Origin of the sequence: Mycobacterium talmoniae (assembly GCF_001854525.1) — a bacterium.
In the GTDB taxonomy this organism is placed as follows: domain Bacteria; phylum Actinomycetota; class Actinomycetes; order Mycobacteriales; family Mycobacteriaceae; genus Mycobacterium; species Mycobacterium talmoniae.
Genome location: NZ_MLQM01000001.1, coordinates 57672 through 114826 on the forward strand (window position 1 = coordinate 57672; position 57155 = coordinate 114826).

The following is a 57155-nucleotide window of genomic DNA, read 5'->3' on the forward strand; positions in this document are numbered from 1 at the left end:
GTCGTCGCGACAGGTATTACCCCGCGCCGTGACGGATTCCAGACTCTGCGACCCAGCCTGCCACTTCCCGGCATCGACCAGGTCGCCGTCCACACCGGCTGCGATGTCCTGCATGGAGCTAACCTCGGGCACACCGTGTTGCTGCTCGATGAGATCGGCCACTATGAGAGCATCGACGTCGCACAACGGCTCATCGACACTGGCCACCGGGTGCTGATGGTGAGCCGATACGCCTTAGTAGCGGCCAACCTGGAGATGCGCTGGGAGATGATCGGCAGCCCGCTTCTGGCGAAGTTGTTGCAGGGCGACTTCACATTTTTCCCACGAACGGTACTCCACCGGCTGACGCCAGGATCGGCCGAAGTGGCGCCATTTGAGGCCCCGCACCGGATGCAGGAAGTCGCCTTCGATGATGTCGTCCTGATGAGCGGAGGGATTCCAGATCGGGAACTGCAGCAGGAACTGGCGGGCACGTGCCCTGTGGTGCGAGTGATCGGCGACGCAAACTCGCCGCGGCGGCTCGAGATCGCCATCGTTGAAGGGCGTCAGTCAGTCGATTCGCTGCACTCCGAATGGGTCCGCCCCGGCGCACGCTACGGCTGGGGCGGAAGCGCCACATGAGAGACGCTGCCAGCACCCAACATCACAATAACCGAGCGTCGCTTGGTAAGCTTCCGGTACGGAAATCCGCATACCCCGGCGTGACCAATCGGTCGGACGTCCGCGATCTCAGGACAGGCAGCCCGAAAGCTAAGTCGGTGTGGATCATCCGACGACCTCCGGCACATCACCCCGCATCGTGTTGGGCGCAGAGAGACAGGAATCCAGCATGCCTACCGCCACAGTGAACACCCTGGCCGTCGTGCGATCGGTCATCGGAGCCAGTAGTTGGCTGATGCCGATCACCGTCGGAAAGCTGTTCGGCATCGATGCGTCGAAGGACGTCAGTGCCGCCTTGTACCTGCGCCTGGGTGGTACGCGTGACTTCGCTTTGGCCGCAGGCCCCGTGGTCACCAATGGGACGTCTCGACGCAAGATGCTGGGGATCGCCGCGGTATGCGATGTAGCCGACATCGTGGCCGTCGGGATCGCCAGGCGCCGCGGCAAGATCTCGTCATTGGCCACGGTCCTGTTCGTCGGCACCTCGCTGGCATGTCTGGGATCGGCGGCGAAGGCGATCACCGAAAAGGAGCCTACCTGAGTCAACCTCGGCGCTGTGGTCGTCGGATGCGCGTCAGCGCCGCGCCGATCAAAGTCGCGGGCGGTTAAGCCAGCCGCCGTGGTGGCAGGGATGTGCGCGTGCGCGCGAACGACATCGCCGTGGGACACGTAGCTGATTTGTAATCTGCCGCTGCATTTCCGGGCGGATGGCACGGTGCTGAACCCCGTCCCGTACCGAATCGGCGATACGAACGAGGGACAGCGTCCTGCCGACGAAGACGCCAGGCTCGGGTGTCCCGCCGCGGGTCGCGGCTACCGGTTAGCGCTCAGGCCCAGCGGTCCTGCTAGGTCGGTCAGTGTGGGCAGCAACCTGTCCCAGCCGCCAAGCACCTGGATCGCGACATGGTCGGCACCCGCGGCACGATGTTCGTTGAGGCGCCGGGCTATGTCGTCGACGTCGCCGTGGGTAGCGACGGCGTCGATGAAGCTGTCGCTACCCGGCTTGGTGATGTCATCGGCGGGAAAACCAGCCGCCTCCAACTGATGCGGCAATCCGTCAAACCCATATACGCGCCACCGTCTTACGCTTGATGGCACGTGCTTGATCGTCGTTGGATGACAGCACCACCTTGTGCTCGGGTGCCAACAACGCTGCAGCACCGATCAGTTCGCGCAAGTGTGATGTGTTCCGGAGCCGTCAAATAGGGACGTGCGCAGCGTTGCGCTGGGCGGCGAGCGCGAGCACCTTCGGACCCAGTGCAGACACGACACGCCGGTCTGCCGGTATCCCGGCCGCGTCCAGTTCGTCGAGGTAATCGACCGGTGAACCAGGCGGCCGTGAACCTGCCTACGCACCCACCAGGGGCGATGTGACACAAGGTCTCCAGCACCTGGCGCAGATGTATATCCCCCACGCCCTGCTCGCCGCCGTCGTCGAGGCAGCGGGCTACGACACAGTGCCGGCCCTTCGAACGGCTTCCGCACCAAGCCACGACGCCGCCGTTGCAGGTCGACGCCAGCCCCGCCACCATGCAACTCTGGCAGGTCTATTCTCAATTAAAAAAGTTGGCAATGTTGCGGGAGGCGGCCGAGTGGTGCAGCGATACGATCTGGTGGTTGCCGGCGGTGGCCCGGCGGGTTCGGCGGCGGCATGGCAGGCCGCCCAGACCGGGGCTCGGGTGGTTGTTCTGGACAAGGCGAGCTTTCCGCGCGACAAACCCTGCGGCGACGGTCTGACTCCCCGCGCCGTCAGCTACCTGCAGAAAATGGGCCTCGCCGGCGAAGTCGCCAAGTTCCACCGCGTCAACCGAGCCAAGATTTTCAGCCCTACCGAATGGGATTTGTCGTTCCCACGTCGCCCCGGGATGCCCGACCACGGTCACGTCGTCCGTCGCAGCACGCTGGACACTTTGCTGCTCAACAACGCCGAGTCCGCGGGTGCGACAGTGCGCCAGTCCGCTGAGGTCACCGGGCCGATCATCGATGGCGACGGCAGGGTCAGCGGGGTGACGCTCAAGAATGGGGAGAAGGTAGCCGCCGACGCTGTGATCGCCGCCGACGGCGCCTACTCACCCGTGCGGCGGGCACTCCGATTGGCCCCACCGCACAAGAGCTACACCGCGATCGCGATCCGCGCCGAGATGTCGGCCAACCGGCTCGATGCTGACAGCCTCGACATCTATTTGAAGCTGAGGTTCCAAGGCGATCAGCTCCCCGGATACGGCTGGGTCTTCCCACTCGGCGAGGGCCGCGTCAATATCGGGCTCGGCTACGTCAACAGCTACAAAAACTGGCAGGCCATTAACGCCACCGAATTTCTGGGTGATTTCCTCGACACTCTGCCCACCGAATGGGAGCTGCCACCGATCGAGGAGCTGAAGAAATCTAAGGTCCTGCAAGCCTGGCGGCTGCCGATGGGCTTCACCGCGTGGCCTCCATGGCGACCGGGCGTGCTGTTCGCTGGCGACGCCCTCGGTGCTGCCAGGCCGGTGTCAGGCGCAGGTATTTCCAAGGCGCTGCAGTCCGGGCTGGCTGCCGGTGAGTGCGCTATCGCGGCGTTAACCAACGGTGGGCCCGACGATTTCACCAACTATCAGCAGCGCGTCCAGGCGACGTGGGGTCGTGAGTACCGCCGCGGTCGGTTCTTCCACAAGCTAGTCGGCATCCCGACCATCGCCAACGCCGGGCTCACGGCGCTGGATCGGGTGAACCACCCCGGCTTCCGTGCGCGCCTGCTCTTCTGGGAAGAATGGCGTGACCCCGATCAGCGGTTCGACAAGAACTCCAAGGCCAACCCCGCCGATACAGACCGCATCAGACGCGGGCGGTATGAACCACCTGCGACTGCGTGAACGCCAACAATCCGTCCACCCCGTTCTCCACACCGACACCACACCACTTGGCGCCGAAAGGCACTGTCGGCAGCAATGCTGCATGGCTGTTTACGAACGTTGTGCCGCATTCGAGATGCCCGGCGATGTCGCGCGCGGTCCTTCGACGCCGCCAAGTAGCACGGGAAGGGCACGCACGCCCGTTCCCCGCAGCTCGCGCTGCAGAATCCGCGTCAAATGGGTGATCGCACCCTTGCTCGTCGAGTAGGCGCCGATGTTCCTGAGCGCCAGCTCGCCGGGGACACCTGGCGTAGCACGCCGGCGAGGTTCCGATAGTCACGGTTGTGAGCGATCAGACCGTCACGGATGACTCCTGCGGAGATCCCGCGGATGCTGAATGACTGGCCGCTGAAAATTCCGAAGCTGCCCTCGATGACACCGGAGACGGTCCACTCGAAGCTGCAGCCCCGCTCGTCGACGACGAGGCTCTCCTGCACGGCCTTGAAGGAGTCGCCCGCTGCGTCGAACTACGGGTGTCAAAAGGCCCGAACAGCGTCTTTTCCGTGGTGGATCTGCTGGATCGCGAGATCCTCACAGCGGATGTGTCGGTGAAGCACGCCGCCGCCGACTGCACGTCCTTAGCAGCGAACGCATTCCAGTAGCGCAGGAGCAGTTCTCGGTTACGGGCTACAGACACGGCGCTCTCCTTTATCACGTGGGAAATTGTGTGGACGGCTCCTCGCAGGGGGTATCGCGGGCGAGTGAGGCTAGCGACTGGTAGCGCTCCCGTAGGGCGGGCTTGGACACTTTGCCGGTGGCGTTGCGGGGCAGTGCGTCGACGAGGTCGAGGTGCTGTGGGTGCTTGTAGCGGGCGATGCGGCCTGCGCAGGCCGCACGCAGTCCGTCCAGGGTGATTTCGGCGCCTGGGGCAGCCACGACGACCGCCAGGCCGACCTCGCCCCACTTCGGGTCGGGCACGCCGATGATCGCCACGTCGGCGACCTCGGGCAGGTCTATGAGAACATTCTCCACCTCGGCCGCGTAGACGTTCTCCCCGCCGGACTTGTACATGTCCTTATAGCGGCCCGCGATGTGAAAGTAGCCGTCGGCGTCGCGGCGGGCGGCGTCGCCGGTGCGGAACCACCCGTCCACGAAGTGTTGTTCATTGGGCAGGTTCCAGTAGCCGGGGGTGACCGCGGGCCCCTTAAGCCACAGCTCACCGACCGTGCCGTCGGCGACGTCGGTCAAGGAGTCGGGGTCGACCACCCGCACCGCGGTGTGGAGCACCGGCTTGCCGCAGGTGCCCGATAACGCCCGCTCGAGCCCGTCGTCGAGCACCAATGCGGCCGGCCCAGTCTCGGTGCCACCGTACTGCGGGTGCAACGCGACGCCCTTGGCCGCAAACGCCCGCAGCAGGTCCGGCTTGGTCGCCCCGCCGCCGATGACCATCTTGCGCATGGTGCCGAAGTCGGTCGCGGCGAACGCCGGGTCGTCAACGAGCATCTGCAGCAGGGACGGCGCGGTGGTCAGGTGGGTCACCGCATGGGCGTGGTCGCCGATGTAAGCCAGGATCGCCGCGGGATTCCAGCGGGCCATCGTGGTGACCCGCCCACCGTGCATCAAGATCGGGTTGGCCAGCACGTTCAGCCCGCCGGCGTGGAACAGGGGCATGGGGTTGAGCATGTGCACGCCGGGCGCCGCGACCTGGGTTGCGCTGAGAATGTTGAACGCGTTCCACATCATCGAGGCGTGGGAGACCACCGCTCCTTTGGGCCTGCCGGTGGTACCCGATGTGTAAAGGATGTGGGTGACCACGTCGGGGTCCGGCGATTGTGGCGGCATCGGAGCCAACCCGTCGCCGTGCTGGGTGCCGGTCAGGGCTTCCAGTTCGAGAACCCGCCGCACCCCCGCATCCGAGGCGACCTGCCTCGCCGGCCCGGACCACGGCGCGTCATGCGTCAACGCGGATACGGCGGCGTCGGCGCACTGATGGCACATCTCCTCGATCACCAGTCGCCAGTTCAGCGGAACCATCACCACGCCCGCTCGCATCGCGGCGAACTGCAGTATGAAACCCCTCGGGTCATTGTCGGCCACCACAGCCAGCCGGTCCCCGGGGCGCAACCCCTCGACCCGCAGTCTGGCCGCCGTCAGCCCCACCCGGTGTTCCAGCTGCGCCCAGCTCACCTGCTCGCCGGTGTCCGCGCTGCCCAGCGCGATCGCCTGGGGCCGGACCGACGCATGGTGCGCCACCCAGTCCGACACCGGGAACCGCAATGGCCTCGAGTGCACGGTCAGGGCTCGCGTCGATCGAAAGCCAACGACGGGTCGTCGGTTTGAACAGTGCTGTGCCGGGAGTTGGGCGTGCTGGCCATCTCGCTCATCGCTCCTCAGCTTTCCTTCGCTTGCGGGCCCGGTGTCCGTCGAAGGCGTTGGTGGTCACCGTGGGGACGAACTTGATCACCACCCGGCCCGGGTGGTCGGCGGCGCGGACGTGGGCCTCCTGGGCTTGCTCGTCATGAGGGTCATAGCGTTTGGCGATCTCGGTCAGGAACCACAGGATCCGCTGGCGATCACGAACGACTTCGCTGACTCCCTTGTAGGACACCGACTTCGAGTGACCCATCGAAGTGCCGACCGAGGAGACCACGACACACGAGCGGGGGTCGCGCACAATGGCTTTGACCCGCACCCGGGATTCCTCGGCGCACATCCAGATCGCACCCTCGGCGTAAACGAACGCCTCGGTCAAAGCGACCGGCTCGCCCGCGCGGTTGGTCCAGCAGAATGTGCACTCGAACTGCTCGGCCAGCAGTTGTTCCAGACTTTCCTCACTGAGGACAAATGCTCGGGCGTCAGCGAGGGAATCGATTTGCACGTCGCCGCGTGACGAAGGCGGCGGCGGCATCAAGCACGTCCTGCCATGCCGCTCAACCAGTTTGGTGAGGATTTCGCCAATGTCGATCGCCGGCTGCGGGTTCTCGGCCGCCGCACGCACCGAGGTGACCACAGTCCAGCTCGCCAGTGCCGCAGAATCATCGGGTCGCAACCACCCGTGTCGGTGAGATAAAGATACGCCGACGCCGACGTGTAACCACGACTTCCCCACTTTCCTTTAATCACGAAGTACACACGCGACCCTAGGGGACAGGTCGATGCCCGAGCTGACCATACGGGTTCGTCGAGACAAGCTGGTCCGGGTAATCGACGAAGTCCCAGCCCATGCGCTCAGCGCGCCTGACAGCCTCGAGCGCCGCATCGACCGGCGGAAATGCGGGTGCAAGCAGCCCGACCTTCAACGTTCGCACCCTCGCTCCGCTAAGTGTTGGGGACTCCGTAAGAATGTCCGTCGGCTGTTTTCTAGTCGTTTTGGTCTCGTCCTCTCCCGAACTGCATGTCGCCGCGTCGCGACGACAAGAGCAGTGGGGGCATCAGTCGCGTGCGGTATGAACCACCTGTGGCTCCGTGAACGCCACGAGTCCGTCCACCCCGTTCTCTACACCAACGCCACTCCACTTGGCGCCGCCGAAAGGCACCGTCGGCAGCAATGCTGCATGGGTGTTTACGAACGTTGTGCCGCATTCGAGATGCCCGGCGATGTCGCGCGCCGTGTCCTCGTCCGCGCCCCACACCGAACCGCACAGGCCGTACATCGTCCTGTTCGCCCGCTCGACCGCATCGTCGATCCGCGAGTAGCGCAGGATCGGCAGTACCGGGCCGAACTGCTCCTCATCGACGACGGCAACACCCTCAGTGATATCTGCCAGGATGGTGGGCTGAAAGTAGTAACCCGGCCCACTGATCGCGCTACCGCCGGTGACGACCCGCGCCCCCCGTGCGACGGCGTCCTCGGCCAAGCCCTTGACCCGTTCGAATTGAGGCCGGGTGGAAAGTGGCCCCATCTGCGTGTTCGCATCGGTCGGATCGCCCACGGCGATCCCGGCAGCCCCCGCGCCAAACGCCTCGACCGCCTCGACGTATAGCGAGTCAGGCACGTAGACACGTTTGGGCAGCGCGCATGCTTGACCCGTGTTGAAGAAAGCGGTGTCGAGAATCTTCGGGACCACCGATGCCAGGTCAGCATCGGGCAGGACGATAGCCGCGTCGTTGCCCCCAAGCTCCAACGTCAGCCTCTTGAGGTCGGCGCCTGCCGTGGCCGCAACACTCTTGCCACCGGAGACCGAGCCCGTGAAGGTGATCTTGCGGGGAAGCCGGTGGGCGACCAGTGCACGTCCAAGATCGTCTCCACCGGAGACCACATTCACCACGCCCGGCGGCAGCACTTCGCCCATGATCTCACCCAACAACAGAGTAGCCATCGGCGTGAACGGTGAGGGCTTGACGACGACGGTGTTGCCGGCGAGCAACGCGGGTGCGATCTTCCACATCGCCAGACCTAATGGGAAGTTCCACGGCGTGATCGCACCAACAACACCGATAGGTCGATGCGCTACTTCGATCAATGCATTGCTGTCGTCCTGCAGGACGCGCCGCGGAAATTCCATTCCGGCGAACACCTGCAACCACGCGACACATATGTCCGGCTCAGTGGCCGCCAGCGATGTAGGCTTCCCCGTCTCTGCGATCAACGCCGTCTTAAGATCCTCGCGCGCGGCGGCAACCGCGTCCGCGAGCCGCAGCATCGCTTTACGTCGCTCGTCTTCGTTCGTCCGCCACGACTTCCCAGCGGCTTCCGCCGCTTCGAGTGCTTCGTTGAGTTGTTCCGCCGAGCAGTCCGGCGCTTGAGCCTGCACGTTGCCTGTCGCAGGATTGATGACATCGTAGGTCGATTGACCGCGGACGCTGTTCCCGTTGATCGTCATTGTGGCCATGTTTTCGCCGTCTTCCCTCCTAAATTCCTTGCCAGGCAATCCGCAGGAACCACCAGGCGAGCTAGCTGACCTCGGAACCCCACCGACCTCGCAACCAAGCTAACGTTGATTGATTTCCGCGGAAGAGCCAGCCGCGGCCAGCTCTGCGTCCCGCTTCTCCAGTTCGAGGCGCACGGCGAAATACGGCGACCGGTGATTCACGCTCTCGTAATCGGGAACCTGGGCCGGGGTGTCGTCGGCAAGCAGCTTGACGGCCTCCTGCTCATCGGCCTCAGTCAGCGGCTGCGTGTCGAAGGTCCACTCGACCAGTGTGCCGTCAGGGTCCCGAGTGTAAATGGAGTGAATGAACTCGTGCTTGACCTCGGCCACGTTGTAGCCGTGGTCAAGCCAGCGCTGCTTGCGTTCCTCCAGGCCGCCGATGTCGCCGCAGGCAAAAGCAATGTGGTTGATCCAGTAGGGCAGGCCGCCGCCCATGCCGCCCTGCCACTGGCCTGCTTCGACGACGACCCCCTCGATGCCCCGGAGGTCCCAGATCGCGAACAGTTCACCGTCCCCGGTGTCGTAGAAGATGTGCTTGGTCCAGCCACCCTCCGGTGTCTGACGCTTGACCACCTTCTTCAGCGTGAAGCCCATTACCTCGGTGTAAAACTTATGGGATTTCTTGACATCCTTCGACGCGACGGCGACATGATGAAATGCCATGACGGGATCCTGATCTGTGTTGGCGACACTCCGGTGCTGCGGTGAGCAACGAGGCGTTTGCGACAGCTTCGATCCCGCTCTGCAATCGGCCCCATGGCGTCCGCTCCTCTTCGCCGCCGGCTCGCGAACGCGGCCGTCAGCCGACGACGTGGCTAGCTAAACCTAACAGCATTGGGCTAGTTTGGGCAACGGGGACACCAAAACCGCTAAACACAGCTGATCGGAGAGCGGAGCATGGGATTCGGTGGTCACGACTGGGTTGCCTATCACGCCGCGCACCGGCCGGACGCGATGGCCCTGAGCCGCGTCGAGGACGGCTGGAGCGTCAGTTGGAGCGAGCTGGACACTCGGGTCGGCCGAATCGCCGAGGTGCTGAGAGGTCTCGGCGTCGGCAAGGGCGACCGCGTCGCCGTGATTGCCGAGAACGACCCGCGTGTCTTCGAGACCCAGTTCGCGGCCATGCGGCTCGGGGCGCTATTCGTGCCGCTGAACTGGCGGCTGACGACGTACGAGATCGCAGAGATCTGCATCGATGCCGGGCCCACGGTAATCGTGCACGACTCCGTATGGGCGGAGGCGGCCGCAGAAGTGGCCGATAAGGCAAACATCCGGCGGCGGCTAGCGTGGTGCACAGACTCCCATGCCAGGATTGTGGACTTCGAGGCAGCTGTTGCGGCCGCCGGTTACCTGTCGCCGCGGCGCGACATCAGCCTCGACGACGCAACCCATATCCTCTATACCTCCGGCACCACCGGCAAGCCGAAAGGCGCCTTGTCCACTAACGGCACACTCGCTTGGCAAGCGCTAAACGGCGCCCACACCACCGGTTTCTCCCAGCCGGACTGCCACCAACTGAACCCCATGCCGCTGTTTCACGCCGGCGGTCTGAACGTGCTGGCTAACCCGATCCTGTACTTCGGTGGTGCAGTCACGACCATGACCAGGTTCGTAGCCGACCGGGTGCTAGCTGCGCTTACCGGTTCCACGCCGCCGGTCACTCACTTTGCCGCGATCCCACTAATGTACGAGGCGATGGCCGGTCTGCCGGAGTTCACCGAGGCCGACTTCAGCCATGCGCGTCACTTCCTCATCGCCGGAGCGATCGCAACGCCCCAATTGCTCCAGACCTGGGCCGACCGTGGCATCCCACTCCAGCCCCAGTACGGCGGCACCGAGATGGGTCCCTTGGCAACGGCACTGGACGACGAGGCGGCGTCCTTACCCAAAGCATTGCAGGGTTCCACGGGTCGTGGCGCGGTCCACACCGATATCCGCTTGGTCGACTCGTTGGGCAACGATGTGCCCGACGGCCAGACCGGTGAGATCTGGCTGCGCGGACCGAGCATCACGGTGGGTTATTGGCGTAAGGATCGCGAAGACTTTTTTACCGGCGACTGGTTCCGTACCGGTGACGCAGCCTGGCGTGACACCGATGGCTTCTACTATCCGGTCGGTCGCACCAAGGAGATGTACAAGTCAGGCGGGGAGAACGTCTACCCGGCCGAAGTGGAGGCCGTCCTTGGCCTGCATCCCGGGGTGGCCGAAATCGCTGTCGTCGGCATACCAGACCACAAGTGGGGTGAGGTCGGGTTGGCAGTTGTGGTGCCAGCGGACGGCACCGCACCAAGCCTTGCCGACCTGCACACCTTTGCCGCCGACAAACTAGCGCGGTTCAAACTTCCGAAACGGCTCATGCTCGTTGCTGAACTGCCACGCAACGTCACCGGGAAGGTGTCCCGACAGCGGCTGCGCGACAACTACCGCGACACCTCGACGTAGGCGTGCTCGACGGATACCCCGGCACCGGACGACGATCTCGTCGCCGGTGTCCTCTTGACGGCGACCACCCGGTCGATGTCCAAATCGGCCGACCGCCAAAACTCACCCGCTCGCTCAGACTCGATCGAAGATGATCGGTAGGTGCTCGGGGCCATGGACCTGACCTGTTGCGTACTCGATCTCAGTGCCTGAAGCCAACCGAAAGTTGGTACACCGCTTCAGAAGTTCGTCCCAGGCGATCGTCAGCTGGAGGCGGGCCAGGTTCGATCCCACACACCGATGAATACCGAGCCCGAAAGCGGCGTTGCCACCACGGCGGTGGTCGAACCGCAACCGATCGGCGTCGGCGAACTGTGCCGAATCCCGATTGGCAGAGGCGAAGTGGACCAGTACGCGATCCCCTCGATTCAGCGAGACATCACCGAGGACCGTCTTGCGAGTGACCACCCGTGCCATGAACGTCACCGGCGATTCGTAACGAAGAAACTCGTCCATGTCGTGCCTCACCCAAGCCGGATTTCGTAGTCGATCCTCCAGTTCAGGATTTGCCACAAGGTTGACCATGATGTTGCCGATCGCTGCGCGGGTGGTATCGAGGCCACCGAAGAAGAGGACCGTAACCACGCCGAGCCGCTCATCATCGGTAAGTTCTCGCCCCCCGACCCGTGCATCTAGCAGCGCGCCCAGAAGATCGTCGCGCGGTCGGTCGTCGTCCTCCCGGCGCACGAGGTAGTTCGCACACAGCATCGCCATGTCGAACATGGCTTCAGGCGACTGATCTTTCACGATTCGGTTGATGATCTCTACGCCGATTGCTATCTGTCCCTCATCGCCCTCATCGAAAATGAGACGGGAGAGCACACCCGAGGAGAACGGGATCGCGAAGTCGTCGATGAACTCGCACTGCCCCTTGTCAATCCACCCATCGATCGTCTCGGCGGCTAGGTCCCGCATTTCCTGCTCCCTAGTGAGCAGATATTTCCGCGACAGAAACGGGTTGAGGATCTGACGAAAATCCGAGTGCAGGGGTGGGTCGGAATCGAGCGGCGGCAGTCGGACGGGAGCGGGATTGATCGACGGCGACGACGAGGAGTAAGTATCGGGATCCTCGAGTACGGTGCGTATGTCGGCGTAACGTGTGACGATGTGGTATCCGCCGTCCGCGTCGGTTGTCATGATCGGGCACTTTTCGCGCGCCTGACTGAGGATCTCCCACTTCCGACGGGAATGGTCGGGGTTGAAGACGTCGAAGTGGGACAGGAACTCGTTGTCGGGCAACGCGGTCATACGGTGGCTTCCTCGCTGACGGGGACGAACTGGACGGGCAGATGGTGCACGCCCCGGCGGCCCACACCAGCCCCCCTGATGGCCGACGATCCGTCGGCGAGGCGCAGATCGGGGAATGTGGCGAGTATTTCCTCGATCGCCAGGCGCATATCAGCGGGGCGCTCTCCAGCACAGTCGCGTAGTCCGGCGCCGAAGATCCGGCGCCTCTCGTCACGACCGACGTTGAAGGTGCTGGGGTCATCGCAACGATCAGGGTCGAGATTCGCGGCGCCGTTCGGAACAGTCACGCCAGCTAGTTCGATGGGTCCCCGGACCATGTTCGTGGTCATATCGTTCCCACCTATCGCGCAGGGGTGCAGGACCGCAGGCGTCCCGACGTCGAACGTTCGGCCTACCGCGTTAGCAAACGTCGTCAATCGATCATTGTTTGATTAAACATAATCGACGCCAATCGGGGCCGTCAAGCGATGAGAACGACGAAGTTGCTGTCCCCGTCTGCGTGTGTTCGATGCAGCACTGTTCGCGCCCACATCGAACACCTGACGAGGCGTGTGGGTCAGATGGTCGGTGGTGAGAGAAGCGTGGGTATTCATGTCCTGGCGCCCGAATCCCGCAAGCACCAGCTGATCGGTAACTAGCCTTTGCTCGCCGACTGCCCAGGGACACTGACGACCAACAGTCAACTCGCCACGAACAGCCTTCTGCCAACCGCGATGACGGAACGCTGAGCACCGACATGGTGGCGGCTGCGGGGGCTGCACCAACATCAATTCGTCGAAGGCGGAGCCTTGTTATATCTAACGCCGTTCGATACGGTAGCGAAATCGCCTCTCGCACCCGGACGAGGGGGCCCTATCGATAACCGGAGATCACTGTGGAGCAGTTCGACCACCATTCTGAGGAGTTCGCGGAGCAGTGGCGGCAGATCTACGCCGGCATGCGCCACACCTGCCCCGTGGCGCACAGTGACCGGCACGGCGGCTTCTTCATCCTGACCCGGTACGACGACGCCAAACGTGTGCTGCGGGATCACGACACATTCGTCTGCGGGCGCGATCTGACGTTCGGTGACAACGTCGTACGCGGCGGTGTCACGGTGCCGACCAACCCGGTCCGAATGGGGATGATGGAGATGGACCCGCCCCAATCGCAGAACTACCGGCAGGTCTTGGCTCCCTGGTTGTCGCGTAAGGCCATTGACAGGTACCGGCCGCGGATGCACGAGATCGTATCCTGGACCGTCGACCGCGTCATCGAGGCCGGAAACCTCGACTTCGTCGACGACATCGCCAATCCGTTGCCCGCGATGATCTCGCTGGACTACTTCGGCCTGTCACTGGAGAAGTGGAACGACTACGCGACGATCCTGCACAAGGCCGTCTACCGGGAGAAGGGCTCAGCCCTCCAGCTCGCGGGATTGCTAGACGACGTGCGCGATACCGTCCGGGAGCGCCGGTCGGCGGCAGGCACCCGGGGCGATCTAACTGACGCGCTGCTCACCGCGGAAGTCGACGGCGCCCCCATTGACGACGAGCTGGTCACCGAACTGCTGTTTATGCTGCTCAACGGCGGTATCGATACTTCCACTGCACTGATCGCCAGCATGTTCCTTTACCTCGACGAGCATCCCGACGAGCGAACCGCATTGGCGGCCGATGCCACCCTGATCCCCGCCGCCGTCGACGAGATGCTGCGCTACTTCACCCCGGGCCCCGGCGTCGCCCGCACAGTCGCGCGGCCGGTGGACATCGGCGGCTGTCACCTCGAGCCGGGAGACCGGGTATGGCTGGCGCTGGGTTCGGCCAACTACGATCCCGACGTCTTCGCCGACCCGGAGCGGGTCAAACTCGACCGCGCCAACAACAGCAAGCACCTGTCCTTCGGGTTCGGGATGCACCGCTGCCTCGGGGCGTTTCTCGCGCCGGTGGAGATGGCGGTACTGCTGGAAGAAGTGCTGCGCCGGCTGCCGGACTATCGCATCGACCGCGGCGAGGTGCGCCACTACCCCACCATCCCACTGGTCAACGGCTACGTCGCAATGCCCGCGACCTTCACACCCGGACCACGGGTGCTGAGCGGCTACGCCGAGTCGTTGCCGATCCGGTTGGAGCCCGTCACCGCGGGCGGTTGATCAGCGCGGCGCGGCGGTGTCACCCAGATAGCCGTCACGGACACCGTCCAAGAAAGTCTGGCGAGCCTTGCTGGCGTCACCGAGCATGTTCAGCTCGAAGGTGTAGCTCATTTCCTGCCGATAGAGCCGGCGCAGGTCGCGACCCGCGGTGTTGTTGAGCGCCAACTTCATGGCCCGGATGACCCGCGGCGCCTTACCCGCGATCGTCGCCGCGACTTCCACCGCCTTGGCTACCGCGGCGTCGGCCGTAGCCCCCACGTGGTAGACGCTGCCGTAACCATGCAGTTCGGCGATGTCGAACGGCTCGCCGGTGAACATCGCAGTACGCATCCGGCGTTCCGGCAGCAGGCCGAGCGCCTGTACACCGCCGGTGGTCGCGCCATTGTCGACCTCGGCGAGCACGAATCGTGTTCCCTGACAACCGACGAGCACGTCACAAGTGCCCGCCAGCAGGACCCCGACGCCGATGCAGTAGCCGTGCACGCAGCCGATGACCGGCACCGCGCAATCGGCGATGGCTAGACTGGCGTCCTGGGATCCCCTGGCCTGGCCCAGGATGCCGTCAAATCCCGGTAAACCCTGCACCTCCTTGAGGTCACCTCCGCCGCAAAACCCCTTGCCTCGTGCCCGCAACAGCACCGCGCGGACTTCATCGCGGTTGTCGTAACTGCGCAGTAGCTCGGCCAGCCGGGCGAGGTCGGTGATCGAGTACGCGTTGACCGGCGGGCTCTCGACAACCAGTTCCGCGACGCCGGCCAAGCCGCCGCTGTCGTGGACGGTCTCAGTTACCGGCATGCCGGTTCCTTCAGCGCCACCGCCGCCTCGCCGAGCAGTCCGCGGGCCTGGGTGACGATCCGCTCGATGAGCCCGGCGACTGTCGGGATGTCATGCACAGCCGCGGCGACCTGGCCAGCCACCATCAGGCCGTTCTCGACGTCGCCGTCGCGCTGAGCCTTGCGGATCTGCTCTTCCTCCCATACCTGGAAATCTTCGGGCGACATGGTCTTTCGGTTATCCTCCATGCTCTCCAGACCCCTGTTGCGCAAGCCACGAATGGGGGCGTAGATCCCGCCATAGACGACATCCTCCCACTCCTGCGAATCGACGATGCGCTGCTTGTACGCCGAGTGCCATTGGTGCTCTTGGGTGGCGATGAAGCGGGTGCCCATCGCGGCGGCGGCGCCACCCATGGCCAGCACGGCGGCCAGTCCCCTACCATCACAGATCCCGCCTGAAACCACGACGGGGATGTCGAGCGCGTCGATCACCTGGGGGGCCAGTACCATCGTGTGCACGGCTTTGGCGTGGGTGTGCCCACCCATTTCGTAGCCGGAGGCGATGATGACGTTGGCCCCGTGCTCCGCCGCCTTGAGCGCGTGCCGGACCGAGCCAACCTTGGCCATGTGCACCAGGCCGGATTCCCGGATGGCCGAGCCGAACTCGCCGGCGAAGCCGGCGGAGGTGACCAGGGCGCGGAGCTGCTCTCCGGTCCGGCCGCCGTCCCGTTTGACCGCAATCGCCTCGTCAATACAGATTCGGCTCACCAGCAGCAGCTCGCCGTCGGCGGTCCGGCCGACCGGCACGTTGACGGCAAACGGCCGATCGGTGCTCGCCGCCACCTGCTCGATCGCCGCCCGAAAGCCTTCGCGCAGGAACTGCTCGGAGCTGTTGACGATGGAAGGACAGCTGACGGTGCCCAGACCCCCGGCGGCCGACACAGCGGCGGCCAGCTGCGTGGTCGGAGACGGGCCCATGCCATCCTGCATGATCGGGTGCGCGATGCCGACCAGATCCTGGAATCGACGCCACATGCTGCTCACGGATACCTCCTGGTCACGGGTCAGCGGCCGCCTTCGTCTCGGCCGACCGAAACGGTCTTCGGGTGCGGCATCGGGTGGCGGACGTCGGGGGCCTCGTCAGGCGCCTGGTCACGCACCCAGGCCACCGCCTGCGCGTAAGCTTCGATCAGCCGGTCCTCGGCTGCGTAGTCGAACCTCGCGGGATACAGCGGATAGTCCTCCGGGGTGACTGGGTGGGCCATGAGCCACTCAACGGCCTCGATCATGGCGTCACGGGCCGAGACGACCTCGCGATAACCGAGCTCCCGCTTGGCCTTGGTGTTGTCCAACAGGATGTGCGGCCGGCCGGTGGGCGGCAGCAGCTCGACGAGCGCCGAACCCGCCAGCTCGCTGGGGATCCCGACGAATTCAAGGTCGCCGCCCATGATCTGCGCGACCGCCTCGGCCCACTGCCGCACGGTGAATTGGTCATCGTCACCGGCGTTGTATGCCTGGCCGTTGGCGATCTCGGGGTGGTCGACAGCCCTGAGCACCAGCTCGGCGGCGTTCCGCCCGGCGGACCGCGAGATGATCCATAAACCGTTGTCGGGCAGGATCATCCGGGCCCGGCAGTCCTGGACTCGACGTATCACGGACCATTCCCACGGCACCAGGTTGCGGGGCCCGTAGATGGCCGGATAGCGGATGACGGTTCCGCGGAACGCGCCCGCCGCGGCCCGATCGAGGACCGCGCGCTCGGCCGCGCGGATCAACCCCGCGAAGCGGGGCACCGGTTCCGTTCCGTCGGACAGCGGCCCGTCCTCGCGCGCGTTGAGCGCCATGCCATAGGGGGTGACCGTCTCCGGTTGCAGGCAACCGCGATAGGCGGGCACCCCACCGATGCTGATCAAATGCCCGCACCGGCCCGCAAAGACCTCCGCGATCGCGGTGACTCGGCCGTACATCGCTAGCACCACGTCGAAGGAACGGTTGCCAACCGCCTCGGCGAGGGTCTCCGGGAAATGCGGATCGGCGTGGATGTGCGGAACGTCGGGCAGCTCAGCGGGTTCATGCACCCCGCGATGCAGCATCGTCACGTCGTGACCGCGCTGAAGCAGGCCCTGCAACACCGGCACCCCCGTGGCGCCGCTCCCACCGATGACAAGCGTTTTCATGCAAACCACCCATCGCTAAACCAAACAGTAATTGGTTGCTGTCATCAAACCACATACCGGTCGCCGTCGCTACCCGCGGTGATCCCGCCAGCGCTGCGCCGCGCACGTGATTCCACTAGCCATCAGCTGCCGATGACTCCCTGGCGTCGAGCCGCCACGATCTCCTCCGCCTGTAAGCCCCAATCCAACAACACCTCGTCGGTGTCCTGGCCACGTCTCGGCGGCGGCCGTCGGATACTCGTCGGCGTTTGGCTGAAGCGCGGAGCCGGTGCTGGCTGCAACACACCATCAACCTGGGTGAAGGAACCTCGGTGCCGATGATGCGGATGCGAAGCAACCTCGCCCAGAGCGAGCACCGGAGTCACGCAAGCATCCGCGCCCTCGAAAAGCGCACACCACTCGTCCCTGGTGCGAGACCGAAATATCTCGGCCAACCGTATCTTCATCGCCGGCCACGTCGTCTGATCCATCTGGTCGGCCGGGTCCACGTCGTCGATCCCAAGTCGGTTCAAGAGATTCCAGTAGAAGCGGGCCTCCAATGCTCCGACGGCGACGTGCTTGCCGTCGGCGGTCTGGTACACGTTGTAGAACGGTGCGCCGGTGTCGATGAGGTTCATACCGCGCCGGTCCTGCCAAGCCCCGACCGCGCGAAGCCCGTGAATATAGGTCGTGAGCAGCGATGCGCCGTCGACCATCGCCGCGTCGACGACCTGGCCTCGGCCCGACCGGCTGGCATTCGCCAGAGCAGCCAGGACGCCGATTGCGAGCAGCATCCCGCCTCCGGCGTAGTCACCGAGCAGATTCAGCGGCGGAACCGGCGCCTCGCCTCGACGGCCGATCAGGTCCAGTGAACCCGAAACCGCGACGTAGTTGATGTCGTGTCCGGCGTCTGCTGCCAGCGGCCCGCCTTGCCCCCAGCCTGTCATCCGGCCGTATACCAGCCGAGGGTTTCGAGCAATGCACTCGTCGGGCCCGATTCCAAGACGCTCGGCCACGCCCGGCCGGAAGACATCGATCAACGCATCCGCGGACTCGACGAGGCGGAGTATCAATTCATCGGCATCGGGCCGCTTGAGATCGACGCAAACCGAACGACGATTCCGTCGGGTCGGATCCAGCTCCGGGGAGATCGCCCCTTCGGGTCCGCCCGGACGATCCACACACAGGACATCGGCGCCGAGATCCCCGAGCAGCATCGCAGCGAAGGGGCCCGGGCCCATTCCGACCAGCTCGATGACCCGTATCCCGGCGAGCGGCCCGGCCTGGCCCGCGTCCTGGTGCCAACCCATGATCAAACCCTTTCGTGCGGTCACGGCATTTGTCGCGGTTGTTCGGTCAAGCTACCGGTACGCAACCACCGATCTAGGCATGGACGTGACGGAGCGGATATGACACGATGATATGAAATACCTAACGTCGTTTGCCCAAGTTTGCCCGTGGAACTAAATTCGTCGCCCTTTGGAGCTGTCCAATGACCGCTACACCCGGTGATCGCGGCTACGCTGCCCTACCGGCGCCGTATGCCCCGTTCGATCGCCGACATCTCGCATGCCGTCCCGTGTCGGCTACCGACCGGAGGACGAGATGACACTCGCCTACGTCAGCACTGTGATCAGAGCCGACATCGATGCCGTCTGGTCGGTGCTCGGGGACTTCCACGGGCTGGCTGCGTGGGTCAACCGGATCCGCTCGAACGAGCCCGAGAACGGTGCCGGCCCAGGTGCAGTGGGGTCTGTACGCAATCTCACGCTCGAACCGGACGGCGACACCGCCCGCGAACGACTGGTGCGCTATGACGCCGCGGACCGCAGTTATTCCTACGAGTTCGCCGGCGCAATACCGTTCCCAGCGTCGAGCTACCGCGGGACCGTACACGTGCTGCCGGTGACCGACGCGAACACCACATTCCTCGAGTGGTATGGCGAGTTCGACTGCGAGCCAGATGTTCTCGACGAGATAGCCAGGACGTTTTGTGCGATCTACAGCGAATTCATCAGCGACCTCCGCGCATATCTGAACGGCTAAGAACTCCTGTGACCGGAAAGGCCAACCCCGTCCACTTTGACACCAGCGACCCCACGCTGCGCGAGAACCTGTTCGATTCGCTCAACGAGTTGCGCAACGCCTGCCCCGTGGCGTGGAGCACCGCGCACAACGGCTTCTGGGTGCTATCGCGATACGCGGACCTTATCCGGGCGGTATTGGACACGGATTCGTTCACCTCGACGAACGGGATCATGATCCCGCCGAATGTGAAATCGGTTCCCGCGCTGCCCGCTGAGGCGGACGGGCCACGACACAGCCAGATGCGGCGGGCGCTGCTGCCGTTCTTCAACGCCGCCGCGGTCGAGCGATTGACCCCGCAGATCAAACAGATCGTGGCGGATGCGGTGGCCGAGATCGCCCCGCTCGGCCGTGCCGACCTGGTGCCTACGCTTGGGTTGAAGATCCCCCCGCTTGTCCTGGCCGCCATGCTCGGGCTGCACAGTGAGCAGGCAGCAACCATCCACACCCTGACGTCGAATCTGCTGCAGTCGGTGGGCCGCGATATGACGGCGGCAATCGCAGCCGCACGCGAACTCGAGGGATGGGTCCACGAGCAGGTCGACAAGCGGCTCGGCAGGCCACCGAGCGACATCCTGGGCGAGATCGTCAACGCGCCGCTTGACCCGCAGAAACCGTTGAGCCGCAATGAGGTCGCCGGGGTGGTGCATCTGCTGATCATCGCCGGGCATGAGACCACCACCAACGGCATCTCCACCATGCTGCACCGGTATATGACAGTGGAGGGCCTGCGCGAGCGGCTGCTGGCCGACCCAGGGCTGATCGATGCGGTCGTCGAGGAGTCACTGCGGCTGGACCCACCGATCTACAACTTCGCCCGCACCGCCCGGCGCGACACCCGACTCGGGGATACGACGATCGGCACTGGTGAGTGGGTGATGTTGCTCTACGGAGCCGCGAATCGGGATCCCGCGAAGTTTCCCGACCCGGACTCGTTCGTCGTGCCCCGATCGTCCAACCAGCACGTGTCGTTCGGCTGGGGGCGTCACCGCTGCTTGGGCACCGCCCTCGCCCGATTCGAGCTACGCGCGGTGATGGAAGCCGTGCTCGGCGCCATCCCCGACATCGAGATCGCCGAGCAGCCAACCCGGTCGTGCGGCAGCGTCACGCAGGGCTTCGCGACCCTGCCCGTCATCTTCGCTCCACGGCGATGAGCAGCACCCTGGGCGGCCGCGTCGCGCTCGTCACCGGTGCCGCATCCGGGATCGGGGCGGCCAGTTCACGGGCGCTCGCCACGGCGGGAGCGGCGGTCGCGGTCACCGACGTGGACATCGACGCCGCCACCGCGGTTGCTGCCGCGATCAAACAGACCGGTGGGCAGGCTCTGGCGCTACGGCTCGACGTGGCCGAGGAGCAGCAGTGGGCTACGGCGATAGCGACCGTACGCGATCAGCTCGGGCCTGTAACGGTTTTGCACAGCAACGCCGCTGACATATCAATCTTCGTCCGTGACAACGACTTACTCAATTTGGAGGCCGAAGTATGGGACAGGGCGTTCGCCGTCGCAGCTCGCGGATCAATGCTCGCCGCCAAACACACGCTGCCGCACATGATCGAGGCTGGTCGGGGCAGCATCGTTTACACCTCGTCGGTCAAGGGACGCACCGGCTCGAGCACTCAGATCTCCTACTCATCGGCCAAGGGTGCCATCGACTCGCTGACCCGGGTGATCGCGACGACATACGGCCAGTTCGGCGTTCGGTGCAACGCCGTCGCGCCGGGCGTCGTTGACACCCCGGCTGCCCGCGCCAACGTGCCCGACGAGCTACGTCGGCAGATTATCGACAGCCAACTGCTGAGCAGGCTCGCCGAGCCCGAGGACATCGCGCACACCGTGGTGTTCCTGGCCTCCGACGCTGCCGCCATGATCACCGGCCACACTCTCGTTGTCGACGGCGGGATGACCGAACACGTGCCGGTGCTGTCGCCGCGGAATCAGCCGATAGCGTGAGTAGCCCAAGATAATGCCGAGTGGGTCAGCCCGGCAGCGCGTCGTAGATCCCGGTAGTCTCCGCGTGGTTGGTCACCGACGTGTCCCCGCACCTCGTAGAGTCATGGTGATGAGTGAAGCTGTCGCCAAGCGGGGGCCCGGCCGTCCGCCCGGCGCCGACGGCGCCGAAACCCGGCTCAAAATTCTGCACAGTGCCCGTCAAGTGTTCAGCACCATCGGATTCGACCGCGCCAGCCTCAAACAGATCGCCGAAGACGCCGGCTTCACCCGCAATGCGATCGCGAACTACTACCCGAGCAAGGTCGCGCTGTACCGGGCGGCCCTGGCTTCGGTGCACGACGTGGTGGCCGGGCAGATCCTCGACCCGGCCCGGCGGCAAATCGGCCCGATTGACCGCCAGGTCCTGGCGGTGTTCGACCTCGCGGTGGCCACCATCCGGATCGACCAGACCTTTGTGCGCTTCTTCGTCACGTCGACGGGCGACGCCATTCATCACCCGGACCTGCAGGAGCAGGCCATGCAGCCCATTTCTTTGGTGCGCGAATATTTCGGGGAGCTGCTGGCCGGCGCGCGCCGTGACGGCGAGATCGACACCGCCACGGACACCGAGGCCACCACACAGTTACTCGTCGATCTGCTGTGGGGCCTTGCCGTCGACGCTGGCTTCTACTCCGACGAGCATCGGATCCGGAGAACGCTGGCGGCACTTGACCGTATCGTTGCCGCCGCGCTCACTTGATAGTGGCTCCCGCGTCGATCGGCAGCGAGACTCCGGTGATGTAGCGGGCCTCATCGCTTGCCAGAAATAGCACGGCGTTGGTCACATCGTTGCTTTCGATCCACGGGATAGGCAACGCGTTCATCTCGCCGGCGGGAACCGCGAACTTCTCCCGGGTCGGATTGGGGTCGTCAGGCAGAAAAATCCGGTAGGTCGCTTCGTTCTGGATCATCTCGGTGTCGACATTCGTCGGATGCACGCTATTGACCCGAATATTCAACGGGGCCAACTCAAGTGCGAGCGTCTTCATCAGCCCGACGACGCCGTGTTTGGCCGCAACGTAGTGCGCTAGCCCAGGTTGGCCGATCAGGCCCGCGATGCTGCTGGTCAACACGATCGATCCGCCGTTGCCGGCTGCGATCATGTGCGGGATGGCGGCCTTGGTGGTCCGCCACGTTCCGCTGAGGTTGATGTCGATCGTCTCCGACCAGGTCTGCTCACTCAACTCAAACGACGCGCCAATCGACAAGATGCCCGCGTTGGCCAGGACAATGTCGAGGCGGCCGAGTTCGGCGACGCCTTCGTCGACTGCCACGGTCAACGCCTTGCCATCGCGCACATCCACCTGGCGGGCCACTACCCTTCGACCCCGTGCTTTGACTTCGCGGGCTGTCTCATCTAGGTCGGCCGGGGTGGCCAGCGGGTAGGGGGCCGATTCGACCTGTGCGGCAATGTCGAGCGCGATGATGTCAGCGCCTTCATCAGCCAGGCGCAGGGCGTGGCTGCGGCCCTGCCCACGCGCCGCGCCGGTGATCAGCGCCACCTTGCCTTCAACGCGTCCGGTCATGATGGTTCTCCTTGTCCGGCTCAGATTGGGACAAAACGTTGGGTTACAACCCTCTTCGAGTCAGATCTTGTCGAAGGTGAGAGGAACGCGATCAGGGTAGTTGGCAATTCCGGGTACCCACTTCAAGCTCTCCGGGTCAGCATCCAGCCGCAGGTTGGTGACGCGGGCGAGCAACTCCTCCAAGGCGACGACGATCTCCATCCGTGCAAAGTGGATGCCGATACAACGATGGATACCCAGGCCAAAGCCGGCGTTGCCGCCGCGGGGCGGATCGAACTGCAACTGCTCGGGGTTGGCGAACTTGTGCTCGTCGCGGTTGGCCGAGTCGAACCGAATGAGCACCCGGTCACCTTTCTTCATCGGGCACCCAGCGATCTCGGTGTCTTTGGTGACGGTGCGCCCGAACGTCCCCACCGGCGATACCAACCGAATGAACTCGTCCATGTCGTTGCGCACCCACCGTGGGTCCCGGACGCGGGCTTCGAGTTCGGGCTGCAATGCAATGTGCATGGCGATCGTCCCGATAGCCGAACGGGCAGTATCCAGCCCACCCAAGAACAACACGCAGATCGCGCCGAGCGCCTGCTCGTGGGTTATCGGTTCACCGTCAATCGTTCCGGTGGCCAGCGCCCGCAGGATGCCGTCTTCCTCAGGGGGATTCTCGATCGCGGCCATCAGGTATTCCGAGGCCAGCATGCCGAGGTTCATGAACGCTTCCTCGGTGCCGTCCTCGGTGACGCGGACGACGATCTCCTTGGCGCGTTCCATTTTGGCCAGGTCACTCTCGTTGAACACCATGCTGGCCAGCACCCGCGAGACGAACGGACCGGTGTACTCGCTGAGCAGCTCGACCCTGCCGTTGTCGATAAACCCGTCGATGAGTTCACGGGCGTATCGGCGCATCTCGTCGGAATAGGCCAGTGCGACCTTACGCGTCAGGTACGGGTTGAGCAGTTTACGGAAGCCTGTGTGCAGCGGCGGGTCGGAGTCCAGCGGGCCTAACCGCACCGGCGACGGGGCAGGTGATCCGCCCACCGAGGAGAATGTCTCGGGATCTTCACACACCTGCCGCACATCGGCATACCGGGTCACCACCCACATCGGCCCGGCCACCGGGGACTCGGCGCGCACCACCGGGCAGTGTTGACGGGCATAGGTGAACGCGTCGTATTTCCACTCGACATGTTCGGGATTGAACAGGTCGTACGACCGCAGCAGTGCAGCATAGTCGCGGTCTACAGGGGTAGAGGTCATCGCACAGCTCCAAAGGTCGGCGCGGCAGTCCACCGGCAACGTGGGTCAAACGGTGTTCGGTATTAATTGGCCACGATGCCATATAATCTGCGTCACGTCCAGACTGGATGTGTGCTCGGTGACCTTGGAAACGCCTATGACGTACGACACTCCCGGCCTGTTCTATAAAGAAGCTGGCCACGGCCCTGTAGTAGTACTACTGCATGGCGGCGGTGTTGACCACACCTACTGGAAGCGTCAGTTCAACTGGCTCGGGAGCCAGTACCGAGTCATAGCTGTGGACAGCCGGGGCCACGGCCGGTCCCCCGACAGCGACGAGCCGTTCGGCTACCGAAGCTTCGCGAGGTCCGCTGCCGGGCTTGTACGTCAGCTTGGGGTGGAGACGGCGACGTTCGTCGGCCACAGTGACGGCGGATGTGTTTCCATCGCCATTGCGCTACAAGACCCCGATTTGGTGGCAAGGCTGGTTTTGCTCGGCACTCCATGGAACATCGACAACTACCGCCCCGGGGTGTCCAAGATGATGGCGAACCTGGGCCCCGATGACATGTTCGGCCTTCTTGGCGACAACTTCGATAAGGCACTGCGCGCCAATAGATCCAACCACGTTGACGACGAGTCGTGGGCACGATACATGCGAAAGCTTGTCGACATGTGGGCCCGGCAACCGGACTTCACCGCTGACGAGATCCGCACGATTGACGTCCCGACGCTCGTCCTTCACTCGAACAACGAGATCATGTACGGAATAGAAGTCGCAAAGGAGTTTGCAGCGTTGCTTCCTCACGCGGAACTCGTTGTCATTCCTGATTCGGGTCATGACGCGGCTCAGGATAATCCGGACGCGGTGAACGCAGCACTTAACGCGTTCCTCCGGCCTCAGCATCTGTGATCGCGCCGCTCGTCGATACACCGAAAGCAGTTGCAACATGTGGCCCTCGGTTTGCGGCGGACACCAGCATCTGCCAATGTTGGCGATAGTCGTTGGACTACAGGAGGTTTAGCAAAGAATGGATGCCGTGCCGGGGCTCGCTAACTTCCGCGATCTGGGTGGTCTTCCGACCGACGACGGTGCGGTGACGAGAAGTGGGGTGCTCTACCGTAGTGATGCGCCGCTGCCGGGTGACCCTTGCCCATCGGGCCCGCCATGGCCACCGGTGACGGTGATCGATCTCCGGTCGCACGACGAGCCCATCGAGCCTCACCCCCTGCGAACTCCGACCACCCTGCTGGCCCGGTTCCCGCTGCTCGGTGAAGCGCGTCCGAAGACGTTGCGGGAGCTTCTGGCCGGTGGAAATGTCAGGCTCGAAGCGATCTATCGCGAGCTCGTCGCCCGCGTGGGCGAAGTGGCGGTGGCCATACTCGAGCTGCTGGTCGCTGCCGACGGCCCTACACTCATCCACTGCGCCGCCGGCAAGGACCGCACCGGTGTCCTAATCGCGACCTTGCTACGCGCCGCGGGCGTAACCCGCGACGCGATTGTCGCAGACTACGTGCGGACCGCCGCCGCTATGACCTCGGTGCGCCGACGCTTGTCCAGCAGCGATGAGGAAGTCGCCGCGCTAATGGCTCAGTTCCCCGAAGCGACTCTGGCTCCCGTCGAAGCGATCTCGGGCGTGCTTGAGCAGGTCGACGGGTCGCCGGGAGGCAGCGGAGGTTGGTTAACCGCACGGGGTGTGCGGATCGAGCTAATCAACGCCTGGCGCGACAAGCTGGTGGACCGGTCCACCACCTGACCATCAAACGTCCGACGCGATCAGCGTCGCGGCTTCGTCTGCTGATTTCGCGGAATCGGCAAGTTGACTTCACTCACTGTCGCAGCTGAATTTGATTGCGACGTGCGTAATGAGCCACCGCCGCTCACAATGCCGCGTTACTGGGAGGTCCAGCCACCGTCAGCGAGGAACTCCGCACCTGTCGAGTAGCTCGATTCGTCGGAGGCCAGGAACAAGATGAGGTTGGCTATCTCGTCGGCCTCACCAGCGCGGCCGAGGGGCAGCATCGGCAGCGATGCTTCGATCACATCGATGTTGTCCAGACTTGCCAGCATCGGGGTTCGGATCGCGCCGGGATGGACCGAGTTGACACGGATCTTGTCGGGACCGAGTTCCATCGCAGCGGCTTTGGTTATCCCGCGCACAGCGAACTTGCTCGCGACGTAGGCGAGCGCGGTCGGCACGGCAACAAGGCCGGCCGCGGAACTGATATTGACGATCGAGCCGCCGCCGGATCGGCGCATTGCGGGCACGACGGCCTTGATCCCCAGAAAAACGCTGGTGGCGTTGATCGCCATGACACGCTGATAATCATCAAGGGTGATCTCGGCAATCGGTCCGGTCTCTTGGATCCCGGCACTATTCACAAGGATGTTGACCGGCCCAAACGCTTCCTCAGCCGCAGTCATCACGGCCGCCCACGCGTCAGCGTCTGTGACGTCATGGCGAACGAAGCGCCCGCCGATCTCATCCGCCGTTGCTTTGCCTTGCTCATCGGCGATATCGGTGATCAACACGTGCGCGCCTTCGGCCGCCAGAGCCTTGGCCGCCGCACCGCCGATACCTCCAGCACCACCCGTCACCACCGCTACTTTGTCTGCAACCCGTTTACTCATGGCGTGTCACCTTCATCCGCACCGGACGCGGCTGGCTCAAAAGACGGCAGGCGGTGGGCTGGTCCGGGATTAACCCCGGACCAGCCCACCGCAGCGATCGTCAGACCGAGGCTTCGTCTCGGCGAGATATCGGGCTCACACCATTTGCGACAATGGTTGGGCCGCACGCCTGCGCCTGAGACGGATCCTCGGGATCGGCGGCGAGCCCGTCGCTGGGACGAACCCCGCCTTCCTCGCACATCTTCTGCCACATGGCTAGCCGCACCGCCCGGCTCGGCGTGAACTTGCCGTACACGAAGGTCCGCCACACGGTCCAATTCGGCGCCGGAAGCGATTGTGGCCGCCCGACGAGGTGATGCAGCACGAACATCCAGCCAACCATCATCGCCATCATGATTGTCGTGGCCACCCAACGCGCCGCCGTCGGCAGGGTGGAGTTATGTGCGAGAAGGTGCACCCAGCCCACCCCGAAGTAGTTGATCATCATGCCGGTTGGCGCCACCAGCAACAACCACAGTTTATTGGCGCCTTTCAAACGTGGCACCGCGAAAGCCAGCATTGCGCCAATTGTGACGAACGAGCCGCCGTTGATGAAGCCCCACCAGTACGGGAAGTTGAGGAAGTCGTACGGTTGCACGCCGTAGTAGGTGTAGATCCCCAAGTTGATGCCAATTGTCTCCATCACCGCATCGGTCAGGATCCCCAACCCGAGCAGCATGAGGAAGTGCTGGACATGCGCGCCGTTGCGGATGACGAAGTAGCAGAAATAGGCTTCCAGGCCCAGGAATGCCACGTAGCACAGCGGGATCAGCGCCGGCACGGTGATACCGAAGTTGGTAAACGCGGGCACCAGGTTCTTGGCCCAGTGTAGATGGCCCAGCATGTCGAGCATGGGTTCCAGCAAACTGCAGATCAGACCGCTAGCGATCACCAGCAAAGGTACGTAGTTCTTGCTCCTCATCGCCGCCCTGATCGCCCATGGCAACGCGAAGATGACCACGGCCGCTCCCGCGACGAAGAAGAAGATGATCTGCGACGCGGTGCTGGCGGTGAAGTCGCCGGGACTCGGCACAATGTTGGGGGGCCACCCCTCGTCGTCGACCAGCGGCCACCCACTGGTACTGAGCATCAAACTCATCAGTTCTGCCCTTCCTTCTCTCAATGACTTGCTGTCAGTGGCACCGACAACCGTCTCCGGCAGTTGTGTACCGGCTCACACTAACACACTGTCCATACACTGCGTATAGTCTTTTGAAATTGGGGTAGGTTCTTAGTCTGGGTGGCGCGGCAAGACGCGCAGACCGGAGGTAAGGTGGCGGGCGATGACGGAGACGGCGCGGCGAGGGGCCGGTCGACGGCGGAGCGTGGACATCGATGGAGCGTCGGCGGAAAGTATCCTCGCGGCCACCGCGCGGCTTTTGGCGTGGCAGTCGTTTAATGACATCAGCGTTGCGCAGATCCTCACCGAGGCGAAGATCTCCCGGGCGACCTTTTACTTCTACTTCGCGTCTAAGTTCTCCGTACTGAGTGGCCTGCTCGAGACCGCGATGGGTGACATCTTCGAAACGGTGCAGCCATTTCTGGCGCGCTCACCTGAGGATCCGCCGACAGTCGCCCTGCAGCGCAGCATCCGTGCCGTCACACGGGCCTGGCACCGTCACCGCCTGGTGCTGCAGGCTGTGAATGATCACTGGCACTCCGAGCCCGAGTTGCGCGGTCTGTGGTTGGGCATCGTTGAGCGCTTCGTCGCCGCCGGCGCTGTCGAGATCGAACGCGAACGTGCTGCCGGGATGATCGCGTCCGCCGTACCGAGCAGGACTCTGGCGTCAACCCTGTTCTGGGGCACAGAACGCGTGCTCTACATCGCCGGGCTGGGGATCGAGCCGACTCTCGCCGACGAAGAAGCCGCCGTCGACGCATTGGTGGCCATGTGGCAAGGGACCCTGTACGGGCACTGAGGAGTGGATGGTGTCGGCCGAGCGTAGTGGCCATGCCAGGTGGATTCACGCTTAGCGCTCAACCGGGTGTAACTCCCGGATCGCGTCCACTGCGAGACGTGCCGACTCGACACACCCGCTCTGGCCGGCGCCCATCCAGGGTCGGGCGCCGTCGCCGACGTTCCAGATGTTGTCCACCGGGGTATCGTTCGACCAGTCCCGGCCGGGGATGGCGCGCTGACCGGGCCAGTCTCCGGTGCACACCGCGATCGACAGGATCTGGGCGTGGGCAAACTCGGGAAACTGTTCGAGTGTTTCCCGCTTGAGCATCTCGACCTCGCCGGCCACGTCGAATCCGCTGCTCGCCGGGTGCGGTGTGCTCGTCGCACAATACAGATGCCGGCCGTACGGCGCCAATGCCGGTGACGGACCGCTCATGTACGACGCGTACGCAAGCCGGTCGGTGAAGCCGAAGAACACGAGTGTCTTCAGTCGAGCGATGGGCTCGTCGGTGGCGAAGTTCACCGTGATGAGTGTGCCCGGGTAATTCTCCGCTTCCAGCTTCCGGACGTAGCCGGCGGGCCATGCCTCCGCCGGGACCAGCTTACCGGTGGCAACGGGACCGACGTTACTGACGACCGTGCGCGTCGTCACCGCGACCGCACCATCCTCGCGCAGCACGGTCACGCCGTCGGCACGACCATCGGGGCCGACCCCGATGCCGGTAACCCGACTGTCAAGCCAGATGGTCCCGCCGGCGCGTTCGATATAACGGGCGAGGTCGTGCCACGGCCCAATGGCGCCCTCGGGGTGCGCCCCATACGGGTTCATGCCGCCCTTCTTCGTGAGGTAGTCAAAGAAGAGAGTCGCGCAGACGTCTCGTGGCTCTGCCGCGAACATGGCGCTGGTCAGGTTACGGGCCAGTTTGCGCAATCGATTAGGGGCGTGCGACCGGTCCAGCCACTGCTCCACGGTGAGACCCTCGGCAGGGCGAAAGACACCGAACCGCAGTGCGGCACCACCGACGACTGGAATCAGGAGCTTGTTGATCAGTAAACCGGTGGGTCCACTCATGACCGGCAGGTCGAGGCGACCGAGACGCAGGACTAGCGGCTTAGGTTGACGGCGCGCCCGGATCGGCACCCCGACCTCGTCGAACAGCGCCTTGTTGGCGCCGCCGAGCTCGAAAACCTGGGCCCCGGTGTTGACTCTGAATCCCTCGATCTGCACGGTCGAGGCCCGACCGCCCACTTGGGGTTCGGCCTCCACCAGCAGCGTCCGGTACCCGTATTTGACGAGCAGGGCCGCCGCGGCCATACCACCGGCTCCGGCCCCGATCACCACCACGTCTACGGCGTCGACGGACTTGTCGTTTGTCTGCGTAGCCAAGGTGTCACCTCTTAGTGAAACTCCGAGAATCAAGCAATGTTGGGTGCTGAGCCGGTTGGCAGATGCATTGGTCGCGGCGCGGAGGATGCCTTAAGCCTGCAGGACCGGATCCAGTTTCAGTGGACGTGCGGCCTCGACCATGATGATTTCCCACTCGATGCGCGGGTGGTCGTCCCATTCGCGGCGGGACTTGATCCGCGCCCGGTCGGGGAAGCCGTGATGGATGCCCTGCGGATCGTGGCTGACCAGGCCGGCCTTGAGCGGTCGGCCCAGCGACTTGCCACCGTGGATCAGCGCGATCTCGTCGTAGTCGGCGTTGCGGTGAAACCACGGGATCCGTTCGACCCCTTGGACCGACTCGAACGGCCGCGGCAGCAGATTGATGATGTTGATGCCCTCGGCAACCAGGAAGCAGTGCATCGACGGCGGCAGATGCAGACTGTCGGACATGATCACGTTCCAGTCGCAGATATTGAACGCGAACGGGAAGTAGTCGCCCTTCCAACCCTCCACATCACAGGGGTGGTGGTCGACGTAGATCGACGAATACTCACTGTCGTACTTCACCCGGACCTCGTACTCCGGTTGGTTGGACGCCACCAGCGCTGGCTCCGGGACGCGGACCAAGTCAGGATCGAACGGCGCGTGGCGGCCCAGACCGACATAGGTGGGTGCCCGCAACTCGCCGACGGTCTCGATGCCGAATAGCATCGTCTCGCCCGGATCAACCACCCAACGGTGCGTGATCGCCTTGGGGATCACGACGTAGTCGCCCTGCGCGTAGCCGATCGGTCCGAACTCCGTCTCGACGGTGCCCGACCCTCTGTGTACGAACCAGCATTCGTCGCCATCGACGTTGCGCCGGTAGAACGGCATCGGCTCGGTCCGGCGTGACAGCCAGATCGTGGCATCGGCGTTGTAGTACAGCCGTTGCGCCGAGCCGCGCGGATCGGTCATGTCGGTGGTAGTGACCTCGGTCAGCACCGCCGACGTCGACTTGAAACGCCCTTCGGTGCGGAACACGGTCGGGTCGTTCGACCGGTACAGCACCGCCTCCCGGCCGTCGAAGCCATGCCGAGTGAGCTCGTCATCCTTGAGTAATGACCCGTTCGAATCGGAGCCCGGCAGGTCGCGATGGGCCTGCCGACTGGTCTTGCCTTTGCTGAATTGAATGAGCGTTCGCGGTGGCATGACAGCAGGTTAACACAATCGTTAGGGTCTTAACGATCGTTGTTGGATTTAAGGCCTTGAGGAGTTTTCCGATCCGCGATACGCGCCAACAGCCGGGACAACCGCTGCTGGTCGGCGCGGTCGAGCATCGACAGCCAGGCTCGCTCGCGATCAGCTTGCTCACGCATAGCGTCCCGCAGCGCCGATCGGCCCCGCTCCGTCAGTTGCAGCCGGACTAGCCGGCGGTCCGCGGCGTCTCTGGTCCGCGACACCAACCCGTCGCGTTCGAGCGGGTTCATCGCACTCGACACGGCGGCGCGCGAGGCGCCCGAGAGCCGCGCGACGTCGCGCAACTCGGCGGCGCCGAGGACCCACAACACGTTCATGATGCGAAAGCCCGCCCAACTCCAGCCCCGCCGCCGGTGCAGCACCTCGAAATCCTGAGTTAATCGGTGCAGCAGGCGCGTCAGGTTGAATACGAACTCGGCATGGTCGGCGGCGTCCGGACCAGTCGTTACGTCGGTACGGAGCCGCTGCGCCAGCAGTTCCCGGTAGTCCTCAACGGTGATCGTCCGAGCCGAGACAGGCTGCGTGGTCATTGCCCGATTATCTCGCCGCTGTCAAAATCAAACCACGTTTGATAGCTTGGCGCGGTGACTACTAGTTTGGGGTCAGCCGCGGCCGCGCCACCGCTGACCGGTATCCGGGTGCTCGACCTCAGCGCCCTTGGCCCTGGGCCGTTCTGCTCGATGTTGCTGGCAGATTTCGGCGCCGACGTCATCGCTGTCGAACGACCCGATACGCCAGCCTTCGATCCCGCCAAATATCTGTCACGCGGCAAGCGCTCGGCCATCGTCGATCTGCGCGGTCCTCGCGGCGCCGAGGTGATTGCGCGGTTGGCCGACACCTGCGACGTCCTGCTGGAAAGCAACCGCCCGGGGACGATGGAACGCAGGGGCTTGGGTCCCGACGTGCTGTGTGCTCGCAATCCGCGGTTGGTCTACGCACGGCTGACGGGTTGGGGGCAAGACGGCCCCTACAGCGCCCGGGCCGGGCACGACATCAACTACACCGCGGTATCGGGCGCGCTCGGGGTGGTCGGCGGTGAGGCACCGGTGCCGCCTCTTGCCATGGTCGGTGACTTGGCCGGCGGGGCGCTGACGACGGCCCTGGGGATCGTGATGGCATTGTTCGAGCGAACGGTCACCGGCGAGGGACAAGTGGTCGACGGCGCGATCGCCGACGGCTCCGCACTGCTCAACATCACCAACCTCGCCGAGCTGAGCACCGGCATCTGGCCAGGCCGCGGCAAACATCTGCTGTCCGGCGTGGCACCCTTCTATGGCGTGTACGCCTGCGCTGACGGGCTCTACTTCGCCGTCGGTGCGATCGAACCCAAGTTTTACGCACGGTTCCTGGCCGCGCTCGGACTCGACGACGTCGACCCTTCGCGGCAGCTGGATCCGGCGACCTGGCCCGCCCTGCGCGAGCGTGTGGCGGCGGTAATCCGGACCAAGCCACGCTCACACTGGACGGCCGAGTTCGCCCAAATCGATGGCTGCGGCTCGCCGGTGCTGGAACTCGACGAGGTTGCCGACGATCCGCATCTGCGGTCCCGTGGCACGATCATCAACAGCGCCGATGGCATCGTCACTGCCGCCCCGGCTCCCCGACTGTCGCGCAGCCCCGGACGCATCCGCCCGGCTCCGGTGGCGCGGGGTGCCGACACCCGAACAGTCCTAAGCGAGGCGGGTTTTGGTGCCGACGACATCGAGGCGCTGGTCACTGAAGGCACCGTTGTCGCGGTGGGTTGAAAGCGGGCCGCCTGGGCCGCCGCGGCTAATCGCGGGTTAATCGGTCAGCACGATGGCGCTCTCAGGGCAGCTTTGCACCGCCTCACGAACATCGACCAAATCGTCCTCTGCCACATCCTCACGCAGAACGTGTGCATAACCGTCGTCGCCGACCTCGAAGTGCTCCGGTGCGATTAGCTCGCATCGGCCATGGCCCTGACATTTAGCGCTGTCGATCGACACCTTCGTCACGCGTATCCTCTCGTCCAATGCCGTGGCGCTGGAAACACCTTGCCCATTAACCTAACGCCATTTGGTGATTCGGGTCAACCGCGGACTGCTCGTCAAGTGGAGGTCTGCCCGAAGCAATACCGACAAGCGGGCCGAACCTACTTCCTGCCCCGAAGACCGAGCCGCCGACGCCAGTCGTGCGCACCGACCAGACGCATCAGACGCGCCTGCAGTCGGCTCGTCCGCGGGACGTATGGGTACCAGAACGGCTCGGACTTGAGCCGGAATCGCTCCGACACAATCGCCTGCTGCCGGCAGAACTTCAGGATTCCTGCGGCTCCCCCATTACGGCCGCCAACACCCGAGGATTTCCACCCTCCCATTGGCAAGACCAGCAGCATTGTGGCGGTGAGCGCGCTGTTGATGTTGACCGCTCCCGTTTCGAGTCGCCGAGCGACACGATCGGCCCGCTCGGCACTCCCGCTCCACACGCTGGCGGCCAACCCGTACGGCGAGTCGTTGGCGAGCCGGATGGCTTCCTCTTCGTCGCGGACCTTCATCACGGGCAGTGTCGGACCGAAGGTCTCCTCGCGCATGCACAACATCGAGTGGTCGACGTCGGTGAGCACCGTGGGTTCGAAGAACAGGCCCTCAGACGTACGCTTGCCGCCGGTCACCGGACTAGCGCCGCGCTCGACGGCGTCGGTGACGTGTCGCTCGACGATCTGCAGCTGGCGCTCGGTCGCCATCGCACCGATCTCGGTGGCATAGCTGCCGTCGGGATCCATGCCCTGCCGCAGCCCCTTGACCTTGCCTGTCAGCTTCCGGACAAACTCGTCATAAACCTTGTCCTGCACGTAGATTCGCTCGACCGACACACAGATCTGCCCCGAGTTCCACAACCCGCCCCAGACCGCACCGCTGGTCGCCCGATCGAGGTCGGCGTCGTCGAGCACGATCATCGCGTCTTTACCGCCCAACTCAACACTGTGCGGGATCAGCCGCTCACCGGCCCGCGCGGCGATCTTGCGCCCGGTGGCGGTCGACCCGGTGAACTGGATCATGTCGACCTCATCGACCACCGCGGCACCGGTGGCGCCTCCGCCCGTCACGCAGGCCATTACCGGTGGCGCCTTTACCTCGTCGATCCAGCCGCGGGTGGCCTCGGTCCAGGTCAGTGGAGTGACCTCGGAGGGTTTGAACAGCACCGCGGCACCCGCCATCAGCGCGGGGATCCCGTCAATGATCGGGGTGGCCAGCGGCCCGTTCCACGGCGTGATGATGCCGACCAGCTGGTGTGGTCGCGTGAATATCCGGAGGTTCTTGGTGAGAGCAGTCGGCCCCCACCGCTTGACTCGGCGATCGGCGAGGAACCCGGCCGCATGCTGGGTGTAGTAGTTGATCGTGTCCACGACGACCGCGGTCTCGACGGCGGCATCTCCCCACGACTTCCCGGTTTCCTCCTGCATGATCCCGATCAACCGGTCCTCGTTGTCGAACACCCAGTCCAGGAACCGCCGGATGTGCTTCGCCCGTCCGGCCGGGCCGAGATCCTCCCATTCCAGCTGCGCCGATCTCAGGCCGGCGGCCACCTCGTGCACCTGCGCCGGCGTCATGTCGGGCACCGTCCCGACCGCGCGCCCATCCGCGGGGCAGCGCACAGTGATGAGGCTCGAGCCGCCAACCGGGTAACGCGTGGCTTCCTGTGTCTGCGTCGTCATTGAGTCCTCTCCTTAGGCTGCACCGAGTAGCCTAACAACGTTTGGCAAACATATGACCACCATCGGGCAAATAGGATTACCGGCAGACCTCAAACAACCAGATCGAGTGCGGCACGCACGATGCTGTCGCCGTCCAGGCCGTGGTGTGCGTAAACCTCGGCCGGCGAACCGGACTGGCCGAAGTGGGTGACACCCAACGCGGTGGTCGGAACACGGCTGATGGTGGCGAGGAACGCCAGAGTGTGCGGATGCCCGTCCAGCACTGTGACCAGCGGTGTCACTCGGTCGCACGGAAACACCTGGTCGAGGATCCACGACTCTGCGTTCTCGTGCCCCTGCCGGGCGCGCACGGCCCGGTACAGCAGGTCGGGACTCGTTATGCAGACGACGTCGGTCGGAACGCCGATACGGTACAGCCGGTCGGCGGCCAACAGCGCTTCGGGTACCACCGCCCCCATCGCGGCGACGGTGACCCTCGGGTGGTCGGCGCGCCGCAGCGCATAGGCACCCGCGACTACCTGCCTGCGGCGTCGCTCCCGTGCCGCCGGATCGGCGGGTACCTCGGCTAGCGTCTGGTCGACCGCCCGGGTGGACAACCTGAGGTAGGCCGACGTGCCGTCCGGCTTACCGAGCCGCGCCAAGCTCGCCAGCAGTGTCCATTCGGTGTCGATCACGAATGCGGGCTCGTACGTGACACAACCGGGTTGTTCCAGCCCTATCGAAGGTGTCTTGATGGATTGGTGCGCCCCGCCTTCCGGTGCGAGCGACACCCCGGAGGGGGTACCGATCAGAATCGAGTGTCCGCCGGCGTAGATACCGTAGGACCATGGTTCAAGGGCCCGCTCGACAAACGGGTCGTACACGACGCCAATCGGCAGCAGCGGCTCTCCCCACCGGCTCCAGGTCGCGCCAAGCTCGCCAAGCAGGCTCACCAGGTTGACCTCGGCGATGCCGAGCTCGATGTGCTGACCGTTCGGATCCTCGCGCCAGTGCAGGATGGTCTCCGCGTCGTCGGCGAACCAATCCCGGCGTTCGCGGGCCGACCAGACACCGACCTTGTTCAGCCAGCCCCCGAGATTGGTTGTCGAACTGACATCTGGACTCACCGTCACGACGCGACGCGCTGCCTGCGGAGCTTCCCGAGTCAGGTCGAGCAGCACCCTGCCTAGCGCAGCTTGCGTGGTCGCCATGCCGGCCGGGGTCCGGCCTATGTCGCTGGGCAGGGACGGGGCCGACCGCACGGGGATCGGCGACCGCGCCAGCCGTTTCGCGGTGTTGCGGCACAGCTCCGCCTCGACGCTGCCGTCAGGGAACTGCCGCCACGGGTCATCGGGGTCGGCGCCGAGCCGAACCGCAAGTTCTCGAACCTGATCGTCGGTCAGCAGCGACGAGTGGTTCTGTGGGTGACCGTGGGTGGCGAGCCCGTATCCCTTGACCGTGTAGGCGAAGACGACCGTAGGCCGGCTGTCGTCGATCGTCGAGAGCGCCCTGTCGAGAGCGCTCAGGTCGTGACCGCCAAGATTTGCGATCGCCTGGACCAACGTGGCGTCGTCCACCTCTGCCGTCACGCGCGCGATCGCGCCTGCGTCCGGTCCGGCGCCCGGCAGGCGGTGCCGCAGCTCCGAAGCGTTGCAGCGCAGCAGCCGCTGGTATTCCGGGTTGGCCATCTCGTCGATTCGCCGGCGCACCGCGCAGCCACCGGGCCTGGCGAACAACTGCTCCATAGCCTGCCCGTACTTGACGACGATGACCTGCCAGCCGGCCGCGTCGAACATCCGCTGCAGCTTGTCCGCGGCGATATTGGGTACTACTCGGTCCAACGACTGTCGATTCAGGTCGACGATCCAGACGACCTCGCCGAGTTGTGACACCGCAGGATCCAGCACCGCCTCCCACACCGCGCCCTCGTCCAATTCTGCATCCCCGACAAGGGAGTACTGCCGGCCCGTGCCGCCGGTCCCGAATGCGTTGTCGACGTAGCGGCGCGCGATCGCCCCCCAGATCGGCGCCGTGGCACCGATTCCGACCGATCCTGTCGAGTAGTCGACCGGGTCGGGATCCTTGGCGCGACTCGGATAGCTCTGCAGGCCGCCGAATTCACGCAGCCGCGGCAGGTAGGAGGCATCGAGCAGGCCGAGCAGATAGTTTATCGCGTGCAGCACCGGGGAGGCGTGCGGCTTGACCGAGACCCGGTCCTCGGCACGCAGATGACGAAACCATAGAGCGGTCATGATCGACACCATGGACGCCGACGACGCCTGGTGACCGCCGACCTTCAAACCCGACGGGTTCGCGCGGACCCTATTGGCGTGATGGACGATTGCGGTTGAGAGCCACAGCACACGGTTTTGGATCTCGCTCAGTACGTCGGACTGGGCGGTCGCTGGCGACCCGATCGTCGGGGTATTCATCGTTAACTCCGGAAATTGACGTGTTGACGCGAAGCCAAGCACGGTGTTGAACTTCTGCACAACTCATCACCAATTAACTACGCATTCTGCGTCGTCTAGCAGGTCAGCTGACCGGAAAAGGAGGGCACTTTGCCCAGTGCCGGACCCATCGACTCGATCGACGCACGCATCCTGCTGCTGCTCTTTGAGCATCCGAGGGCGACAACGATCGCGATAGCTGACCGCGCCGGTATCTCCCGAAATACGGCGCAGAGTAGGATCGCCCGCCTCGAAGCGAGCGGCGCGCTGGACTCGTTCGAGCGACGCGTCACCCCGGAGGCCCTGGGCTATCCGCTCACCGCATTCGTCACGACCCAGGTGACCCAGCGCAGACTCCACGAGGTCGCTGCAGCGCTAGCAGAGATCCCAGAAGTCCTTCAGGTTCACGGCATTTCGGGACCAGTCGACCTGCTGGTGCATGTGGTCGCCGCCGACGCGGAGGACCTCTACCGGGTGGCGGGTCAGATCCTCGCCATCCCAGGTGTCGAGCGCACCAACACGTCGTTGGTCATGCGCCGACTCGTCGACTACCGCATCGCGCCCCTGGTCCGCCATCGGGCGACCGGCGGTTCGGCTACTCGACGTCCCAGCGGCTAGGTCATATCCCGCTAACTTCGCCTTGAGGGGTCTCAGCGACCGGGTTCCGACCCCGCGGTCAGCAACTCGCCCCCGTCGATGGGCACAGTGACTCCGGTGAGGTAGCCGGCCTGATCTGACACCAAGAACGCGACCAGGTCAGCCACCTCCCCATCGGTTCCGATCCGGCGCATCGGGTTGAGCGGCATCCCGTGCTTCTCGGTCCAGGCCACAATCGGCGCCACCAGCTCGGTGTCAACCTTTCCGGGCGCCACGCCGACCACGCGCACGCCCTCCCGTGCCCATTCCAGGGCGAGCACCCTGGTGAGCATGACCATTGCCGCCTTGCTGACGTTGTAAGCCACCAGCCCGCGGGAGGGGAAATACGCCGCCGTGCTGGCGTTGTTCACCACCACGCCCCCGCGCCCCATCAGCTCCTTGGCCCGGCACGCCAAAAACCAGGGTGCCGAGAGGTTCAACCCCAGCGTGGCGTCCCATGCCTCCCAGGCCAGGTTCTCAGCGCGGCTTGCCGGTGGCAGGACGCCGGCATTGTTGACCAGGATCTCCAGCCCGCCGAATTCTTCGCCGACACGGTCGATCAATGCCCGCAGCGCGTCGCGCTGGGTCATGTCGGTGGGCACAGCCAGCGCCCGCACGCCTGTATCGCCCAACTCCTCGGCGAGGGCCTCGATCGAGCCGACGGTGCGTGCCGCGAGCACGATGTCGGCCCCCTGCCCGGCGAGCTTGCGTGCGATCGCCGCCCCGATGCCTCGGCTTGCGCCGGTCACGAGTGCGCGCCGGCCCCGCAGCGGCCGCGCGATGTCGTCACCCATGGCATGCTCCTCGTCTCCCGGATCCGCGACCGCGGACAGCCTTCTCTAACCAAACGCTATATGGTTATGGTGAACCATACCTATGAGCCCCCGGAACGGCGAGGTGCCAAGTTGAGTTTCAGTCCCGGACAGGAAGCCGAAAGCCTGCGTGCGGTGGTCCGCGGGTTCCTCGAGAAACAATCGACCGAGCGAGATGTCCGCAGGCTCATGGAGACCGACTCCGGCTTCGACACGGACACGTGGACCCGCGCCGCGCAGGAGCTCGGTCTGCACGGACTCGCTCTCCCCGAAGAGTTCGATGGTAGCGGGGCGGGCCCGGTCGAGCTGGGTGTGGTGTTCGAGGAGATGGGCGCCGCTCTGTTCTGTGGTCCATTCCTATCGACCGTCGGTCTCGCGGCCACCGCGCTGCTAGAGACAGGCGATCTCGAGGCGGCCGCCGCATACCTGCCCGGCATCGCAGCGGGCAGCACGACCGCGACACTGGCCTGGGCCGGTCCGACGCCGGCGGAATCCACCCTCACAGCCGAGCACTGCGCCGGCACATGGCGGGTGAATGGCCGGGCTCCGCTCGTCCTCGACGGATCAACGGCGGACCTCGTCCTGGTCGCCGCGACCACGTCGGCCGGTTCGAGCCTGTTCGCCGTACCGGGACCCGCCCCGGGCCTCGCCCGAAACCCGCTCACAACCATGGACTCCACCCGCAAACTCGCGGAGCTGGGGTTCGACGCCATACCGGCCAGCCTGATCGGAACTGACGGCGCAGCCGCGGGCGCGCTTACCCGAACGCTGGATCTGGCGGTGCTCTACCTCGCCGCCGAGCAGCTCGGCGGTGCCGAGCGTACGTTGGCGATGGCGGTGGAATACGCAAAGACGCGCGTCCAGTTCGGGCGCGCCATCGGCTCCTTCCAGGCGATCAAGCATCGCTGCGCGGACATGCTCATCGACGTCGAGTCGGCCAGATCGGTCGTCCACCACGGCCTCTGGACAGCGATGCACGAACCGGCCAACCTGGCCGTGGCCGCGAGCCTGGCCCGTGCGGTCGCCGCCGACGCATACCAGCGCGTCGCTGCCCAGACTATCCAGATCCACGGTGGCATCGGGTTCACCTGGGAGCACCCCGCCCATCTGTACGTGAAGCGGGCCAAGTCGAGCCAGCTGCTGTTCGGCTCGCCGACCCGGTATCGCGCCCGGCTTGCCGAGCTGCTCGACCTCGCCAGCGGCACTCCAAACGCCGCCGTCTCAGACGACACCGTGGACAGCACACCCGACGCCGCAGCGCTCGACGAAGACCTCACCCGGTTCCTGATAAACCATCCGCCGCCCGATCCCGCCGACACCGCAGCGGACCGAGCGTTCCGGGAGGCGCGCTTCGACGCCGGCCTCGCGGTGGTGAGCTGCGCGCACGGCCACGGCGGACGCGGACTAGACCCGTCGCTGCAGCCCTTGGTCGAGCAACGGATGGCTCATGCGGGTGCGGCCGACCACACGGCACGCAACGTGATCGGACTCGGCATGGCGCTGCCCACCATCCACGCGCACGGCACCGATGAGCAGAAGACTCGCTATCTGCGGCCCTGCTTCACCGGTGCGGAGATCTGGTGCCAGTTATTCTCCGAGCCCGGCGCGGGGTCTGACCTTGCCGCGCTCGCAACGCGGGCCGTACGCGACGGTGACGCCTATGTCGTTGACGGGCAGAAGATCTGGACCTCATTGGGCCACGTCGCGCACTGGGGCATTCTCCTCGCCCGCACCGACCCCGACGTGCCCAAGCACCGCGGCCTAACGTACTTCCTGCTCGACATGCACACCCCCGGCGTCGAGGTCCGGCCGCTACGCCAACTTACCGGGGAGGCCGAATTCAACGAGGTTTACCTCACCGGGGTTCGCATCCCGGCGAGGAACGTGCTCGGCGACGTCGGGCAGGGCTGGCAGGTCGCGATGACGACCCTGGCCAATGAGCGAGTGTCGCTGGGCGGCCGGCCGGCCGAACGTGGATCCGGGCCGATCGGCCAGCTCGCCGAGATGTACCGCACGGCGCACGCCGCCGGACTCATCGACGCGGCCACCACCGAGCAGGTGATGTTGCTGTGGACCCGCGCCGAGGCGGCCCGGCTGACCAACGCCCGCGCCGCTGCCCAGTTCGGGCGCCAGCCGGGGCCGGAGGGCTCGATCGCAAAGTTGCAGATGTCCGAGCTGAACAAGGCGATCTACGAGCTGTGCGTGGACCTATCCGGTGACGACGGTCTGCTCATCGATGACTATGCGGTGACCGCTCCGGATTTCACGGCTGTCCACGGGGGCGCAGACATCCGCAAGGCGTGGCTGCGATCGTTGGCCAACTCCATCGAGGGCGGTACCTCCGAGATTCTGCGCAACGTACTGGGCGAACGCGTCCTCGGCCTGCCCGGCGAACCACGAACCGATCGTGATATCGCCTGGAAGGACACCCGCCGCTCATGAGCATTTCCTTCGATTTCTCCGGCCGCACCGTGATTGTGACGGGCGCGGCGCAGGGCATCGGCCACGGCATCGCCCGGCTGTTCGCCGCAGCCGGGGCTCGGGTCGCGGCCTTCGACCTCGACCCGAACGCGCTGCGGTCGGCTTGGGGCGAGCGCAGCGATACCGTCGCGCCGCTGGCGGTGGACGTCGCCGATCCCGACACGGTGACGGATGCGGTCGACGACGTGGCGGCGTGGGCCGGCGGTGTCGACATCGCCGTGAACAACGCCGGTATCGCCCGCGATTCGGTGGTCTGGAAACTGTCCGAGACGCATTGGCAGCGGGTACTCGACGTGCATCTGGGCGGTACTTTCCACATCACCCGGGCAGCGATTCCGTACATGCGCGGGGGTGGCTTCGGCCGAATCATCAACGTCACCTCCTACACCGGTATGCACGGCAACGTGGGACAGGCCAACTACGCCGCAGCTAAGGCCGGGATCATCGGGTTCACCAAGACCGTCGCAAAGGAGGTCGCGCGTTTCGGTATCACGGTCAACGCGATCTCTCCCAACGCCGCCACGGCGATGGTTGCCCAGGTTCCCCCCGACAAGCTCGTCGAGCTAACTGCGGCAATTCCGCTCGGGCGCTTCGCCGAAGCCGAGGAAATGGCGCCCGCAGTCGCATTCCTTGCTTCCGAGGAAGCGGGGTACATCACGGGCACCGTGCTCAGCGTCGACGGCGGGATGTCGATGTGAGGAGAGTCCTCGGCCTCAGCACAGTGGTCAGCAGCGTGATGATCGGGCCGGACCGTGCAGCGATGACGGCGGCGAGCTAGTGGCCGAGGTGGAGGTGAGCACCTCCAGCGATGTCGTCACGATCCGGCTGAACCGGCCGGACAAGCGCAACGCGATTACCGCGGCGATGTACACCGCACTCGCCGACGCGCTGATCGCCGCGGAGGCATCAGCTGCGGCCGTCGTCGTCCTGACCGGTGCGGGCGGTGCGTTCACCGCAGGCAACGACTTGCAAGACATGCGGGACAACCCGCCTGTGGGTGACAACCCACCGCCGGTGCGGTTTCTGGCCGCGCTCACCGGGCTCCGTGCCGTGCTGGTGGCCGCGGTCGATGGACCCGCCATCGGCGTGGGCACCACGGTCCTGCTGCACTGCGACTTCGTCTACGCCACCGCCCGCAGCACCTTCCGACTCCCATTCGTCGACCTCGGATTGGTGCCCGAGGCCGCGTCCACCCTCCTGCTGCCCCGGCTCGTCGGGCACCAGCGCGCGGCCGAGCTGATGCTGTTCGGTGAGCGCTTCGACGCCGCCACCGCCGCGAACGTGGGGATCGTCACCGCGGTAGTGGCGGACGGAACCGCCTTGGATCAGCTGCTCGCCGAGCGCACGGCGGCCCTAGTCGCTAAGCCTCGGGCGGCCCTGCGCGCGACGAAGGCCCTGCTCGTCGACTCGACTGCGCGCACCGTGCCGGCGCGGCTCGTGCTCGACCGCCGGGTGCTGCAGAGCCTGCTGCCGCCCGCCCCGGACCGTGCACACGAGGCGCAGTGAAGATGTCACCCGTGGTGGGACAACGCGAGCGACCCTGGGAAGCTACCGGCGCGGGGCAAGAGCGCCGGCACCTGCTTTCCGAGCGCATCGCTGAGGAAGCCCGCCGCATCGATAAGGGTCTGCAGATCGAGTCCGGTTTCCAGGCCGCTACGGTGCAGCAGGTACACGAGGTCCTCCGTCGCGATATTGCCGGTGGCCTTCGGCGCGAAGGGACAGCCGCCGATGCCACCAATGCTGGCGTCGATCCGCGTCACACCCAGGTCCACCGCGGTCGTCGCGTTCGCGTAACCGGTGTTGCGTGTGTTGTGGAAGTGGACTCGTAGCGGGGTCGCCGGCAGTTCCGCGCGCAGGTCACCCACGAGCCGCCGAACCTGCATGGGCACGCCGACGCCAACAGTGTCGGCGATCGCGACCTCCACCGCTCCGGCCCGCGCCGCCCGCACCCCGAACGCGACGACCCGCTCAGGGTCGACCTCACCCTCGAACGGGCAGCCGAATGCGACGGCGAGGGTCACCGAGCAGGGCAGACCAATGCGCGCCGCGTTCGCGGCCACTTCCTCGGCCATCGCCATCAGATCCTCAGCGCCCGCATTCTGGTTTCGCCGAGAGAAGGTCTCCGTTACCGGAACGACGACATTGATCTCGTCGACCGAGGCAGCTTGCGCACGCGCATAACCTCGTTGATTGAGCACCAAGCCGATGTAGGAGACTCCGTCGGATCGCGGAATCCCGTCCAATACCGCCTCAGCGTCGGCCATGGCGGGCACGGCGTCGGGTCGAACGAACGACACCGCCTCGATTCGGCGTGCCCCCGCCGCCACCGCGCGTCGAATCAGCTCGACCTTCGCCGCCGTAGGCAGGAGCACGGACTCGTTCTGCAGCCCGTCGCGCGGACTGACCTCGACCACGTCGATCAAAATTCGACTCCCTCTGCGGTCAGCATAACCCAACGGTGACAGATTACCCTCCGCGGGTACTGAAGCCTGGGCAACCCCCGGCCAAGCAGCCTTCGTTGAATCTAACGATGTTTGATATTGTTGATGCAAGGAGCAGCGACGACTGGAGAAACACCATGAAGTTGAGCCCGATGACGCAGGGTCCGCTACCGCACGTCGACCCAAAACGGTTCCGGCGGATTCTCGGCAACTACCCCACGGGCGTCTCGGTCATCACCGCAATCGATGCCGACGGCGCACCGGCCGGGATGGCCGTTGGCACCTTCACTTCGGTCTCCCTGGACCCGCCGCTGATCGCCTTCCTGCCCGATCGCAGTTCGAGCAGCTTCCCGCGTATTCGCACGGCCACCTCGTTCTGCGTTAACGTCCTCGCCGCCGACCAGGATGACGTCTGTCGCGCGTTCGCAACCCGCGGCGGTGACAAGTTCGCCGGCGTGGCGTGGAGCCATGCGCCGTCTGGCGCTCCGAGATTGCACGGAACGACGGCCTGGATCGACTGCGATTTCGAAAGCATCACCGATGCCGGCGACCACTACTTCGTGATTGGCCAGGTCAGAGAGTTCGACGGTGCGTCCGACGGGTTACCGCTGGTGTTCTTCCGGGGCGGGTACGGGCACATAACACCGCGCTCGATGAGAGGGTGATGGAGCGCCCATTGCGCACCCAGCGCCGGCACCTGTCTCATGTCAGCCGTTCGAACGTGATCGGCATCCGCTCGGGTCCGTGGACCTGACCCGTGGCGTACTCGATCTCGGCGCCGGGCACCAGCCGGAAGGCCGTCATACGCTGCAGCAGCTCGTCCCAGGCGAGCTCGATCTGAACGGGGGCCAAGTTCGACCCGACACAACGATGAATCCCGAGACCAAAGCCGGCGTGCCCACCGCGATGCAGGTCGAAACGCAGATGATTGGGGTCCTCGAACTTCGCTGAATCACGATTGGCCGAGGCGAGGTGAACCAACACCCTGTCGCCCGCCGCCAACGCCACATCACCGAGGACGGTGTCTTTGGTGACGACACGAGCCATGAACATCACGGTCGGCGAAGTCGGCGATGGCCTCCCGCACAATCGACCGGACGGTGTCCTCATAGGTGAGCACGGTTTTGGGGGTGAAGAAGGGCAACAGGATTTTGCGGTACTTCGAGTGGGCCGGCGGATCCACCCTGGCGGGCGGAATCGGCGTCGAGGCACCCAGCGACGGGACGATCACCCCCTGCTCGACCGTGTACGTCTCATAGTCACGGGCCGCGGCGACGATGTCGTCGAACTTGGTTAACGACCAGAAGCCGCCGTGTTGCTCACTCCAGGAGACTGGGCACCGCTCCAACAGGTCGGTGAGGATCTCGTGCTGACGATTCGCCAGCGACGGGTCGTGCGGGTCGAAGCCCGACACGGGCGTTCTGGTGGTGCTGTGCTGCAGGTCGCTGCTCATCGCCGTCTCCTTGCTCGCGCTGAATTGGTGGTGGGAGTCCTTTGAGTCGGAGTCATGTCAGATGGCGAGGGCGGCCTCGTGGCCTTCCTTGAACGCGTGCGTGGCTCCCCGCGGCGCTAGGGCGTCCCCGACGACCCGGTAAACAATGCCGAGATCCTCCAGCGCGGGGGCCAAATCCGTGACCGGACTGGGGGGACAGACGGCCACAACCGTGTCGACGTCCACCTCGGCCAGAGTGTCACCATCGGAACGCACGACGATGACGTGAGTGCCGTCGATATCGCCCACCGTCGCGCTGGTGACTATCTGCTCGGTTCGCTTGTGCAGGATCGGGAGCACCTCTGCCCGATGCAACGCACCGCCCCAGGGCATGACCGTCTCGCAGCTCGTCACGAAAGTCACCCGCTTGCCCCGCTTCGCGAGTGCTTCGGCGACGAGGGCCCCCTCGTTGGCGCCGACGGTGTCGTATATCAGCACCCGGGTCCCGACCTCCCCGGCCAGCGCCTGCTGACTGGACAGCACCAGCCCGGGCGCGGCATCCGGGAACAGCGAAGCGCCGACGAACCGGCCACCCGTGGCGAGCACGACGTGGTCAGGGGCCGCGGCTCGCAGCAACGCCGCGTCCACGGCCGTCGCCACCTGCACCGTGACCCTGAGTTCACCGAGTTCGCTGACCAGGTGGTCAACGGAGCCGACGAGCCCGCGCGCCTCGGTTCGCTCCGCGGACCGCAGCAGGCCGCCGGGCCGGGCCGCTGCCTCGATGATCGTCACATCATGGCCGCGCACGGCCGCTGTCGCCGCCGCCTTGAGGCCCGCGGGACCGGCTCCGACGACGAGCACGCGTCGCGGCACGTCGGTTCGGTGTGGTTCTAGCGCACGCTCGCGGAGGACCTGGGGGTTGTGGAAACAGCTGATCTCGGAAAAGCCCTGCAGCTTGCGGTTGACACACACGTTGGCACCGACACAGGGCCGGATTCGATGGGTCTGACCCGCTCTGGCTTTGACGAGGAGGTCAGGGTCGGCGATGTGTGCGCGGGTCATGGCGACGAGGTCGCAGCGGCCGGCGGCCAGCAGGGACTCCGCGAAACCAACCGAGAGGATGCGACCCACGCCGATCACCGGAGGTGTCACCCCCAGTGCCTCACGCATTTTGACCAGCGGTGGGATGTTGGGTGCCTCGTCATAGCGGTAGCTCGGGATCGCCCGCGCGTAGCTGGGACCGCCATCGCCGATGGTGGTGTTCAGTACGTCGATCTGGTCCGTCTTGAGCAGTGCCTGCACAACTTCGACGATTCCGGCCGCGCCCAGTCCGCCGTCCTCGGCGGAGCGGAGATCGTCGGTTGGGGTGCGGTAGCCCAGGATCCTGTCGGGCCCGATGGTCTCGCGCACCACCTCCAGCACGCTGCGTACGAACAGCGTGCGGTCGGCGCCCCACCTGTCCTCGCGCGAGTTGAACGACGGCGTCAGCGACTGCTGCACCAAATAGCCGTGTGCGCCGTGCACCTCAACACCGTCGAATCCCGCTGCAACGGCCATCTCGGCGGTGCGACGATATCCTTCGATCATCGCCTCGATCTCGTCGTCGGTCATGGCGTGTGCCGTCTCGCCCATCGCCGACTGCGAGTTCTGGAAGCCCGGCAACGGCCCGCGACGCAAGTCCGCGTCCGTGCGCGCATACACGCCAAGATGCGTGACCTGCAACAACAGCACCGCACCCTCCGCTCTCACGGCGTCGGCGAGCGCCGCATGCCGCTGCAGGGTCGCCTCTGGGATGCCCACGGCCGGATCCGAAAGCACGGGCTGGGTGATGATCAGACCGACGCCGGCGCCGGCCCGCCGCCGTAAGTATTCGATGTAGGCGTCGGGCGACGCGAGCGGGTTCCGGAAGGTCTCACTGGCCCCGTGCGACGTGAGAACCACCCGGTTACGGATCTCGACCCGACCGAGTTGGATCGGGGACAACAGGTGCGAGAAGTGTTCCATGTTCTCCGACTCCATCCGTGGTGAGTCCATGTTTTGCCGGGTTCGCGGGCAGGAACGTTGGGCTAAGCGATTCGGCTTGCCGATTCCATAACCTATCGACGTTGGGTACTTTGTACTGCAGATCACTCCGGCCCGTCAAGCGGGTGTTCACTCGCTTGATGTCTTCGGCCACTAGGCTGTGCCAATGGCCCGTGCGTCCGACCCCGCGATGAGCAGCGGGACGCCCGCGGCGGACAAGCCGGCAAAGCGACGTAGCTCGACCGAGGTGCGGCGGCTCATCTTGCAGGCCGCGCTCCGCCTCTTCGCCGAAAAGGGTTACGCCGCAACCAGCACGCTGGAGATCGCTACGCGAGCCGGTGTGGCCGAGTCCGTCATATTTCGCCAGTTCGGCGATAAGGCGGCTCTGTTCTCCCAGGCTGCGTTGGAGCCGTTCGGTCAGTTCGTCCAGAAGCTGGAAAGCGTCTGGGGCGAAGTCGACGACGCCGGTTCGGGCGATGAAGCCTTCATGCTGCAGCTGATCACCGAGCTGCACCGACACGTGAGAGCCCATAAGGACGAGCTCCGGTCGCTGCTGCTCACCGGGAACGGGAATGGTCAGCCAACCGAGATCTCCCAGGCCCAGCAGGCATTCGGCCAATCCATGAACGAGGCACTGCCGGTCGGTGCTGCTTGGGAAACCGACCGAGGCCGGCAGGTTCCCCGGCTCTGGCTGCGCATCCGGCTGGCGATTGCGATGGTCACCGCCATGGTGCTGTTCGAGGACTGGTTCCTGGCAGCACGGCCCGACGGCGCCGAGCCGCTCACCGAGAACGACTTAGCAAAGGAGATCGCCGGGGCCGTCATCAGGGGTCTCATCACCGATCAACGCCCGCCCGGCAGCTGACGGACGCGGTTGCTTCGGCGTGCACGCCCGCCTCCGTCACAGCACGAAGCTTCATCACGGCACGACCGCCGGCTGCATCGGCCACCGTTCCACCCACCGTCAAGGTGTGGTGCGGATACGCCGGCGCCCGTAGACGAGTGACCAGCCGGGTCAGCCGCGCACCGCCGCTCCACTCCCCCACAATCCGGGACAGCAGTCCGTTGGTCGTGAGGATGTTCATCAGTATGTCCGGGTTGCCGTGACAGCGCGCGAAGTCGCGGTCGTGGTGCATCGGATACACGTCGCGGGTAGCCAGGGCCCCGGTGATGATCAACGTCGGCGTCACCGGGATGCGACTCTGCGGTAGCACCGCCCCGGTGGTCAGCGATACCGCCGGCGCGGCGTCAGGGAAGTCGGGCTGGATGGCGGGAGCCGGAGCCGGGGCCGGCAGAACCAACGCGGGGCGGGGCCGAAAGACGAAGACCGTCAGGGTCAGCCACCCCACCTCGACGCTGTCCTGCCTTGCATACGAGGTCCGGCTGGACAGGAAGTACCCACGCCCCAACGCGGTGTCCTTGAGCCCGCTCACCGATGTGTAGCGGTCCCGCGCGGTGACCAGATCCCCCGGCCGCAGGTCGACGAAGAACTCCTGGTCGGTGGCAGTCGCCAGGGTCGCGGTCAGACCCGTCTCGGCGAGCCTGGTGCGGACCTCGAAGTCCAGGTCGCCGGGAGTCGCGGGACCCGCGTCGACAGGTCGGCCCGGAGCCAGGCCGGGGAACGTCCACATCTGCAGCGTGGCCGGCGGGGCGAGCGGATCGGCGCCGGTGAAGGCCGGGCCCCGCTCCCCCATCACGCCACACCAGGTGTGGATGGCGGAGACGCTCACCGCGTCGCGCGCGACCACGGGCCGGTGCGCCGGCCGATCGGGCAGACCGGCGATGAACGTGTCCAGTTCCCCCACCGGCATCAGCGTCCTTGTGCGGCGGTCCAGGCCGGCGAGCGTTGCCAGGCGTCCCGCACTATCGCGGTGGCCGGGTCCGTGGCGATGTCGGCCAGGACCGAGCGCAGCTCCGCTGCCGCTCTGGCGACATCCTCGGGCTCGCCCACGAACCGCACAAGCATCGGTTTGCCGGGGTAGGAGCCCACCTTCACCTCAGAGTGCCGAGATCGGATCCGTCCCAGATGGCCAATCAGCACTGTCTCGGGATACTCGTGCGGCACCTCGGCAACGGCAAGCGGGCTGCGCTCGCCACCGAGTACTTCCGGGATGACCAGCTCGTTGACAACCGTCCGCAGGTGGCCGGGCGGACCCGGCAGCATGATCACCGCGGTACCGGATTTCGCCGTCGGTCCGCCGTCGATCTCAAAGTGCACACCGGTAAGCCAGCGATGTAATAACCGGACCGCGGAGCCCTCCGGCACGGTTGCGATCCGCATCATGCCCGCCACTGCCTGCGCATCGAGCCGGTACCCGGTGGAGGCCGTCCACTTGATGGGTTCGCGCAACGGCGTTGCGAGCTCGGGTGCGATGGCCAACGGAACCCCAACTGCGAGCGCGACAGCCTCGTAGGTGACATCGTCATGGGTGCCGCCGACGCCGCCGGCGGTGAGCACGATTGAGGGACGCGGAGCGACGAGCCCGGCGCGGACCTCGGCGGCGATCGCCTCGATGTCGTCGGGGACGATCGCGATCCGATCCAGTGCGATGCCTGCCGACCGCAGCCGCCAGGTCAGCCAGCGGGCATTTTCGTCGGCGACGAAGCCATCGAGCACCTCATCACCGACGACGACGATCCTGGCCCGCACCCGCGGCACCCCGGTCACCGGTCAGTAACCGACGGCGAACCGGCGTCGCGGGTGCTTTGGGTTCTCGACCTCGTCGACAACAGCCACTGCGAGGTCGGCCACCGAGATCCGTGAGGCACCCTCAGCGTCGATGAGCAGGTCGTCATCGGCGGTGCGGTAGGCACCCGTGCGGGGGCTGTCGATCTCGATCGCCGGGGGCGGCGAGACCACCGTCCACACCAGGTCGGCCGGCGCGGAGTCCACCAGGTCGTGCAGCGCCGCACGGAAGCCGAGCGACTCGGGCTTGGCAACCTCCGGGAATCCCGGAGTGTCGACGAGGTCCACCCCGGCGGCCGTCCGGAGGCTTCCTGCCCCACCCATCGCCACCAGGCGGGCGTCAGCGCCCGCGGCGGCCCGTCCGACTCCCCGCATCAGGGCGACAGGTGTCCGGTCCCGTTGGGCGGCGTCGCGCAACGCCACTGAGCACACGACGACGTCGGCACCGCGCGCCGCGTCAGCGAGGAAAGCGGCGTCGAAGACGTCGCCGATGCGATGCTGCAGCGACGGTCCCTGCGCGGGGAGGCGGGTCGGGTCCCGGACGACGGCCGTCACCTGGTGCCCCCGGTCGAGCAACTCCTGAAGGATGGGGGCGCCCACCTTCCCAGTCGCGCCCAACATCAGTACACGCATAGATCCTCTTTCTACTCAGAATTTTCCCCGGCTACCTGCCGGGGACAGGGCAGCAGTATGAGCGACAAGGCCGCCGTCTACGCAGATCACCTGTCCTGTGATGAACGCGGCGGCGTCGGAGGCGAGGAATACGACGGCCCGCGCGATGTCGACCGGCCGGCCCAGCGATGGAGTGAGGTGGGCGTCCTCGAGTGCGGCGCGCTGGGCGGCCGGAATGCTCGCGGCAGCCTCGGTCATCACGATGCCGGGCGCAACGGCGTTGCAGCGGACACCGGCCTTGCCGTAGCCGGCGGCGACCATGCGCGTCAGCGCGTCGAGACCGCCTTTGGAGACCGAGTAAGCGGTGCGATGAGCGCTGCCGGTCAACCCCTTGACCGAGGACGTCAGCACGATCGACCCGCCGCCCGCGGCGAGCATGTCCGGTATGACGTGCTTGCAGCCCAGGACCCCACCCCGCAGGTTGACCGCGAGAACGCGGTCAAACACCCCGATGTCGAGATCCACGACGCCGAGATCGGCGGCGTACGCCTCGGGTGAGGTCAGCGCCGCGTTGCTGTGCAGGACGGTGATCCGGCCGAGGTCGCGACGGATGTGATCGAGCGCTGTAAGCCAGGCCGCTTCGTCTGCGACGTCGAGGCGAACGGCGATGGCCCGATACCCGTTGTCCGCGATGCCGGCCGCGACGGTCTGCGCGGACGCCAGGTCGATATCGGTGACGGCGACGGCCGCGCCGGCCTCGGCCAGCTTGGCGGCGCTCGCGGCACCGATTCCTGACCCCGCACCTGTCACGACAGCCACCCGTCCGTCCAACCGTTCGGCCATGCCGACCTCCCGAGCTATCCGCCGTCCATAATCTAACGATGTTCGAATTGCTGGTCAATGAATGCGTCCGCTCGCCAGCTGGAAGCGTTAGACGATCCCGGCGAGTTGCAGCTCCTCGATCTCGGATGCTCCAAGCAGCGCACCAAGCACTTCAAGGTTGTGCTCGCCGAGCAAGGGGGCACCGCGGGTGAGCGCACCCGGTGTGGCGGACAGCTTCGGCACGACGCCGGGCATCGGCACGGTCTCGTCCCCGAGTCCGGGCTCGGGGACGTCGACGATCATCTCGCGGGCGGCGTAGTGGGGGTCGCCCACAATGTCGCGGGCGGTGTAGATCCGGCCCGAGGGCACCCCCGCCTCCGCGAGCATCGCCAGCAGCTCGTCGGCCCCGAAGCCGATTGTCCAGGCGCCGACCGCCTCGTCCAGCTCCATCTGCGCCGCCCCCCGCAGCTCGTGGTTACGGTAGGGCGAGTCAGCGGCCAGCCAGGAGTCACGCCCCATCACGGTAGCCAGCCTGCGGAACACGGAATCCTGGTTGGCTCCGATGATCAGCCACTCGCCGTCGCGGGTCGGGTAGACGCTCGACGGTGCTACGCCAGGTAGAAGTGCACCGGTCGGCTCGCGGCTACGTTCCAGCTTGGTGAACTCTGCCGCCAGGGACTCCATGTACATCCACATGGCCTCGTACAGTGCGACATCGACGACCTGGCCGCGCCCGGTGCCCCCCATGCGGTCACGCGACCAGAGTGCCATCAGCGCGCCGACCAAGCCCTGGGTGCCGGCCAGAGCATCGCCGATCGAGATCCCTACCCGCACCGGGGGCCGGCCGGGCTCGCCCGAGAGGTATCGGAAGCCGCTCATGGCTTCCGCGACCGAGCCGAAACCCGCCCGGTCACGGTATGGCCCGGTCTGCCCGAACCCGGTGATACGCACCATGATCAGACGCGAATTGACGTCGGACAGGTCGTCGGGGCCGAGGCTCCAGCGCTCCATCGTGTCAGGCCGGAAGTTTTCGACCACCACGTCCGCGGTGGCCGCGAGTTCGCGGAACGCATGCTGGCCGCGTCGCTGACGCAAGTCGACGGTGACCGACTTCTTGCCGCGGCCGATGATCGACCAGTAAAGCCCGACACCCTTGTACAGGCCGCCCCAGGTGCGCATCGGGTCTCCGCAACCCGGCGGCTCGACCTTGATCACTTCCGCTCCGTGGTCAGCGAACAGGTGACCGCAGAAGGGGCCGCCGATGATATGACCGACCTCCAGCACCCTGAGTCCGTGCAGTGCTCCCGGCACCCTCAGCGTTCCCTACCACTGAGTGCGGCGGCCGGCTCCGTGCGGTCGGCGGGGTTGCGCCCTGGATAGCCGAACATGCTTCCGCGCAGCTCGCGACGGGTCTGCGCCAAATGCTGGGCGAAGTGCTCAGAGCGGTGATCGAACTGTTCCACGTGCAAATCCTGCGTTCGAGCGGCTGGGCGGGGACGCTGCGGTGACAGCGCCTCGCAACCGTACCTAACGCTATTTGGTAAGGCAAGCAATGGTAATACTGCGCTGCAGAGCGCGAACCAACTGGCTACGGAAGTACGTCTTAGGCATGATCGGTACCGAACTCGTACTGTGCCGAACTCGTGCTTCGGCAAGTTGGGTCGTGCGTCGCCCCGATCTCCGCATCGTTTTCAGGCTGTGCCTTCAAGATCGATAACTTGCCGGGCGTACCGCCGGAAGGCACCTAGGTACAGGTCCTCCCCACGAGGGGTGACCTCGACGTGGATGAAAGATCCGACGAATCCAAGCATCCCGTACGCCGCGTAACGGGCGTAGTCGCGGCGGCAGTCGTCCCACGAGTACCTGGATACGCCCGCGGCGACTAGCCGGTCATGGTAGTCGCGCAGCAGCGCCATTTCGTGTTCACGGCGGTCGTCGGTCGACAGGCAGCCACCGAGGTAGAAACCCGCGTCGACGAGCGGAGGTCCGACACGGGCGGTCTGCCAGTCGAACACGACGACCTTCGTCGGGGGACCTTCGTCGAAGAGCATGTTGTCGAGGCGGTAGTCGCCGTGTTGGACAACAACGGGGCCCGACCACTCGTCGAGCCACGTCACGGCGCGCGGCAGGATGCGCTCGCAGGCGGCGACCTCCTCGGCGGTCAACGCATCCCCGAAACGCGTCAAGAAGGGCTCCAGCGCGGTGGGGAACGTCGCGGAGAACGCACGCCACCGCGCCGGCGAGAGCCAGTCCGCCGTGGCGAGCTGGGGGTCGTTCCAGATCGGCGCCTGGAGTTTGGCGAGTTCCGCAAGCGCGGCGGTGGCTTCGTTCACGGTACCGCCGGCAATCATGTCCCCCACGCGAAGATGCGGGCGATCCTCGAGGAGCAGGGTGAAGGCCCCGTCGTCCAGGTCGATCGACGCGGCGATGCAGGCTGGGGTCGCAGCGTCGACGCGGGGGGCAATTTCGCGGTAAAAGCGAACCTCGGCTTCATAAAAGCCCATTGCGTTTCCGGCTGCGCGTGCGCCCGCATCGTCGGACGCGAGCTTTGCGATGAGCGAGGTAGGGGCATTGGGCTCCGGAGTATCGTACGTCGGCGTGAGCCGCAGGACACGGCTCATTTGGCCGGTGCCGATGGGCTGCGCATCGACGCTCACGACGCGCGCCCGGCCGAGCCGACCGGCGTCACGTAGCGCCGCGGTCAACCAATCCGGCGCGAAGTCGTTGACCGTGCGGGCGACGGGGGGTGCAGCAGTGGTCATCGGCTCACCGGGGCTCCAGGATCATGACCGGGAACCTCCGGTCGGTGCGGGTCATGTAGGTCTGCCAGGCGGGCCACATCTCGATCAGCCGAGGCCAGAGTTGCTCGGCCTCCTGGTCGGTAGCCTGCCGCGCGTGGACGCGACGGCGGCCTCCGCGCACGTCGACCTCGACGTCGTTGGGGTGGGCGAGGAGGTTGTGATACCAGGCGGGGTTCTTGGGGTTGCCGCCGATCGATGCGACGACGACGAGATCCTCGCCGTTGGGCAGATAGATCATCGGCGATTTGCGCCGCTGGCCGGTCTTTGCTCCGGTGTGATTGAGGATCAAAAGTGGTGCGCCATCGAAGGATCCGAGCAGCCGCCCGCGTGTGCGCTGGAAGACGCGCACGTGAGTGCGGGTCACGGCCTGCTCAAGCCGCCAGCCCCGCCCGCCGGGCTTTGCCGGCGGGAAGGTCGCAGTGATCCAGCCCCACACACCTTTGTAGTGCTTCATGTCAGCCACCTCGGATTCGGCGGAAGAGTGCTGTGCTCGAACTGTCCGACGCCGCGTTCACCGGTCTCCTCGATGAGAAGCTCCCCGAACGTCTCGTAGTCGTTGAGCCGGCTCTCGGCATCATCCTCGCCGAGCATCCGCAGCTTCGCGACCCACTTGGGTTCACACATGACGACGTGGATCGCCTCGCCGTCCTCGAACTCGATGCGCCACCGCAGCGGGACCTCCCGCCCCCGCGGCTCGACGAGGCCACCCGCTTCGGGCGCTGGCGAGCAGGCGACGATCCGCCGCGCACCATCGGTTGTCGACTCGAACCCGCCGACCCTGTCGATCGGCCGCTCAATGCCCAGCGGGGACAGGTCGAAGAACCCCGTGACATTCATATTGCGCTCAGGGAACTGCAGCACGTGCCAGAAGTGCAGCGCGGCCTGTACGCCGTCGGGATAGGCCCAGGGCGCGGATCCCGCAAACCGGTCCGACCAGGTGTGGTCGCGATGGGCGATCGCATCGATCACCCGGATCTGGCCCGCGGTGGGGCCGCCGCGGATTTCGAACGTCCCACTGACATCCATTGCCTGCTCGTAGTGGCCGCCGTGGACGCCGGCTGCCGGCTTCAGCCCCTCTAGCGGGCTGCCGCCCACACAGTCGTCGTAGTCGAAGACGACGTGGCGGGCGGTGTACGTCAGGTCAAAACCGAAGCGCGCGCAGTCCAGCTGGACGGCGATGCGCTGGTAGGGCTCAAGCACCTGGTAGGTCATTTGTCCGTCCGACCAGCGCATGTCCCCTACGGACAGTCCGCCGGTGGTCTTGCCGGCGTAGACATGTTCGGTGCCATCGATCACGACATACGCAGCGAACCGCCCGTACCCGCGGTTGGGGCAGATGTGGTTATGGATCATGCCCCACACCCCTGCGTCGGGGTCGATCAGACTCAACCAAACGGTGTCACCGAACAGCCGGCCGGCGGCCTCGGCTGGGGGTGCGTGCAAACCCTCGTCAGCGGACACTCGGTGGATCGGGTGCTGCAGCCTCGGGATAGCGGATCGGGTCATGAGTAGCTCCTTGGAAGACCGGCGAGCACGAGGTCCGCCAGGGTGGACGGTAGGTTTCGCAGCAGCAGGAGCGGCGCGCCAGCGGCCGGGATCGCCAGCGTGCGCTGCCCCGCCTCCACGGCGTCGAGGATCTTGCGTGCGACGACGATTGGATCGTCGGCGGGGATCGCCGACAATCGTTTGGCCGCGGGACCGGCCACCGGGTCGACATCGTTCTCGTGAATGAGCTCGGTGTCGACGCCACCAAGTAGCACGGGAAGGGCACGCACGCCCGTTCCCCGCAGCTCGCGCTGCAGAATCCGGGTCAAATGGGTGATCGCACCCTTGCTCGTCGAGTAGGCGCCGATGTTCCTGAGCGCCATCTCGCCGGCGAATGACGACACGGTCACGATGACCCCCCGTCGGCGCGCGATCATCGACCCGGCCGCCGCGCGGGCCAGCTCAGCCGGCGCGAGAAGGTTCGCCGTGAGGGTTTCGCGAAGGGTCCGCGCAGAAAGATGCGCCAGCGGACCGGTCCCCATCATCGCCGCATTGTTGACGAGGACATCAAGAGGTCCGTGCCCGGTCTCGGCCTCCCGGATGACCCGTGCGACCGCATCGAGGTCACGTAGGTCGGTCGGAATCTGGTGCGCGTCGAGCTGCTCGGCGATAGCCGTCAACCGCTCCGACGCCCGCGCCAGCAAACTCAGCCGCGCACCCCGGCGCATGGCCTCGCGCGCGACCGCCTCGCCGATGCCACGACTTGCACCGGTGACCAGCACATGGGCTCCGGTAAGTGGCAAACCGCCCTTAGCTCCAAGCCATTTCATTGTGAACACCGTACACTTTGAGTTGTGTCGATGGCAAGAAGGGCGTCCCTCCGCTCCCGTAACGTGACCTGACATGGCGCGCGCCCGGATCGTGGATGCAGACAAAATCGTGGCCGCCGCGCTCGCGATCGCCGACGAGCGCGGCCTGGCGGCCGTGAGCATGCGCAGCGTCAGTGACCGTCTTGGCGTCGTCCCAACCGCGCTCTATCGTCACGTCGCGAATAAGGACGAATTGCTTGCCCGGATGGCTGACTCCGTGCTCGCGACGCTGCCGCCGATGCGCGACGACGTCGACCTGCAGACCGCGGTTGTCGATCTATTTGTCGCCCTGCGCGACCTCATGATCGAACACCACGGCCTCGCAGAACTCATGCTGTTGCGAACCACCGGCACGCCGGCCATGTTGAGCGCCGCCGAGAGCGTGCTGAAAGCCATGGAAGCCGGCGGCTTCAGCGACCACCAGGCGGTCACAACCTTGGCGATGCTGCAGTGGTCGACGCTGGGTGCCGCACTGCACGGCGCCGCACGCCGGGCCCGAACCGAAGACGAACTGCCCCCCGCAATCGCGGCGGCCGGGGCCGAGTCCTACCCGGCCATCACCCGGGCAAGCCAAGAGTTTCCTGAAGGCGCCCGCCGCGAACAATTCCGCGAAGGCCTCCACCAACTCCTCAACGGGCTCGATCCCAGGTAGTTACCGGCCGCGAGGGGCCGTGGCCGGGCAAGGAACGCTTCGCACGCCACGGCCAAAAATCTGGATCTCCTGCTGGACAGTAGTCCACTTTCATGGACACCTGTGCACCGGAGC

Annotated in this window: 56 protein-coding genes and 1 pseudogene (1 of these 57 only partly in view); 20 read left to right on the forward strand and 37 right to left on the reverse strand. The window is 65.5% G+C overall.

Translation table 11 applies throughout. The features are described 5' to 3' along the window. Together BKN37_RS00255 and BKN37_RS00260 are read left to right on the forward strand one after the other, a co-directional pair. Positions 1–621 carry the end of an oxidoreductase gene (locus BKN37_RS00255; RefSeq protein ID WP_071019315.1) on the forward strand. Its footprint begins 1395 nt before the window's first position, so only the last 621 of its 2016 coding nucleotides appear in the window; its start codon lies beyond the left edge, outside the window; it ends in the stop codon at positions 619–621. Positions 622–844: 223 nt separating this feature from the next. Continuing rightward, positions 845–1201: a hypothetical protein gene (locus tag BKN37_RS00260; RefSeq protein ID WP_105369016.1), complete on the forward strand. Its 357-nt coding sequence runs from the start codon at positions 845–847 to the stop codon at positions 1199–1201. Positions 1202–1473: 272 nt separating this feature from the next. Here the strand turns inward: BKN37_RS00260 and BKN37_RS30315 are convergent. Next, positions 1474–1981, reverse strand: a pseudogene (locus tag BKN37_RS30315) (LLM class oxidoreductase); the annotation flags it as partial. 271 nt (positions 1982–2252) lie between these two features. Here BKN37_RS30315 and BKN37_RS00270 point away from each other — a divergent pair. Continuing rightward, positions 2253–3512 (forward strand): NAD(P)/FAD-dependent oxidoreductase, encoded by a 1260-nt coding sequence (locus tag BKN37_RS00270; RefSeq protein ID WP_083341484.1) that lies wholly within the window; start codon positions 2253–2255, stop codon positions 3510–3512. Between the two features lie 90 nt (positions 3513–3602). Here BKN37_RS00270 and BKN37_RS30320 read toward each other — a convergent pair whose 3' ends face one another. From BKN37_RS30320 to BKN37_RS00290, 6 genes are all read right to left on the reverse strand, one after another. After that, positions 3603–3728, reverse strand: a complete 126-nt coding sequence (locus BKN37_RS30320; protein ID WP_423212747.1) for a hypothetical protein — start codon at positions 3726–3728, stop codon at positions 3603–3605. A gap of 474 nt (positions 3729–4202) precedes the next feature. Continuing rightward, on the reverse strand, positions 4203–5756 hold the full coding sequence (locus BKN37_RS00275; protein WP_242657018.1) for a class I adenylate-forming enzyme family protein: 1554 nt from the start codon (positions 5754–5756) through the stop codon (positions 4203–4205). A 115-nt stretch (positions 5757–5871) separates the two neighbouring features. Next, a complete protein-coding gene (locus BKN37_RS00280; protein ID WP_242657019.1) occupies positions 5872–6501 on the reverse strand; it encodes a pyridoxamine 5'-phosphate oxidase family protein in 630 nt (209 codons plus the stop codon). A 130-nt stretch (positions 6502–6631) separates the two neighbouring features. Then, positions 6632–6790 (reverse strand): hypothetical protein, encoded by a 159-nt coding sequence (locus tag BKN37_RS29000; RefSeq protein ID WP_158260323.1) that lies wholly within the window; start codon positions 6788–6790, stop codon positions 6632–6634. Positions 6791–6922: 132 nt separating this feature from the next. After that, positions 6923–8314 (reverse strand): aldehyde dehydrogenase family protein, encoded by a 1392-nt coding sequence (locus tag BKN37_RS00285; protein ID WP_242657020.1) that lies wholly within the window; start codon positions 8312–8314, stop codon positions 6923–6925. A gap of 108 nt (positions 8315–8422) precedes the next feature. Next, on the reverse strand, positions 8423–9025 hold the full coding sequence (locus BKN37_RS00290; RefSeq protein ID WP_071019333.1) for a VOC family protein: 603 nt from the start codon (positions 9023–9025) through the stop codon (positions 8423–8425). Between the two features lie 234 nt (positions 9026–9259). Here BKN37_RS00290 and BKN37_RS00295 point away from each other — a divergent pair, with 234 nt between their 5' ends. Continuing rightward, positions 9260–10804, forward strand: a complete 1545-nt coding sequence (locus BKN37_RS00295) for an AMP-binding protein (RefSeq protein ID WP_071019336.1) — start codon at positions 9260–9262, stop codon at positions 10802–10804. 114 nt (positions 10805–10918) lie between these two features. Here BKN37_RS00295 and BKN37_RS00300 read toward each other — a convergent pair whose 3' ends face one another. Beyond that, positions 10919–12091, reverse strand: coding sequence for a cytochrome P450 (locus BKN37_RS00300; RefSeq protein ID WP_071019342.1), 1173 nt, complete (start codon positions 12089–12091; stop codon positions 10919–10921). Next, on the reverse strand, positions 12088–12420 hold the full coding sequence (locus BKN37_RS28750; protein ID WP_131823500.1) for a cytochrome P450 family protein: 333 nt from the start codon (positions 12418–12420) through the stop codon (positions 12088–12090). Before BKN37_RS28750 ends, BKN37_RS00300 begins: the two co-directional genes overlap by 4 nt. 545 nt (positions 12421–12965) lie before the next feature. On the opposite strand from BKN37_RS28750, the gene BKN37_RS00305 reads away from it, so the two are divergent. Then, positions 12966–14222 (forward strand): cytochrome P450, encoded by a 1257-nt coding sequence (locus tag BKN37_RS00305; protein WP_071019346.1) that lies wholly within the window; start codon positions 12966–12968, stop codon positions 14220–14222. On the opposite strand, the gene BKN37_RS00310 is transcribed toward BKN37_RS00305, so the two are convergent. From BKN37_RS00310 to BKN37_RS00325, 4 genes are all read right to left on the reverse strand, one after another. After that, the gene (locus BKN37_RS00310) at positions 14223–14981 is read right to left on the reverse strand and encodes an enoyl-CoA hydratase-related protein (RefSeq protein WP_242657021.1); all 759 of its coding nucleotides are present in this window, start codon (positions 14979–14981) and stop codon (positions 14223–14225) included. It abuts the gene before it with no gap. A gap of 26 nt (positions 14982–15007) precedes the next feature. Then, positions 15008–16033 (reverse strand): NAD(P)H-dependent flavin oxidoreductase, encoded by a 1026-nt coding sequence (locus BKN37_RS00315; protein WP_242657028.1) that lies wholly within the window; start codon positions 16031–16033, stop codon positions 15008–15010. 29 nt (positions 16034–16062) lie between these two features. Continuing rightward, complete coding sequence (locus tag BKN37_RS00320; RefSeq protein ID WP_071019359.1) at positions 16063–17175, reverse strand: Rossmann-fold NAD(P)-binding domain-containing protein; 1113 nt, start codon at positions 17173–17175, stop codon at positions 16063–16065. Positions 17176–17297: 122 nt separating this feature from the next. Next, entirely contained in the window at positions 17298–18464 is a 1167-nt protein-coding gene (locus BKN37_RS00325) for a CaiB/BaiF CoA transferase family protein (protein ID WP_071019362.1), read from the reverse strand. A gap of 295 nt (positions 18465–18759) precedes the next feature. On the opposite strand from BKN37_RS00325, the gene BKN37_RS00330 reads away from it, so the two are divergent. The 4 genes from BKN37_RS00330 to BKN37_RS00345 all read left to right on the forward strand — a co-directional run bounded on the left by BKN37_RS00330 (position 18760) and on the right by BKN37_RS00345 (position 21929). Beyond that, the gene (locus BKN37_RS00330; protein ID WP_071019524.1) at positions 18760–19200 is read left to right on the forward strand and encodes an SRPBCC family protein; all 441 of its coding nucleotides are present in this window, start codon (positions 18760–18762) and stop codon (positions 19198–19200) included. 8 nt (positions 19201–19208) lie between these two features. After that, on the forward strand, positions 19209–20393 hold the full coding sequence (locus BKN37_RS00335) for a cytochrome P450 (RefSeq protein WP_071019366.1): 1185 nt from the start codon (positions 19209–19211) through the stop codon (positions 20391–20393). Beyond that, a complete protein-coding gene (locus BKN37_RS00340) occupies positions 20390–21190 on the forward strand; it encodes an SDR family NAD(P)-dependent oxidoreductase (RefSeq protein WP_071019370.1) in 801 nt (266 codons plus the stop codon). Before BKN37_RS00335 ends, BKN37_RS00340 begins: the two co-directional genes overlap by 4 nt. A gap of 109 nt (positions 21191–21299) precedes the next feature. Continuing rightward, positions 21300–21929, forward strand: coding sequence for a TetR/AcrR family transcriptional regulator (locus tag BKN37_RS00345; protein ID WP_071019528.1), 630 nt, complete (start codon positions 21300–21302; stop codon positions 21927–21929). On the opposite strand, the gene BKN37_RS00350 is transcribed toward BKN37_RS00345, so the two are convergent. Both BKN37_RS00350 and BKN37_RS00355 read right to left on the reverse strand, forming a co-directional pair. Next, positions 21922–22755 carry a mycofactocin-coupled SDR family oxidoreductase gene (locus BKN37_RS00350; RefSeq protein WP_071019373.1) on the reverse strand — a complete coding sequence of 278 codons (834 nt, stop codon included), beginning with the start codon at positions 22753–22755 and terminating at the stop codon, positions 21922–21924. The genes BKN37_RS00345 and BKN37_RS00350 overlap by 8 nt on opposite strands. A 60-nt stretch (positions 22756–22815) precedes the next feature. Further along, a complete protein-coding gene (locus BKN37_RS00355; RefSeq protein WP_071019377.1) occupies positions 22816–24009 on the reverse strand; it encodes a cytochrome P450 in 1194 nt (397 codons plus the stop codon). 136 nt (positions 24010–24145) lie between these two features. On the opposite strand from BKN37_RS00355, the gene BKN37_RS00360 reads away from it, so the two are divergent. Together BKN37_RS00360 and BKN37_RS00365 are read left to right on the forward strand one after the other, a co-directional pair. Next, positions 24146–24901: an alpha/beta fold hydrolase gene (locus BKN37_RS00360; protein WP_071019380.1), complete on the forward strand. Its 756-nt coding sequence runs from the start codon at positions 24146–24148 to the stop codon at positions 24899–24901. Positions 24902–25019: 118 nt separating this feature from the next. Further along, the gene (locus tag BKN37_RS00365) at positions 25020–25745 is read left to right on the forward strand and encodes a tyrosine-protein phosphatase (RefSeq protein ID WP_071019383.1); all 726 of its coding nucleotides are present in this window, start codon (positions 25020–25022) and stop codon (positions 25743–25745) included. Positions 25746–25882: 137 nt separating this feature from the next. On the opposite strand, the gene BKN37_RS00370 is transcribed toward BKN37_RS00365, so the two are convergent. Both BKN37_RS00370 and BKN37_RS00375 read right to left on the reverse strand, forming a co-directional pair. Next, positions 25883–26620 carry a glucose 1-dehydrogenase gene (locus BKN37_RS00370; RefSeq protein WP_071019387.1) on the reverse strand — a complete coding sequence of 246 codons (738 nt, stop codon included), beginning with the start codon at positions 26618–26620 and terminating at the stop codon, positions 25883–25885. 100 nt (positions 26621–26720) lie between these two features. After that, positions 26721–27758: a hypothetical protein gene (locus BKN37_RS00375; protein WP_071019390.1), complete on the reverse strand. Its 1038-nt coding sequence runs from the start codon at positions 27756–27758 to the stop codon at positions 26721–26723. 184 nt (positions 27759–27942) lie between these two features. Between BKN37_RS00375 and BKN37_RS00380 the strand changes: the two genes are divergently transcribed. Further along, on the forward strand, positions 27943–28578 hold the full coding sequence (locus BKN37_RS00380) for a TetR/AcrR family transcriptional regulator (protein WP_071019393.1): 636 nt from the start codon (positions 27943–27945) through the stop codon (positions 28576–28578). Positions 28579–28629: 51 nt separating this feature from the next. Here the strand turns inward: BKN37_RS00380 and BKN37_RS00385 are convergent, their stop codons facing one another. From BKN37_RS00385 to BKN37_RS00395, 3 genes are all read right to left on the reverse strand, one after another. After that, complete coding sequence (locus BKN37_RS00385) at positions 28630–29946, reverse strand: phytoene desaturase family protein (protein ID WP_071019397.1); 1317 nt, start codon at positions 29944–29946, stop codon at positions 28630–28632. 90 nt (positions 29947–30036) lie between these two features. Next, positions 30037–31137 (reverse strand): homogentisate 1,2-dioxygenase, encoded by a 1101-nt coding sequence (locus BKN37_RS00390; protein ID WP_071019401.1) that lies wholly within the window; start codon positions 31135–31137, stop codon positions 30037–30039. Between the two features lie 29 nt (positions 31138–31166). Further along, positions 31167–31715, reverse strand: coding sequence for a MarR family winged helix-turn-helix transcriptional regulator (locus BKN37_RS00395; protein WP_071019406.1), 549 nt, complete (start codon positions 31713–31715; stop codon positions 31167–31169). A 54-nt stretch (positions 31716–31769) separates the two neighbouring features. Between BKN37_RS00395 and BKN37_RS00400 the strand changes: the two genes are divergently transcribed. Beyond that, the gene (locus tag BKN37_RS00400; RefSeq protein WP_278184922.1) at positions 31770–32930 is read left to right on the forward strand and encodes a CaiB/BaiF CoA transferase family protein; all 1161 of its coding nucleotides are present in this window, start codon (positions 31770–31772) and stop codon (positions 32928–32930) included. 36 nt (positions 32931–32966) lie between these two features. Here BKN37_RS00400 and BKN37_RS27490 read toward each other — a convergent pair whose 3' ends face one another. The 3 genes from BKN37_RS27490 to BKN37_RS00410 form a co-directional block, all read right to left on the reverse strand. Further along, on the reverse strand, positions 32967–33161 hold the full coding sequence (locus BKN37_RS27490) for a ferredoxin (protein ID WP_083341491.1): 195 nt from the start codon (positions 33159–33161) through the stop codon (positions 32967–32969). A gap of 137 nt (positions 33162–33298) precedes the next feature. After that, entirely contained in the window at positions 33299–34861 is a 1563-nt protein-coding gene (locus tag BKN37_RS00405) for an aldehyde dehydrogenase family protein (RefSeq protein WP_071019410.1), read from the reverse strand. Between the two features lie 89 nt (positions 34862–34950). Next, positions 34951–37272 carry a transketolase-like TK C-terminal-containing protein gene (locus BKN37_RS00410; RefSeq protein ID WP_071019413.1) on the reverse strand — a complete coding sequence of 774 codons (2322 nt, stop codon included), beginning with the start codon at positions 37270–37272 and terminating at the stop codon, positions 34951–34953. 129 nt (positions 37273–37401) lie between these two features. Here BKN37_RS00410 and BKN37_RS00415 point away from each other — a divergent pair, with 129 nt between their 5' ends. Next, a complete protein-coding gene (locus BKN37_RS00415; RefSeq protein WP_071019417.1) occupies positions 37402–37908 on the forward strand; it encodes an Lrp/AsnC family transcriptional regulator in 507 nt (168 codons plus the stop codon). A 32-nt stretch (positions 37909–37940) separates the two neighbouring features. On the opposite strand, the gene BKN37_RS00420 is transcribed toward BKN37_RS00415, so the two are convergent. Beyond that, positions 37941–38720, reverse strand: coding sequence for an SDR family NAD(P)-dependent oxidoreductase (locus BKN37_RS00420; protein ID WP_071019420.1), 780 nt, complete (start codon positions 38718–38720; stop codon positions 37941–37943). A 111-nt stretch (positions 38721–38831) separates the two neighbouring features. Between BKN37_RS00420 and BKN37_RS00425 the strand changes: the two genes are divergently transcribed. The 3 genes from BKN37_RS00425 (at position 38832) to BKN37_RS00435 (ending at position 42725) form a co-directional block, all read left to right on the forward strand. Continuing rightward, positions 38832–41180, forward strand: coding sequence for an acyl-CoA dehydrogenase family protein (locus tag BKN37_RS00425; protein ID WP_071019535.1), 2349 nt, complete (start codon positions 38832–38834; stop codon positions 41178–41180). Continuing rightward, positions 41177–41917, forward strand: a complete 741-nt coding sequence (gene fabG / locus BKN37_RS00430) for a 3-oxoacyl-ACP reductase FabG (protein ID WP_071019424.1) — start codon at positions 41177–41179, stop codon at positions 41915–41917. Before BKN37_RS00425 ends, fabG begins: the two co-directional genes overlap by 4 nt. 79 nt (positions 41918–41996) lie before the next feature. Beyond that, positions 41997–42725, forward strand: a complete 729-nt coding sequence (locus tag BKN37_RS00435; protein ID WP_071019429.1) for an enoyl-CoA hydratase-related protein — start codon at positions 41997–41999, stop codon at positions 42723–42725. 5 nt (positions 42726–42730) lie between these two features. Here BKN37_RS00435 and BKN37_RS00440 read toward each other — a convergent pair whose 3' ends face one another. Further along, on the reverse strand, positions 42731–43639 hold the full coding sequence (locus tag BKN37_RS00440; RefSeq protein ID WP_423212749.1) for a hydroxymethylglutaryl-CoA lyase: 909 nt from the start codon (positions 43637–43639) through the stop codon (positions 42731–42733). 110 nt (positions 43640–43749) lie between these two features. Here BKN37_RS00440 and BKN37_RS00445 point away from each other — a divergent pair, with 110 nt between their 5' ends. Beyond that, positions 43750–44325: a flavin reductase family protein gene (locus BKN37_RS00445; protein WP_242657024.1), complete on the forward strand. Its 576-nt coding sequence runs from the start codon at positions 43750–43752 to the stop codon at positions 44323–44325. 37 nt (positions 44326–44362) lie between these two features. Here the strand turns inward: BKN37_RS00445 and BKN37_RS00450 are convergent, their stop codons facing one another. The 3 genes from BKN37_RS00450 to BKN37_RS00460 are packed head-to-tail and all read right to left on the reverse strand — an operon-like array spanning position 44363 to position 47111. Then, positions 44363–44707, reverse strand: coding sequence for a cytochrome P450 (locus tag BKN37_RS00450; protein ID WP_165618276.1), 345 nt, complete (start codon positions 44705–44707; stop codon positions 44363–44365). After that, positions 44670–45113: a cytochrome P450 family protein gene (locus BKN37_RS28755; RefSeq protein ID WP_071019441.1), complete on the reverse strand. Its 444-nt coding sequence runs from the start codon at positions 45111–45113 to the stop codon at positions 44670–44672. Before BKN37_RS28755 ends, BKN37_RS00450 begins: the two co-directional genes overlap by 38 nt. Positions 45114–45170: 57 nt before the next feature. Next, positions 45171–47111 (reverse strand): oxidoreductase, encoded by a 1941-nt coding sequence (locus tag BKN37_RS00460; RefSeq protein WP_242657025.1) that lies wholly within the window; start codon positions 47109–47111, stop codon positions 45171–45173. A 169-nt stretch (positions 47112–47280) separates the two neighbouring features. Between BKN37_RS00460 and BKN37_RS00465 the strand changes: the two genes are divergently transcribed. Further along, entirely contained in the window at positions 47281–47979 is a 699-nt protein-coding gene (locus BKN37_RS00465) for a TetR/AcrR family transcriptional regulator (protein ID WP_071019445.1), read from the forward strand. Here the strand turns inward: BKN37_RS00465 and BKN37_RS27495 are convergent. The 9 genes from BKN37_RS27495 to BKN37_RS00510 all read right to left on the reverse strand — a co-directional run bounded on the left by BKN37_RS27495 (position 47951) and on the right by BKN37_RS00510 (position 56302). Beyond that, positions 47951–48925 carry a MaoC/PaaZ C-terminal domain-containing protein gene (locus BKN37_RS27495; protein WP_083341486.1) on the reverse strand — a complete coding sequence of 325 codons (975 nt, stop codon included), beginning with the start codon at positions 48923–48925 and terminating at the stop codon, positions 47951–47953. The two genes, BKN37_RS00465 and BKN37_RS27495, sit on opposite strands and share 29 nt — an antisense overlap. After that, positions 48925–49782 (reverse strand): molybdopterin-binding protein, encoded by an 858-nt coding sequence (locus tag BKN37_RS00475; protein WP_071019448.1) that lies wholly within the window; start codon positions 49780–49782, stop codon positions 48925–48927. The genes BKN37_RS27495 and BKN37_RS00475 overlap by 1 nt, the downstream gene beginning before the upstream one ends. 3 nt (positions 49783–49785) lie before the next feature. Next, positions 49786–50433: an NAD(P)-dependent oxidoreductase gene (locus BKN37_RS00480; RefSeq protein ID WP_071019451.1), complete on the reverse strand. Its 648-nt coding sequence runs from the start codon at positions 50431–50433 to the stop codon at positions 49786–49788. A 15-nt stretch (positions 50434–50448) separates the two neighbouring features. Next, positions 50449–51255 (reverse strand): SDR family NAD(P)-dependent oxidoreductase, encoded by an 807-nt coding sequence (locus tag BKN37_RS00485; RefSeq protein WP_071019455.1) that lies wholly within the window; start codon positions 51253–51255, stop codon positions 50449–50451. Positions 51256–51342: 87 nt separating this feature from the next. Then, positions 51343–52545 carry a CaiB/BaiF CoA transferase family protein gene (locus BKN37_RS00490; protein WP_095406956.1) on the reverse strand — a complete coding sequence of 401 codons (1203 nt, stop codon included), beginning with the start codon at positions 52543–52545 and terminating at the stop codon, positions 51343–51345. A 380-nt stretch (positions 52546–52925) separates the two neighbouring features. After that, a complete protein-coding gene (locus BKN37_RS00495; RefSeq protein WP_071019462.1) occupies positions 52926–53996 on the reverse strand; it encodes a phosphotransferase in 1071 nt (356 codons plus the stop codon). A gap of 4 nt (positions 53997–54000) precedes the next feature. After that, a complete protein-coding gene (locus tag BKN37_RS00500) occupies positions 54001–54489 on the reverse strand; it encodes a nitroreductase family deazaflavin-dependent oxidoreductase (RefSeq protein ID WP_083341487.1) in 489 nt (162 codons plus the stop codon). Beyond that, complete coding sequence (locus tag BKN37_RS00505; protein WP_071019465.1) at positions 54486–55496, reverse strand: hypothetical protein; 1011 nt, start codon at positions 55494–55496, stop codon at positions 54486–54488. The genes BKN37_RS00500 and BKN37_RS00505 overlap by 4 nt, the downstream gene beginning before the upstream one ends. 41 nt (positions 55497–55537) lie before the next feature. After that, a complete protein-coding gene (locus BKN37_RS00510) occupies positions 55538–56302 on the reverse strand; it encodes an SDR family NAD(P)-dependent oxidoreductase (RefSeq protein WP_071019468.1) in 765 nt (254 codons plus the stop codon). Positions 56303–56423: 121 nt separating this feature from the next. Between BKN37_RS00510 and BKN37_RS00515 the strand changes: the two genes are divergently transcribed. Next, positions 56424–57041, forward strand: a complete 618-nt coding sequence (locus BKN37_RS00515) for a TetR/AcrR family transcriptional regulator (protein ID WP_071019472.1) — start codon at positions 56424–56426, stop codon at positions 57039–57041. Positions 57042–57155: the final 114 nt, after the last annotated feature.

Coding starts and splice junctions, on each gene's coding strand:
- BKN37_RS00405 (WP_071019410.1), bottom strand. CDS start 34,861: ATGACGACGCAGACACAGGAAGCCACGCGTTACCCGGTTGGCGGCTCG.
- BKN37_RS28755 (WP_071019441.1), bottom strand. CDS start 45,113: ATGAGCAGCGACCTGCAGCACAGCACCACCAGAACGCCCGTGTCGGGC.
- BKN37_RS00410 (WP_071019413.1), bottom strand. CDS start 37,272: ATGAATACCCCGACGATCGGGTCGCCAGCGACCGCCCAGTCCGACGTA.
- BKN37_RS27495 (WP_083341486.1), bottom strand. CDS start 48,925: ATGCCGGTGGGGGAACTGGACACGTTCATCGCCGGTCTGCCCGATCGG.
- BKN37_RS00390 (WP_071019401.1), bottom strand. CDS start 31,137: ATGCCACCGCGAACGCTCATTCAATTCAGCAAAGGCAAGACCAGTCGG.
- BKN37_RS00465 (WP_071019445.1), top strand. CDS start 47,281: ATGGCCCGTGCGTCCGACCCCGCGATGAGCAGCGGGACGCCCGCGGCG.
- BKN37_RS00370 (WP_071019387.1), bottom strand. CDS start 26,620: ATGAGTAAACGGGTTGCAGACAAAGTAGCGGTGGTGACGGGTGGTGCT.
- BKN37_RS00495 (WP_071019462.1), bottom strand. CDS start 53,996: ATGACCACTGCTGCACCCCCCGTCGCCCGCACGGTCAACGACTTCGCG.
- BKN37_RS00315 (WP_242657028.1), bottom strand. CDS start 16,033: ATGTGGCGTCGATTCCAGGATCTGGTCGGCATCGCGCACCCGATCATG.
- BKN37_RS00290 (WP_071019333.1), bottom strand. CDS start 9,025: ATGGCATTTCATCATGTCGCCGTCGCGTCGAAGGATGTCAAGAAATCC.
- BKN37_RS00350 (WP_071019373.1), bottom strand. CDS start 22,755: ATGACCGGACGCGTTGAAGGCAAGGTGGCGCTGATCACCGGCGCGGCG.
- BKN37_RS00360 (WP_071019380.1), top strand. CDS start 24,146: ATGACGTACGACACTCCCGGCCTGTTCTATAAAGAAGCTGGCCACGGC.
- BKN37_RS00295 (WP_071019336.1), top strand. CDS start 9,260: ATGGGATTCGGTGGTCACGACTGGGTTGCCTATCACGCCGCGCACCGG.
- BKN37_RS28750 (WP_131823500.1), bottom strand. CDS start 12,420: ATGACCACGAACATGGTCCGGGGACCCATCGAACTAGCTGGCGTGACT.
- BKN37_RS00420 (WP_071019420.1), bottom strand. CDS start 38,720: ATGGGTGACGACATCGCGCGGCCGCTGCGGGGCCGGCGCGCACTCGTG.
- BKN37_RS00345 (WP_071019528.1), top strand. CDS start 21,300: ATGAGTGAAGCTGTCGCCAAGCGGGGGCCCGGCCGTCCGCCCGGCGCC.
- BKN37_RS00375 (WP_071019390.1), bottom strand. CDS start 27,758: ATGAGTTTGATGCTCAGTACCAGTGGGTGGCCGCTGGTCGACGACGAG.
- BKN37_RS00450 (WP_165618276.1), bottom strand. CDS start 44,707: ATGGCTCGTGTCGTCACCAAAGACACCGTCCTCGGTGATGTGGCGTTG.
- BKN37_RS00500 (WP_083341487.1), bottom strand. CDS start 54,489: ATGAAGCACTACAAAGGTGTGTGGGGCTGGATCACTGCGACCTTCCCG.
- BKN37_RS00395 (WP_071019406.1), bottom strand. CDS start 31,715: ATGACCACGCAGCCTGTCTCGGCTCGGACGATCACCGTTGAGGACTAC.
- BKN37_RS00380 (WP_071019393.1), top strand. CDS start 27,943: ATGACGGAGACGGCGCGGCGAGGGGCCGGTCGACGGCGGAGCGTGGAC.
- BKN37_RS00285 (WP_242657020.1), bottom strand. CDS start 8,314: ATGACGATCAACGGGAACAGCGTCCGCGGTCAATCGACCTACGATGTC.
- BKN37_RS00485 (WP_071019455.1), bottom strand. CDS start 51,255: ATGGCCGAACGGTTGGACGGACGGGTGGCTGTCGTGACAGGTGCGGGG.
- BKN37_RS00515 (WP_071019472.1), top strand. CDS start 56,424: ATGGCGCGCGCCCGGATCGTGGATGCAGACAAAATCGTGGCCGCCGCG.
- BKN37_RS00340 (WP_071019370.1), top strand. CDS start 20,390: ATGAGCAGCACCCTGGGCGGCCGCGTCGCGCTCGTCACCGGTGCCGCA.
- BKN37_RS00300 (WP_071019342.1), bottom strand. CDS start 12,091: ATGACCGCGTTGCCCGACAACGAGTTCCTGTCCCACTTCGACGTCTTC.
- BKN37_RS00365 (WP_071019383.1), top strand. CDS start 25,020: ATGGATGCCGTGCCGGGGCTCGCTAACTTCCGCGATCTGGGTGGTCTT.
- BKN37_RS00445 (WP_242657024.1), top strand. CDS start 43,750: ATGTTTGATATTGTTGATGCAAGGAGCAGCGACGACTGGAGAAACACC.
- BKN37_RS00320 (WP_071019359.1), bottom strand. CDS start 17,175: ATGAAAACGCTTGTCATCGGTGGGAGCGGCGCCACGGGGGTGCCGGTG.
- fabG (WP_071019424.1), top strand. CDS start 41,177: ATGAGCATTTCCTTCGATTTCTCCGGCCGCACCGTGATTGTGACGGGC.
- BKN37_RS00460 (WP_242657025.1), bottom strand. CDS start 47,111: ATGGAGTCGGAGAACATGGAACACTTCTCGCACCTGTTGTCCCCGATC.
- BKN37_RS00325 (WP_071019362.1), bottom strand. CDS start 18,464: ATGGGTTGGCACCAGGACGCGGGCCAGGCCGGGCCGCTCGCCGGGATA.
- BKN37_RS00355 (WP_071019377.1), bottom strand. CDS start 24,009: ATGACCTCTACCCCTGTAGACCGCGACTATGCTGCACTGCTGCGGTCG.
- BKN37_RS00330 (WP_071019524.1), top strand. CDS start 18,760: ATGACACTCGCCTACGTCAGCACTGTGATCAGAGCCGACATCGATGCC.
- BKN37_RS00480 (WP_071019451.1), bottom strand. CDS start 50,433: ATGCGTGTACTGATGTTGGGCGCGACTGGGAAGGTGGGCGCCCCCATC.